This window comes from Actinosynnema sp. NPDC002837, from assembly GCF_040295345.1.
In the GTDB taxonomy this organism is placed as follows: Bacteria; Actinomycetota; Actinomycetes; order Mycobacteriales; family Pseudonocardiaceae; genus Actinosynnema.
Genome location: NZ_JBEOVG010000024.1, coordinates 1 through 56,724 on the forward strand (window position 1 = coordinate 1; position 56,724 = coordinate 56,724).

Here is a 56,724-nt window from a genome sequence, read left to right on the forward strand (position 1 = left end):
CGCATACCGCTGTTGTATGTGGCCCATTCGGCCGTGCCCCCGGGAGCCGCCTCAGGCCCGACTATCGCGAACACGGACTTGTGAAACAGGCGCTAGGGCGCCGAGACGCCGAGGAGGTCGCGCAGCGCCGCTTCGCCGGTGGGCGTGAGGCGCACGGCGCGACCCGTGCCGATGCCGCGCACCCAGTCCCGGGCGTGCAGGTGGGCGCACACGTGCGCGCCCGCCGTGCCCGCGAGGTGGGAGCGGCGCTCGGTCCAGTCCAGGCACGCCTTGGCCAGCGGGCGGCGGGTGGCCGGCGGGGTGAACGCGAGCTCGTCCCGCAGCCACGCGAGGCCGTCGTGGGTGAGGGCGAGGTCCTCGGTGAGCAGGCCCCGGGCCGCCATGGCGTCGCTGATGGCCACGCCGAGGCGCCCGGCCAAGTGGTCGTAGCACGTCCGGCCGCGGCGCAGCGCCTGGTTGGCGGTGGACGCGCGGAGCGTGCGGGCCGGCGGGTCGGTGGGTCCCAGGTAGGCGAGCAGATCTTCGAGCAGCCTGGCCTGCTTCGGGCCGGCCAGCTGGACGTAGCGGTGGCGGCCTTGGCGGCGTTCGGCGAGCAGGCCGGCCTGGACCAGGCGGGTCAGGTGCTCGCTGGCCGTGGACGGCGCCACGTCGGCGGCCTCGGCCAGTTCGCCCGACGTCCAGGCCCGGCCGTCCAGGAGCGCGAGCAGGAAGCGGGCGCGGCTGCGGTCGGCCAGCAGCGCGGCCAGGTTCGCCAGTTCGTCTGCGGCCATGGGGCCATTGTGCGCTCGTGACGGTTCGGCGGTGGCCGAAGTGACGGCGGCTTACGTTGGCGGCATGAACGAGCTGTGGGATTCGTCTTACGTGGTTCCTCCGGTGCCCGCGGCGGCGACCGGGGTGGCGTGGCTGCGGTCGTCGGTGGCGCGGTTCAGCGAGGGTGCGGACCACGCGCGGCGGCGGGCGTCGGTGGAGCGGGTGCTGTCCACTGTGGATCCAGGGGCGTTGCGGCGGGCGGGTGAGCCGGTGGCGGTGCTGGCGGAGGCGCTGGGGCTGCCGCGGTCCGTCGCGTCGGACGTCGCGGTGGTGGCCGCGTGCTACCAGCCGCACGTCGACGTCACCGCCGAGGCCGACGAGGCGGTGGCGCGGCTGGTCGCGGCGTGCGGTGGGACGTGGGACGAGGGGACGGCGAACCTGATCGGGGTGCTGGTGCAGGCCTCCGGTGCGACCCGGGCGTTGATCGCCGGGGTCGAGCCGCCGGTGCCGGTGACGCGGCGGGTCGCGCCGGACGGGTCGGTGGTGGAGGTGGACCTGGGCGAGGCGTGGTTCGGCGGTGGTCGGCACGCGTGCCCGGGGCGGGCGCACGCGTTGGCGCTGGTGGAGGGTGCGCGGGCGTTCCACCGGATGCACGACGGGTTCCTGGTGCTGCCGAACGCGTGGGACTTCGCGTCGGCGGCGGCGTTCGTGCGGGCGGGGTTCGGGGCGGTGGGGACCACGAGCCTGGGTGTGGCGGTGGCGCACGGGTTGCCGGACGCGGCGGGCGTGGCGCGGGCGGAGACGGTGGCGTTGGCGCGGCTGCTGGTGCGGCTGCCCGTGCCGGTGACGGTGGACGTGGAGGCGGGGTTCGGGGGTGACGTGGGTGCGTTGGCGGCGGAGCTGTGGGAGCTCGGGGTGGCGGGCGTGAACGTGGAGGACGGGCGTGGTGCGGGCCTGGCGGAGCCGGCCGATCACGCGCGGATCGTCCGTGCGTTCAAGGAGGCCGCGCCGGGGCTGTTCGTCAACGCGCGCGTGGACACCCACTGGCTGGGCGTCGACCGCGCGTCGGCGCTCGACCGTGCGCGGACCTACGTGGACGCCGGCGCCGACGGGGTGTTCATCCCGGGCCTCGCCGAGGAGTCCGAGATCGCCGCCGCCGTCGCCGCGGTCCCCGTGCCGCTGAACACCCTGCCGTCGCTGCCCACCGACACCCTCCGCGACCTGGGCGTCCGCCGCGTGAGCACGGGCTCGCTCCCGTTCCGCGCCGCCCTGGCCGCGGCCGTCGACACCGCCCGCGCCGTCCGCTCCGGCGCCCCCACCCCCGCCGACCTCCCCACCTACCCCGAAACCCAGTCCCTCTCGACCCCGTGACCCGCGCGTTCCGGAGGTCGGACCCGCGCGGGCGGTCAGGAGGGGTTGGCGGCGTGGGTCAGGGTTTCCCAGGCGACGAACAGGCGGTCGGTGGCGGCGGGGCGTTGGCGTTCGGTCAGGCTCTGGGTGTTGGTCATGGCGATGCCCAGGCGGGTGTTGAGGGCGTTGAAGGCCACTTCGGTCGTCGGGCCGAGGGCCTGTTTGCGGGTGCCGCCGCAGAGCCAGGACGGCATCGGCTCCAGCTGGTACCTCGCGTGCAGGCCGTAGGCGTGACGCAGGCGTTCACGGACCTCCGACCACAGGTCCTGGCCCTGGTGGTGGGCCGTCTCGGCGATGTGCGCGGCGGCGGCCAGGCCGAAGCCGGTGTGCGCGAAGTCGCGGCACGTCTCCTGCGACAGCCCGTTCACGAACGTGGTCTGCCCGTGCCAGTACGAGACGATCTCGTCACGCGTGTCGATGCCGCTGCCCGGCGGCGTGCGCGGCAGCGCGCCGTCCGAGGTCAGGTAGACGTACGCGGGCACCCGGGTCCGGAAGATCGACACGGCCTTGTCGTACACCGCCCGGTCCTCCAGGAACACCGAGATCCCGAGCGTCGCCTCCATCATGGACAGTTCCCAGTTGCCGTTCGTCGCCGCACGCCCGTTGACGATCTCCGGCAGGTAGACCTCGCGCAGCATGGTCGCGAACCGGCCCGAGTTCGGCCAGTTCCCGTGCACGTGCTTGATGATCTCCGCCGCGCGCGGCCACGACGAGCCCGCCCACGCGGTCTGCAACGGCGCGTTGCTGTTGGTGTGGTCGCGGATCGTCGCCGACCACGCGTCCATGATCTCGATCGCCTTCGCCGCGTACCGGTTGTCCCGCGTCACGTACCACGCCAACGACAACGTGTACGCGGCCAACGCGTCCTCGCGCTCGTCCGTGCACCCGTAGTTGGGGTTGGAGTATGACCCGCACTCCACCACCGCGCGCGGTTTGGGCACGCGTGACAGCGAGGCGAACGGGTGCGCCATCATCTGGTCGTACGCACCGCGCCACGGCTGCGCGCCCGCGTTCACCTTGGCCCGCACGAAGTCCAGTTGTCCCTTGCTCACCAGCACCCCGGGGTGGGTGAACGTGGCGGGCGCCGCCGGGGACTGCGCGGGCGCCACCACCAAGCCGACCGCCACCAACGCGGCGGTGAAGAGCGATCTGCGGACCATGACCGCGAGCATGTGTGGTCTGGACCACAGCCGTCAACAACGTTCACGGTGGTGAAACGACCGCGCCGTCCGGTTCCGGCCGGGAGCGCGACCGGCCGGTCAGCGGCAACGACAACGCCACCACGAGCACCACCCCGGCCACCGCGACCACCCCACCGGACACCCAGGCCCCGTACACGGCGAACGAGAACACCTCGCTGCCCAGCCCCGCCACCGACGTCACGGTCGCCCGCGCGTCACTGGTGATCCGCGACTGCAACCGCGCCTCCGCGCTCACCCACACCAGCCGGTACACGCCGTAGAACACCGCCACACCCGCTAGCCCGAACGGGTGCGCGACCACGCCCAGCACACCCAACAAGACCGCCGCACCACCGAGCAGCACGCCCAACGGCAACCGCGTCCCACCCAACGCCGCACCCGCCGCGCCGACCAACGGGATCGCCAACGTCGCCAGCGGCGCCAGCGCCACCGGCACGCCCCAGCCGGCCGCGACCAGCGGGAAGTACTCCTCGAACGCGTCCAGGGCCGCCAACGACGCCACCACCAGCACGGCGAGCCGCACGTCCACCGCGCGCACGGTCTCCGCCAGCCCGGACCGCAACACGGCCAGGTAGCCCGCGGGTTCCGGTCGCGGCGTCTCCGGCAGCCGGGTCGCCACCAGCGCCGCGCCGAGGCACGTCGCCACGCTCACCCACCCGACGAGCGCGAACCCGCCCGCCGAGAACAGCGCGACGGCCAGCAGCGCGGCCGGGATCTGCGCCAGCAACCCGACGGCCGTGACCCGGCCGAGCACCCGCCCGAAGTGCGACGAAGCGCCGACCGCCGCCAACCCGTCGTGCAGCAGCGCTTCCACCGCGCCGGACGACATCGCCCCGCCCACGCCCCACAGCACGAAACCCGCGGCGAAACCGGTGAACCCGGGCAGCACGGTCCACAGCGCGTACCCGGCCGCCTGGCACACGCCGGCCCCGACGACGGACCACTTCCGCGAGAACCGGTCCGCGAACGCGCCGAACGGGACCTCCGCCACGACCGCGACCGTCGACCAGATCGCGAACAACGCGGAGACCTCGGCGTCCGACAACCCGGTGGCCACGAACAGCAGCGCGTACAGCGGGTAGATCGGCACGGTGTCGGCCAGCACCGCCCAGCCCACCGTCAGGCGGGCCAGCGGCCGAGCCGGGGGCGGTACGGGGCGTCAACCACAGCGCATGGCTGGAGGCTAACCCGCTCCCGGCTCGGCCGTCGCGCCGTTTTTACCCGGCCACCGGCGACGATTCCGGAGCCGGCTCACCGGACTTCCGCCGCCGCGACCGCACGGCCAGCACGGCGTCGGTCGCCAGGAACGCCAGCAGGCTCAGCCCGAGCAGCGGGATGAACCAGCCGACGGCGGCGGCCACCAGCAGCACGGCCACGAGCTGCGCCCGCGGCGCCTTCCGCCACTGCCCGCGCGGCACCGGCCGGCCGAAGCCGAGGGTGGGTCGGCGCAGCCACCAGATCCGGTAGCCGAGGACCACCAGCGCCACCAGGCCGAGCCCGACGGCCAGCAGCAGGAGCTGGTTGGGCCAGCCGAACAGCACGCCCATGTGCAGGTCGATGCCCCACCGGGTCAGCTTCGCCGCCAACGGGTAGTCGGCGAACCGCACCTGGTCCACGACCTGCCCGCCGGAGACGGCGACCGCGTCCACCTGCGTGGGCCAGGCGCGGTCGATCTCGGTGACGTTCCAGGCCATGCCCGCCATCGGCGGCACGGTGATCTCGATGAGCCCGGCGTCGATGCCCGCCGAACGGGCGTGGGTCAGCACCGAGTCGACCTCGCCGGGCATCACCGGGATGGGGTTGGACATGTCGTGCCCGGCGTGGTCGCCGCCGCCCTCCAGCGCCGGCGTGGTCCAGTCGAGCGCCTGGCGGACGGCGGCGACGTTCTCACCGGCGTAGGCCGACCACGTCAACCCGGTCGCGGACAGGAACAGCGCGCCCACCAGCACGGACAGGCCGACGGTCGCGTGCTTGCGCGTGGTCGGCTTCGTGCGCTGGGTCCGACGGCGGCTGAACCACAGGAACACCCCGCCCAGCGCCACCACCCACAGCCAGGACGCGGCCAGCTCGCTGTAGAGCCGACCGGGTTCGCCGAGCAGCAGGTTGCGGTGGACCTGGTCGATGGTGGTGCGCAGCGGCAGCACGCCGCTGGTGCCGTAGGTCATCAGCTCGCCGACCACGGCGCCGTCGGCGGGGTTCACGAACACGGTCGGCCTCGCGTCGCCGTCGGAGGCGAACAGCACGCGGGTCGTCGTGCCCGGCTCGGGCGCGGGCCGGATGGCGACCAGCTCGTCGTCCGGCCGGGTGGCCACCGCCGCCTTCACCTGCTGCGACAACGGCACGGACGACGACGACTCGGGCACGCGGAGCTGGTCGGAGTAGAGCCACGACTCCAACTGCGGTGTCGCGGCGTACAGCACGCCGGTGAGGGCGGCGATCAGCACGAACGGGCCGACGAGCACGCCCGCGTAGAAGTGGAAGCGCAGCACGAGGCCGCGCCAGGACTCGGTCATGGCGGGAACTCCTGGGTATGGGGGGATGCCACCGGTCCCGGAAGTCGGGGCGGTGGTGGGGAGGTGCGGCTACCTAGGAGTGGGGCGGTCCGCGACGGGGCAGCGTGCGGCGGCGCAGCACCTCGGACAGGGGCTGCTGCGGGTGCGCGGCGATCGGGATGCGCAGCGGCGCGAACGCGGGCGGCGGGCTCAGCCTGCGCGGCAGCACGGCCGCGATCACGGCGGCCAGCCGGAACACGGCCTGCTCGAAGCCCGTCAGGGCCGCGACGACGATCGCCGTGGCGACCAGGTGGGCCAGCAGCATCGCCGGCGACGGCAGCACCTCGCGCGGGTGTTGCGAGAGCACGGCCAGGAACACGTGCGCCGCCACCTGCACCACGCCGACCAGGCCGAGGAGCTCGGCGAACCCGAGCTGCCGGTCGGTCAGCGGCACGCACGTCCACGCGATGGCCAGCGCGAACACCAGCACGTGCGGCAGGGAAGGGAGGTGGCCGCCGCCGCTCGCGTGGGCGAGCACGGCCAGCAGCCCGGTGGACAGCCCGACCGCGCCGCAGCGCAGCACGCGCGCGGCGCCTCGGGTCGGGGCCGATGCCACGCTTCCGCAGCGTAGCGGCCTCGTCCAGGGCGGGTGGAGGACGAATGTCCCGTGCGGCGACGGGCTCGCCGGACTCCGTTGTCCGGGCGACCCCTGTTCGTCGTTGTCCGCACCGGTCGGGTGGAATTTTCTGAATTCGGGTGGAATATCGCCGGTCAGTTGTAGGGCATTCCGCCGAACGGGCTGGTGGAGAGATCCGCGGCGGTCGTGAAGACAGCGACCAGCAGGGCGGCGATGAGCACTCGGGCGATTCGCATGCGTTCTCCAGTCGACGGGGACGGGGGAATTCCGGCGATTACCGTGGCAGCAGTCGGAGGGACGCGGAGCGGAATCGGCGTGAACAAACGGCTAACTGGTTGACGATCAGGTTAATTGGCGAACAATGTAACATCTTGTTAACCTGCCGTTTGCACCGTATTCTCACGGTGTGCGTGCCGTCACCCTGCGTCTCGCCGGCCGCGAGCGTGAGCTGGGCCGCCTCTCGGCGCTGGTGGACGACCTGGCCCAGGGGCGGGGCACAGCGCTGCTCGTCGAGGGCGAGCCGGGGATCGGCAAGACGGCGCTGGTCCGCGCGGCGTGCGACGTCGCGGCGGCCCGCGGCTTCCGGGTGTGCCGGGGCGCGGGCGACGAGCTCGGCCGCGCGCTCCCGCTGTTACCCCTGCTGGACGCGCTCGCCGTGGCCCGGTCGGAGAGCGCCGCGGTCACCGCCGAACGCCTGCTGGCCCGCGTGGACGACCTGTGCGCGATCGGCCCGGTGGTGCTGGTGCTGGACGACCTGCAGTGGGCGGACGAGGCGAGCGTCGCGGTGTGGCGGCGGCTGGCGGGCCTCGTGCCGCAACTGCCATTGCTGCTGATCGGCGTGCTGCGGCCGTTGCCGCGCCGCGACGACGTGGCCGCGTTGCGCAAGGGCGTGACCCGGCTGCCGCTGCCGCGCCTGGCGCCCGCCGACGTGGTGGAGCTGACCGGCAGGCTGGCGGGCGGCACGCCCGACGAGGCGTTGGCCAGGCTGGCCGAGGACGCCGGCGGCAACCCGCTCTACCTGGTCGAACTGGTCGAGGCGCTGTTGCGCGGGTCCGCGATCGAGACCGACGCCACGGGCACGGCCCGGCTGGTGGACGCGGGCGTGCCGCCGTCGCTGTCGGCCGCCATCGCGGACCGGATCGGGTTCCTCGGCGCGGACGTGCGGCGGGTGCTCGTGGCCGCCGCGCTGCTCGGCGTCGACTTCCCGGTCGCCGACCTGGCCGCCGTGCTCGGCGTGCGCGTGGTGCAGCTGCTGCCCGCGTTGCAGGAGGCGACCGTGGCGGGCGTGCTGGTCGACGGCACGGCCGGCCTGTCGTTCCGGCACCCGCTGGTGCGCACGGCGCTGTACGACGAGGTGCCCGAGGCCGCACGGGGCGCCTGGCACACCGAGGCGGCGCGGGCGTTGGCCGACACGGGCGCGGGCGTGGACCGGGTGACCCGGCAGCTGCTCGCCGCCGACGACCGGCTGCCCGACTGGGTGGCGGACTGGCTGGTCGTGCACGGCTCGATGCTCGTCGCGCACGCGCCCGAGGCCGCCGTGGACCTGTTCAGCCGGGTCGTGGTCGCGCCGAACACCGGCGGCCGGCGGGGCGTGCTGCTGGCGCACCTGGCCGAGGCGCGGTTCCGGCTGGGCGACCACCACGGCGCGGAGGCCGTCGCGCTGGCCGGGCTGGAGCACGGGACGCTCGTCGACCTGCACTGGACGTTGGCGCAGTGCCGGAGCATGACCGGGCGTTCGGCGGAGACGTTGCTGGAGGTGGAGCGCGCCCTCGCGGCGCCGGACGTCACCGCGTCGGACCGGGCGCGGCTGCTCGTGCTGGCCGCCCGCGCGCACTGGGACGTCGGCCGGCTGGACGACGCCGAACGGCTCGCGCAGGCCGCGCTGGTCGGCGGCGACCGGTGGGCCACGAGCTGGGCGCTGCACGTGCGCACGATCGTGGCGATGGCGCGCGGCCGGATGACGGAGGCGCTGCCGCTGTTCGACCGGGCGCTGGCGGTGGCCATGGGGGAGCCGGCGACGTCGGACCTGCGGCTGCTGCTCCAGATCAACCAGGCCGTGACGCTGGGCGAGCTGGACCGGGGCGCGGAGGCGATCGCGTCCGCGCAGGTGGTCCGGCACGCGGCCGACCAGGTCGGCAACCTCGTGCGGCTCGGGCAGGCGCAGAGCGCGTTGGGCCAGCTGCTGCTGGACGCCGGCCGGTGGGACGAGGCGCTGGTCGACGTCGACCTGCTGGCCGACGACCTGAAGCACCCGATGGTGTCGCGGTGCGACCACGGCGTGGCGGCGCTGATCCACCTGCACCGCGGTGACGCGGCGGGCGCGCGGCGGCACCTCGACGCGGCGGGCGCCGGGTTGGCCGGGCACGTGATCGGGCCGTTGGCGCTGGCCGTGAGCCTGTCCCTGGAGCAGGCCGGACGGGTGCGCGAGGCGTGGTCGGTGCTGACCGGGTGGAACTGCGCGGAGGACCTGCTGCCGGACTTCGTGCGGCTGGCCGTCGAGCTGGGCGAGGACGCCTCCGCCGCGGTCGCGCACGCCGAGTCGCTGGCCGCCGAGTCGCCGACCGCCGAACCGGCCGTGCCGCACCGCCGGGCGTCCGCCGCCTACTGCCGGGCGCTGGTGTCGGCCGACCCGGTCGGGCTGCTGCACGCGGCCGAGGAGTACCGGGTGGCGGGCCGGCCGCTGTTCCGGGCCAAGGCGTTGTCCGCGGCGGCCGAGCTGTTCGCGGCGGCGGGCGACCGGACGTCGGCGCGGGCGGCGTTGAGCCACGCCGTGGACGTGCACGCGGAACTGGGCGCGGACTGGGACTCGACCCGGCTGCTGGCCCGGTTGCGCGAGCACGGCATCCGGCGCGGCCCGCACGCCAAGCACCGGCGGGCCACGCACGGGTGGGAGAGCCTGACGCCGACGGAGCTGAAGGTCACCGAGCTGGTCGTGTCCGGGTTGTCGAACCGGCAGATCGGGGAACGGCTGTTCCTGTCCGGCCGCACGGTGGCCACGCACGTGTCACACGTGCTCGCGAAGCTCGGGGTGCGGTCGCGCACCGACATCGCCCGCGAGGGCATCCGGCGCCTGGGCGCCTCGGGCTAGTCGGCAGCGCAACGGCAGCAGGTACCACCAGAAGCAGAACCAGGCGACCCCGCCGGGACATCGGTCGGACTACGCAGACGCGACCCTCGGGTAGCGCTCCCGCGCCCAGGTGGCGTAGGCGGTCGCCGGGCGCCCGAGCACCTCGGCCACGTCGTCGGACAGGAACGAGCCCTCACCGGTGAGCGCCGCCCGCAGGCCCTCCGCGTACTCCGGCGGCAGCGCGGTCAACGGGAGGTCCACTGTGGACAGCGTGCGGCCGAGGACGTCGGCCAGCACGGCCACCTGCTCGGGGATGCTCAGCAGCTCCGGCCCGGTGAGCGTGTACGTGCGGCCGTGGTGGTCGTCGTCGAGCAGGGCGCGCACCGCCACCTCCGCCAGGTCGCGCGGGTCCACGACGCCGAACTTCGTCGCGCCCACCGGGTTCGGGACCGGCTCGCCCGCGGCGACCTGCGGCGCCCACTGGAGCGAGTTCGTCGCGAACATGCTCGGCCGCAGCAGCGTCCACACCGGGAACGCGCGGGCCGCCTCCTCACCGGGCCGGTGCCACTGCCCGACCGGGCCGATCGGGATCGAGGACAGCTTCACCACCTTCCGCACGCCCGCGCGCTTCGCCGCGTCGAGCACGGCCGAGTCGTAGGACGGCAGCTCGGAGGTGCCCGGGCCGAGCAGGAACACCGCGTCCACCCCCTCCATCGCCCGGTCGAGGGACGCGGGCTCCGCGTGGTCGGCGTGCACCTGGTCGCCGGTCGGCGTGCGGGACAGGGCGCGGAACGCCGCACCGCGGTCGGTGAGGAGGCGGACGACTTCACGGCCGGTGGTGCCGGTGGCACCCGTGATCAGCAACATGGGACGAGTCTCGGCGCCCGGGGTCGGGAAGGTCTTGGACGTTCCGGCGGTTGTCGGGTGCGTGGAGCGAGGATTGCGGCCGTGGGTCGCCGGGATCGGCATGCAGTCGTTCGGTGGCGGGAAGTTCGTGCACGCGCCGGACACGGCCACCACGCTGGTGGTGTGCACGGCGTCGGCCGGCGCGTTCGTGGTGGGTCCACGCGACCGGGCGAGCTACGTGACCGGGCGGGAGGGCGCGCGGCGGACCGTCGTGCGGTTGACGCCCGGCCGGGCGCAGGCGGTGCTGGACGTGCCGGTGGACGAGCTGGCGGGCCGGGTCGTGCCGCTGAGCGAGGTGTGGGGCCGGCCGGTGGGCGACGAGGCCGCGTTGCGGTCGGCGCTGCTGAGCCGGGTCGAGTCGACCGACCCGAAGCGGTCGGACCTCGTGCACGCGGCGGCACGGCTGCTGCGGACGCGGGGCGTGGCGGAGACCGCGCGGGCGCTGGACGTCAGCGAACGGCACCTGCGCACGTTGTTCACCAGGGCGGTCGGGTTGTCGCCCAAGCAGTACGCGCGGGTCGACCGCGTGCGGCGGGTGGTGGCCCGGGGCGAGCGAGGCGAGTGGGCGCGGCTGGCGGTGGAGCTGGGCTACTACGACCAGGCCCACCTGAGCCGGGAGTTCCGGGCCACGATGGGCGTGCCGCCCGGCGCGTACGTGGCGGGCGACCTGCCCGAGGCGACCTACTGCTAGAGGTCGCGGGCGAAGAAGAGCGCGACCTCGCCGACGGCGGGCGTGCCCCGGTAGAACGTGGTGTCCAGGCCGCACAACGCGAAACCGAGCCGTCGGTAGGCGCGCACCGCGGGCACGTTCACCGACGACGTCTCCAACCACGCGGTCAGCGCGCCGTGCTCGCGGCCGTGGGCGCAGGCGTGCTCCACCAGCGCCCGGCCGATGCCGCGCCCGCGGTGTCCCGGTGCGACGGTGACCTGCCGGATCACCAGCCGGCGGTGCCAGTCCTCCAGGTCGACGGCGACGAACCCGCGCACGCGCGGCCCGTCGGCGGCGACGAACACCGTGCCGCCGGGGTCGTCGTCGGGCGGGAAGACCTTGTGCAGCGGTGGGTCGACCGAAGTTGGGCGCAGGGTGAAGCCCTCCGGCGTGGCCACGACTTCGAGCACGGTGGCGGTGGTGAACGAGTCGTCCAGCACGGCGACCTGGTCGAGGTCGGCGGCCTTGGCGGTGCGCAGCTCCACCGCGTCCACCGTACAGCCGGGCGGCGCTACAACCGGGCGCGGCGCACGGCGGAGGACGTGATCCAGGCGGCCGTGCCGACCAGGCCCACCACGGCGGTCCACAGCGCCGGCCGGTTGCCGAGCACGTCGGCCAGCACGCCTCCGACCAGCGCGCCGAACACGATCATGGCCCGGTTGACCGACCTCATGGTGGCGTTCATCCGGCCCATGAGCCGGTCGGGCGTGATCGACTGCCGGTAGGCCATCTCCACCGGGGCGTCCAGGATGGCCGACAGGAAGAACACGAACTGCGCCGCGCACAGCAGCGCGAACCCGGTCGTGCTCGACGTGGCCAACGGGGCCAGCGCGTAACCGACCGGGGTGAGCCAGCGGGCCGCCACGATCACCCTGCCGACGCCGAACCGTCGTCCCACCCGTCCGGACAGCGACGCGCCGACCAGCCCGCCCACACCGCCCACCGCGAACGTCACGCCGTACAGGAACGCGTCGAAGCGCAGCTCGTCGAGCACCAGCATGGTGTAGGCGGCGCCGGCTGCGGAGGTGAACAGGAACCAGGCGTGCGACCCGATGGCGAGCGGGCGGAGCACCTCGTGCCGGTAGACCCACCGCAGGCCTTCCCGCACCTCGCCGCGCAGGTCGCGCTTCGGCGGCGCCTCGACCGGCCGTTCCGGCGTGCGCAGGGTGGCCAGCACCAGGCCCGACACCAGGTACGAGACGGCGTCCACCAGCACGGCGAGCGGTCCGCCGATGAGCTTCACCAACCCGCCCGCGACGAGCGGCCCGAGGGCCTGGGCGCCGGCCCTGGTCTGCTCCAGGCGGGCGTTGGCCTCGGTGAGGCGTTCGGTCGGCACGAGCAGCGGCAGGAACGACTGGTGCGCCGCGTCGTAGAACAGGCTCAACGTCCCGAACACGACCATCAGCCCGATCAGCGACGGCATGCCGAGGGCGCCGGTGAAGGCGGCGAGCGGGATCAGCGCCAGCACGGCGGCGCGGGCCAGGTCCGTGCCGATCAGCACCGGCCGACGCCGACACCGGTCCACCAGGGCGCCCGCGACCAGCCCGAACAGCAGGTACGGCAGCCAGCGCGCGGCTTCGAGCATCCCCGCCTCGGTGGCGGACGCGCCCAGCGTCAACACGGCTACGGCCCTCAGCGCCAACGTGGTGATCGCCGTGCCGACCAACGACACCGCGTCCGCGGCCCAGAAGCGGACGAACTCCTTGTGGCGCAGCAGTTCCTCGCCGTCGCTCATGCGGCCACCCCCACGGCCATCCTGGCAAACGCCGACAGCTCCCGGTCAGCGCCTCCCCGGCGTCGCCGGCAGCCGGGCGAGGACACCGAGCAGTCCCTCGCGGGTGATCACGGGGTCGTCGTGGTCGAGGCCGAACGTGACGTGGTGCCAAGGGCCGAGCCGGTGCCACGTGAGCGCGCGTGCCCGCTGGTCCTCGGTCACGCCGTACGCGTCGGCGACGGCCGCGGCGAACGCCGGCGCGGTGTCGTGCAGGGCCCACGCGAGGTCGAGCGCGGGGTCGCCGAGGTGGACGTCGCCGAAGTCGATCACGCCGGTCAGCACGCCGTCGGCGGTCAGCACGTGGTCGGGGCCGAGGTCGCCGTGGACGAGCGTGCCGCCGGTGAGCCGCCGTGCCGCCGCGAGCAGCTCGTGCGCGGTTTCGCGCCGCCGCGCGGGCAGCAGCGGCACCACGTCGGCCTCGAACCGCGGCACGGCGTCGCCGGGTGGCCGGGTCGGCACGCCGAGGCGGCTCGCCTCGTCGGCCGGGCAGTCGTGCAGCGCGCGCAGGAACAGCCCGAGCTCTCGTCCGTGCGCGCGACCGTGCCCGGGGCGGGTGAGGGGTTCGCCCGGCACGAGCGCGTGCCGCACGACGAGCGGTTCGTCGGACACCACTTCGGGCACCGGCACGGGCAGCGGCAGGCGAGGCGCGAGCCACGGCATCAACCGGGTCTCCCGGCGCAACTGCGCCGCCACCTCCGGCCGCCGGGGCCGCCGCTCGACCCACCGGCCGTCCACCAACCGCGCCAGGCTGTCCCAGCCGCCGTCGAAGTCGCCGTGGCTCACGGCGCGGGCACGCCGCGCGGGACGTCGCCGCGGCAGTCCTCGGCGCGGCTCGACCGCGCCTCCTCCTCAGGGGACCTGCGCACGGTTGCCTCCTCCCAGCCGGTTCGGGCCGAACGGTACCGGCGGGACCCGCGTGCGACCGAGCCGTTCACCCGTCGCGTCGGCGGTGCGGTCAGCCATCACCGCGCGACCGGGCCCGCTCCTCCAGCAGGTCCGGCCGTCGCTCCGCGTCGAGCGCTCCGCCCGCCGCCGACGCGTTCAGCACCGGGTTGTAGGACCCCAGCAGCGGGTCGGTGCCGCTGACCGCCTCGCCGGTCGGTCGCCAGTACTTGTTGTAGTCGTCCACGATGGTGGACGTCGGCTGGCCGCCGACGTACTCGGCCACGTCGACCCCGAGGTGGGCGAGCAGGACCGGGGTGCCGAGCGGGGAAGCCAGTCCCATCACGTCGAGCAGGAACGTCTCCGGCGGCACGTCCGCCCCGCCCAGGTAGGCGAGCGTGTGGCCGAACAACGCGCCCCAGCCCAGCGCGGTCGACACGGCTTCGAGCCCCGCTTTCGGCAGGACGCCCGCCGGACCGGCCAGCAGGGCCGCGTCGCTCGCGATGCTGAGGCCGGTGCTCGCGTCGCCGCTGACGTCGGCCAACGCGCTGATCGTGTTCGCGTTGTCCTGGATGAGGTGCAGGCCGTGCTCGCCGAGCCCTCGTGCGGCGGCCAGCTGTTCGATGATCTGCCGGTGGTCGATCGGCCCCGGCGCCTTGATCCGCTCGGCGGAGGCGGTGATCTCCGCGACGATGGCGGACGCCAGGTCGGCGACGATCCCGTCCTGGATGCGGCGTCCGATGACCGGGGGCAGCGCGGCGGCCATGCCGAAGTTGACGAGGTTGAGGTGGATCGCGTCGCGGATGTAGTTCTTGACCCCCTCGACCTCCAGCGCGAACCGCCCGGCCCGCCCGGCGAGCTCGTTCATGTCCTGCTCGACCGTGCCGAGCGCGGCGAACACCTCGCCCAGCTTGCCCAGCAGGGCCTGACCCGCCGGGTCCGGCCAGGCGCCGGCGAGCCCGCTCACGTTGGTCGACCTGAGCGCGTGGACGGCCGCGGCGGCGTCCCGCCAGCCGAAGAACAGGTCCACCGCCGCGGTCTCGTCGGTCTCCGGCCAGCCGGTGATCGCCTTGACCTCCGGCCACAGGCCCAGGGCACTGGTCGGTTCCCCGATGGGCATGCCGAGTCCTCCGATCAGCGCGGGAGACCCGCGGCGGCGCGCTGGTCGGCGGCCACGTAGTCGGCCACGCCCTCCTGACCCGCCTTGACGACCGCGGGCACGGCGGCCAACGCGTGGTCGGCGCCCTGCTTCACGGGCTCCGGCACGTAGACCGAGCGGAACGCGTCGGCCAGCGGACCGGCGCCGATGCCCGCCTCGCCCGCGTCGATCGTGGCGCGGTGGCCGCGCCAGGTGTCGGTGGCGAGCTTGCCCTCCACGTCGATCCCGTTCAGCTCGAAGAGGGCGGCCTCGGTCGAGAGCTCGACGCCGCTCACCGGTCGCCCCGCCGAGAGGCGCGGTCGAGGGAGGTCAGGAAGGGGTCGAAGTCGAGGTCGGCCGTCTTCGGGGTGGCGTCGGCGGGCAGGAACCGGCGCACCAGCGTGAAGACCTCGGCCTGGGCACGTGCCACCGCGCGGTGGATCGTGGCGGTGATGGTCGCCGCCAGGGCGGCGGAGTCGGCGGTCCGGTAGATCCGGGGGTCCAAGTCCAGCTCGATCACCTCGCCGCGACCGCCGACGACGGCGCTGACCAGGCCGTCGTCGGACACGGCGGTCGCGCGGACCTCGGCCAGCCCGCGCTGGATCGTCTTCACCTCGTCGGCGAGGCTTTCGTAGTCGACCGGGTTCACTCGGCCCTCGTTCCCGTGCGGCTGATGGGCGTTCGAGCGGAGTCTGGGTCAGGTCCCGGGCCCGTCGGGGTGCGCTGACAGGTTCCGGCCACCCGTCCGACCGGCGCGGCACGACGACACCGCCGGCGGCTCGGCTTGCCGCGGTTGGGCGGCGCGGTCGGCGTCGTACGCCGACGCGTACTACGACGGCTGGGTGGCGGCCAACGGCCGGGACCTCGCCGGGCCGACGGCCGCGCCGACCCGGTTCACCGAGGACGGCACGTGGCCGTGACCGGTCAGGGGGTGGCCCGCCGGTAGTGCCGCCGAACGCGCGCCAACCGCGCCTCGGCCCGCTCCTGCCCGTCCGTGCCGGCCTCGACGCGCTCCCGCAGCCGGTAGGCGACGACCTCGCCCAGCGGCGCGTCGGGGTGCTTGCGGAACCACGACGGCCGGCGGTCGCGGGCGACCTGCTCGGCGTGGTCGGCCGACGCCTCGTCGGCCCGACCGAGCGCCGAGCGCAGGGCCTGGTCGGCGTGGTGCCGGTCGGCGCGGTGGGCGAGCTGCTTGTTTTGGGGGATGTTCTTGCGGGAGCTCTTGTCGTTCTCGCCGTAGGTGTTGCGGCGGTCCTTGGCGTAGCTCAACCGCTTCTTCTCCTGCGGGCTCTTGCGCACGCCGCCCCCTCTCCGTCGATCACGTCCGCCGGACGGTACCGGGGCGGCACGCCGGCGGCCGAGCGGTTTTCCGGGCCGTGCGGTCGTCCGACGAGGCGCTCCGAGGTCGCCGGGGCGAGCGGTTGACATCGGCGGCGGGGCGCGGATACTTAAGTAGGTGCTTAACCAAGTGTTCCACGCGCTCGCCGATCCGAGCAGGCGGTCCATGGTCGAGCGGTTGACCCTGGGCTCCGCGTCGGTCAGCGAGTTGGCGAAGCCGTTGGAGATGTCGCTCCCCGCGGTGGTCCAGCACCTGCAGGTGCTGGAGGCCAGCGGCCTGGTGCGGACGGAGAAGGTCGGTCGGGTGCGGACCTGCCACGTCGTGCCGTCCGCGTTGCGCCAGGCCGAGCAGTGGATCACCGAGCGCCGCACGACCTGGGAGAGCCGGCTCGACCGGCTCGACGACTACCTGAAGGAGCAGTCATGACCGTGGAGCACGCGACGTTCACGCTGGAGCGCGACTACGACGCGCCGCCCGCCGCGGTCTTCGCCGCCTGGGCGACCCCCGAGGCGAAGTCGCGCTGGTTCGTCGGCCCGGACGAGTGGGTGGCCAAGCCGCTGGAGCAGGACTTCCGCGTCGGCGGCGAGGAGCGCGTCAGCGGCGGGCAGCCGGGCGGCAAGGTCTTCCACTACGCGGCCCGCTTCCAGGACATCGTGCCCGACGAGCGGATCGTCACGACCTACGAGATGCACATGGAGGACACGCGCATCTCGGTGTCCGTCGCCACCGTGGAGTTCAAGGCCTCCGGCGGCGGCACGCGGCTCGTCTACACCGAGTCGGGCGCGTTCCTCGACGGCCACGACAAGGTCGAGCACCGCGAGCGCGGCACGGTCGAGCTGCTGGACAACCTCGGCCGGGCGCTAGCAGCCGGCGGCGCGGTCCAGTAGCAGCTTGCGCTCCCGCTCGTTGCGGGTCATCCCGGCCGCCCGCTCGAACTCCGCCCGCGCCTCGGCGTGCCTGCCCAGCTTGGCCAGCAGGTCGCCGCGCACGCTCGGCAGCAGGTGGTAGCCCTTCAGCGCGGGCTCGTCGACCAGCTCGTCCACCAGTTCCAGCCCGACCGCCGGGCCGAACGCCATCCCGATCGCCACCGCGTGGTTCAGCTCCACGATCGGTGACGGCGCGACCAGCGACAACCTCTCGTAGAGACCGGCGATGAGGGTCCAGTCGGTGTCCTCCGGCACGCGGGCCCGCGCGTGGCACGCGGCGATCGCCGCCTGCAACGCGTACGGTCCGCCGGCGCCGCCCAACGACTCGGCCTTCGCCAGCGCGTCCAGGCCGCGGCGGATGAGCAGCTGGTCCCAGCGGGCCCGGTTCTGCTCCAGCAGCAGCACGGGCTCGCCGTCCGGGCCGACGCGCGCCTTGGCCCGGGACGCCTGGACCTCCATCAGCGCCACCAGGCCGTGCACCTCGGGCTCGCGCGGCATCAGGCCGGCCAGCACCCGGCCCAGCCGCAACGCGTCCGCGCACAGCGCCGGGCGCATCCAGTCGTCGCCCGCGGTGGCCGAGTAGCCCTCGTTGAAGATCAGGTAGATCACGCCGAGCACGGACGCCAGCCGGGCGTCCCGCTCGTCCTCCGCCGGCACCTCGAACGGGACGCCCGCCTTGGCGAGGGTCTTCTTCGCCCGCACGATCCGCTGCGCCACGGTCGCCTCGGGCACCAGGAACGCGCGGGCGATCTCGTCGGTGGTCAGGCCGCCGAGCATGCGCAGGGTCAACGCCACCTGCGCCTCGGTGGACAGCACCGGGTGGCACGCGGTGAACACCAGCCGCAGCAGGTCGTCGTCGATCTCGCCGACCTTGGCGGCGGCGTCCGGGACGTGGTCGGACCCGGTGTCGCGCCCGATCTGCTCGAGCTTGCGCTGGTAGTTCCGGTCGCGCCGGATCAGGTCGACGGCCCGGTTCTTCGCCGCGGTCATCAGCCACGCGCCGGGGTTGCGCGGCACGCCGTGCTCCGGCCACTGCTCCAGGGCGCTGACCAGCGCGTCCTGCGCCAGCTCCTCGGCCAGGCCCACGTCGCGCACCATCCGCGCCAGCCCCGCGATCAGGCGGGCGGACTCGATCCGCCACACCGCCTCGACCGCACGACGCGCATCGGTAGCCATCACGACCTGGAATCAGATCAGCTACCGATGCGCGTCGGCAAGCGCGTGCCCCCGGGTCAGCCCTGGGCGGCGCGGGCCTCCTGCTCGGCGCGCAGCTCGCGCTCGCGGTCCTTCAGCTCCTGCGAGGCGTTGACGAAGTCGTCCTCGGTGAAGACCTGCCGGATCTCGATCTGGGACTCCTCGCCGGTGGGGTTCGGCACCCGCTTGACCCATTCGACCGCCTCTTCCAGCGACTTGAGCTCCAGCAGCCAGAAACCGGCGATCAGCTCCTTGGTCTCGGCGAACGGGCCGTCGACCACGGTGCGCTTGTCGCCGGAGAAGTAGACCCGCGCGCCCTTGGAGCTGGGGTGCAGCCCTTCGCCCGCCAGCAGCACGCCCGCCTTGACCAGCTCCTCGTTGAACGCGCCCATCGCGTTCAGCTCCTCCGCGGTGGGCTGCGCGCCGGCCTCGGTGTTCTCGTTCGCCTTCACGATCACCATGAAACGCATGTCGATCTCCCTGTTGGTTCGCCTGGCCGGTCCATCCTGGCCTCTACTCACGCGACGAACGAGCGGGGGCGTGGATCGACATCCGGGCCCGATTTCTTCCAAGATTTTTTCGCGGGGCCCTGACCAGGGGTTTCACGTGATGGGCGAGCCTCCGGTCACACCGATGACCTCGCCGGTGATGTAGCTGGACTCCGACGAGGCCAGGAAGACGTACAGCGGGGCGAGCTCGGCCGGCTGCCCCGCGCGGCCCATGGGCGACTGCTCGCCGAAGCTCTCCACCTTCTCCGGCGGCATGGTGGCCGGGATGAGCGGCGTCCACACCGGACCGGGTGCGACCGAGTTCGCCCGGATCTTCCGGTCCACCAGGTTCTGCGCCAGGCCCTTGGTGAAGTTCACGATCGCCGCCTTGCTGGTGGCGTAGTCGAGGAGCTGGTAGGAGGGCTGGAACCCCTGGATGGACGACGTGGTGATGATCGAGGAGCCCTCGGGCATGTGCGGCACGGCCGCCCGGCACAGCCAGAACATCGCGTACACGTTCGTCTTCATGACGCGGTCGAACTGCCCGGTGGAGATGTCGAGCAGGCCGCCGTCCTGCGCCATCTGGTAGGCGGCGTTGCTGACCAGGACGTCGATCCGGCCGAACTCCTCGACCGCGCGCGCCACGACGGCCGCGCACTGCGCCTCCTCGGTGAGGTCGCCGGGGACGGCGACCGCCTTGCGCCCGGCCTCCTCGACGAGCCGCGCGGTGTCGCGGGCGTCCTTCTCCTCGGCGGGCAGGTAGGAGATGAGCACGTCGGCGCCCTCGCGCGCGAACGCCAGCGCGACGGCGCGGCCGATGCCGGAGTCGCCGCCGGTGATCACGGCCTTCTTGTCGGTGAGCCGCCCCGTGCCGCGGTAGGTCGCCTCGCCGTGGTCCGGGGTGGGGTGGACGTCGTCGGTCAACCCCGGGTACTTGATCGGGTTCTCGGCCATGTCCGCAGGGTGCCCACGTGCGTACGACCTGAACACGCCGAAGGGCGCGCCTCCGGGTGGAGGCGCGCCCTTCGGGGGTGTGCGGAGGGTCAGCGGCGCAGGGCGCGCCCGACCGTGAAGGCGCCCGGGCCGAGGACGGCCAGCAGCAGGAACACCCAGCTGTAGAGGGCGGCCAGCTCGCCCATGTTGTGCATCGGCAGCAGGGCCTCCGGTTGGTGGACGGTGAAGTAGGCGTAGGCCATGACGCCGGACAGCACGAACGCGGCCGGCCGCGCGGCCAGGCCGACCAGCACCAGGACGGCGCCGACCAGCTCGATCACGCTGCCGTACCAGCCCGGCCACGAGCCGAACGGGACCGCGGCGCCCTGGCCGTCGATGCCGCCGAGGAAACCGAGGCCCTGCAAGCCGTGCAGGCCGAACAGGAACGACACGACGACGCGGAAGGCGGCGAGCACCAGGTCGTTGCGCTTGGTGGTGGCGGTGGTGGTGTGGGCGGCGGCGCGGCGGGTGTCGGTCGTGGTGGTCATCTCGGGCTCCCCATCTCGTGGTCTTACTGACGCGACGAACGGGGACCCCTCCGGATCGACACGTCGGCCGAACTTTTTTCCGGGAAGTCGAGCCCGAGGGTGAACCGGCTGGTCGGGGCCGGTAGGCGTTGGCCGCGGCGGAAGAAGCGGACCCGGCGCGGGTCGGCCGCCTCGGCGCGCACGGCCGCCAGGTCGGCCTCGCCGGGCGGGCGGGCGACCGACGGGCCGGGCCGGTGGTCGAGCGGCGGTGGCGGCGGGTGGTCCTCGTCGGGCAGGGGAGGCCGGTCGACGCGGCACGCGACCAGGCCGGGCGTGTCGGGGACGTCCAGCGGGAACACCGGCGCGGGCCAGACGTAGTCGAGGTCGTCCGGGACGTCGGGGAACAGCGGGCGGTAGTGGTCGGGGTCCTTGCGCAGGAGCGCGGACCGGTGGCTGCGGTGCAGGTCGTCGTCACCGAGCCAGGGCGGGAGCAGCCCTTCGGCCAGGCACCACGACCACGTCGGCTCCCGGCCGCCGGTGTAGTCGAGGAACCCGGCGCGCAGGCCGTCGCGGTGGCCGCGCCGTCGCCACTCGTCGCACACGGCCACGCCGTAGGCGACCAGCGCGGGCGTGAAGCCGCGCCACATCAGCACCGCCGGGTGCCGCTTCCAGCCGTACTCGGGCCAGACCAGGGCGCGCAGGATCTGGGCGGTCTCCACGCGCTGCTTGCCGAGCCGCCGCGAGTCGAGCACGGCGGCGCTGCGGGCGAAGGTCGCGCACGGCAGGAACGTCTGCACCCCAGCCGGCTACCCCGCGTGCGGCCGGTCAAGCGCGTCGGTCGTCCGGACAGGCAAAAGACCGGTGGGCTGTTAGCCTGCGGCGGTGGAGTTCCAGCGCGCCCGGCGGCCCGAGCAGGTGGAGCAGCGGCGACGCACGATCCTCGACACGGCGTCCGCGATGCTGCGGGAGCGGTCCGTCGCCGACATCAGCCTGCGCGAGCTGAGCGACCGGGTCGGGCTCGCGAAGTCGAACGTGCTGCGGTACTTCGACAGCCGGGAGGCGATCTTCCTGGAACTGCTCGACCGGGAGTGGGGCGCCTGGCTGGACGAGGTCGAGGCCGCGGTGGCGCCGGCGGTCGAGGCCGAGGAGGTGGCGACCGCGATCGCGACCTCGCTGCTGCGCCGCCGGTTGCTGTGCGAGCTGGTCAGCGGCATGGCCGGGGTGCTGGAGCGCAACATCTCGGTGGACTTCGCGCGCGTGTTCAAGCGCCGGGCGCACGCGCACACGACCCGGTTGGCGGAGGTCGTGCGGGCCGGGGTGCCGGTGCTGGACGAGGCGGCGGCGCGGCACTTCGCCCGCGTGGTGCTGGTCATGACGGCCGGCCTGTGGCCGCACGCGAACCCGACGGACGCGGTGGCGCAGGTGATGCGGGAGCTGGGCGGACCGGCGGCGGGCGAGCTGGTGCGGGAAGGGCTGACGGAGGGCCTGGTGAACCAGCTGGTCGGCCTGGTGGCCCGGTCCGGACGCCCGCGGAGGCCGTAGGGTTCGGCGTCGTGAGGGCACTGGTGGTTCGCGGTGGCTGGGACGGGCACTCGCCGGTGGAGGCGACCGACGGGTTCCTGCCGTTCCTGCGCTCGTCGGGGTTCGCGGTGGACGTGTCGGACTCGCTGGAGGTCTACGACGAGCGCCTCGGCGGGTACGACTTGGTCGTCCAGTGCTGGAGCGACGGCGTGCTGACCGACGACCAGTTCACGTGCCTGGAAGCGGCGGTGCGCGGTGGGACGGGGCTGGTCGGGTGGCACGGCGGCCTGGTGGACGCGTTCCGCCACTCCCGCGGCTACCTGAGGTTGGTCGGTGGCCAGTTCGTCGACCACCCCGGCGGCTTCGTGGACCACCGGGTGGAGATCACCTCGACCCACCCGATCGTGGCCGGTCTCGAGGGGTTCGACCTGCGGACCGAGCAGTACTGGGTGCTGACCGACGGCCTCAACGACGTGCACGCGACCACGACCTTCGCCGCCGCCGAGCCGTGGCACACCCAGCTGACCGTGCCCGCCGTGTGGACCCGCCGCTGGGGCGCCGGCCGCGTCTTCGCCTGCACGATCGGCCACCACCCGGCCGACCTGGCCCTGCCCCCGGTCCGCACCCTGGTCGAACGGGGCCTGCTCTGGGCCGCCCGCCCCTGACCCCCGCGCGTGTCGAACGCCCAAGCCCCGCGTGTCCGACGCTCAGGAACCTTCACGGCCCGCGAGTCGAACGACCAGGACCCCCGCGGTCACCCGCCCGAGTCCGCCAACGCGGCGGGCTCCGAGTCGGCCAGGTTCTCCGGCAGCCTGAGGCCTTCGTGGAGCGGCACGAGCTCGGATTGCAGCACCAGAGCCGCCCCGCCGATCGCGGACGCCGTGGCGGCCGAACGGGACAGCCTCACGTCGACGCCGTGCGCCGCCCGCGAGAAGAACGTGCGGTCCAGCTCGTCCCGCACCACGGGCAGGTAGACCGAACCGGCGATGGCGAAGCTCGGCCCCGTCAGCACCAGGACCTCCAGGTCCATCACGTTCGCCAACGTCCGCGCCGCCACCGCGATGTACCGCGCCGACCGCTCCAGGATCGCCAACGCCGACGGCTCGCCCCGGCGCGCCGCCCGGCTCACCGCCGCGAAGTCCGACGACACCGACCGCGACCGCCCGGTCAGCCCCGCCGACCCGGCCAGCGCCGCGTCCGCCCGTGCGGCCGCCACCACGGCCGCCGGCCCGGCGAGCACCTCCACGCACCCGCGCGCGCCGCACCAGCACTCCGGCCCGTCCGCGTCCACGCAGATGTGGCCGATCTCCCCGGCGTTGCCGCTGCTGCCGCGGTAGGTGATGCCGTTGATGATCAGACCCGCGCCGATGCCCGTGCCCATGTACAACGCCGCCGAGATCGCCGTCCCGCCGATCCCGCCCGACCAGTGCTCGCCCAGCGCCGCCGCCGTGGCGTCGTTGTCCAGCACCACCGGCAGGCTCGTCTCCCGCTCCAGCTCGCGCGCGAGCGGGAAGTCCTCCCACTTGCGCATGGACGGCGGGGTCAGGCCCATGCCGGTGTCCGAGCTGAGCGGTCCGGGGGAGACCAGGCCGAGGCCCAGCACGCGGTTGTGCTCGACGCCGACGCCGTCGATCAGGCCCTTCACCTCGGCCGCCATCCGCGCCACCACGGTCCGCGGTTCCGCCGCGCCCGCGCCCGCCCTCGAAATGCGGGCCACGACCGATCCACCGAGATTGGTCAGCACGTACGTGATGCCCGCGTGGTCCAAGTGGACGCCGACGGCGTACCGGGAGGAGTGGTTGAGCTGGAGCAGGACCCGCCGCTTGCCGCCGGTCGACTCGGCCCGCCCGGTCTCGACCACCAGGCCCTCGTCGATGAGCTTGCGGACGACCGTCGAGATGGTGGCGCCGGTGAAACCGGTGGCGTTGATCAGGCCGACGCGGCTGATGGTGCCCGCCGCCCGGATCACGTCCAGCACGGCGGACTTGCTGCTCGCATGCTGCGTCGCCCGCGCCGGTCCGCTCACGTGGTCCCCCGCGTTGGTCTTAGTTCGTTCGTCGGACGAAGGGTAGCAACTTGACCGGCAGATGACGCCGAGGTGTTGACTTCGTTTCTTCGATGACTTAACAATCTGCCTCAACGCGGGACCGCGGCCGGTCTCGGGCCACGAGAGGAATCGACGATGTCCCTGAAGGCAAGGCGCTTCTCACGGGCGCGCATGGCGGCGGCCGGCCTGGCCGCGGTCGCCATGCTGGCGACCGCGTGTGGTGGATCGAGCGCCGGCAGTGACGCGAACAAGGACACGCTGGTCGTCTACACCGGCCAGGCCGGTGACTGGCAGCTGAACTTCAACCCGTTCTCGCCCACCCTGATCGAGGGCCCGGGCACGATCTTCGAACCGCTGTTCTTCTTCAACAACATCCGCGACGTCGAGCCGCGGCCCCGCCTGGGCAAGAGCTTCCAGTGGAACGCCGACGGCACCCAGCTCGACATCGAGCTGCGCGACGACGCCAAGTGGACCGACGGGCAGAAGTTCACCGCCAAGGACGTCGTCTTCACCCTCGACATGGTCTCCAAGAACCCGACCATGAACAGCACGGGCTACAAGGGCACGGCGACCGCGGTCGACGACACGCACGTGTCGGTCAAGTTCACCGAGCCGTCCTACATGGAGGGCCCGCAGGTCCTCGGCAAGATCTTCATGGTCCCCGAGCACAAGTGGAAGGACATCGCGACCCCCGCGACCGACGTCATCAAGGAGCCCGTCGGCACCGGCCCGTTCATGCTGGACGAGTTCAAGGCCCAGGCGTTCACGCTCAAGTCGAACCCCGACTACCACTCCGGTGAGCCTGCCCTGAAGAAGGTCCGCTACCTGGCGCTGTCGGGCAACCAGTCCGGCGAGGCCGCGCTGAGGGCCGGCCAGATCGACTGGCAGACCGGCCCCGTCCCGGACATCGCCGACGTCGAGAAGAACTACCCGGGCTACAAGGCCATCACCATCCCGATGAACCAGGTCGCGCTCTTCACCTGCTCCAACGCCGCCCTGGGCTGCCAGGGCCCGCAGACCGACGTGGCCGTGCGCAAGGCGATCTACTACGCCCTCAACCGCACCCAGATCAACTCGCTCGCGTTCGAGAACACCGCGAGCGAGGTGTCCCCGGGCGCCGCGCTGCTGGAGCGCGACAAGGACCAGATCTCCTCGAAGCTCAAGGAGAAGACCGCGCCGATGCAGCCCGACGAGGCCAAGGCCACGCAGCTGCTTGAGGCCGCCGGCTACGCCAAGGGCGGCGACGGGATCTACGCCAAGGACGGCAAGCCGCTGACCATGACCCTCAAGGTCGTCGCCGGCTGGACCGACTACATCACCGCGGTCGACACGATGTCCCAGCAGCTGCAGAAGGTCGGCATCAAGGTGACCGCGCAGCAGCTGTCCTGGAACGAGTGGTCCGACGCGCGTGGCCGCGGCGAGTTCGAGCTGCTGATCGACTCGCTGCACCAGGGCCCGGCGCCCGACCCGTTCTACAACGCGTCCTACTTCTTCAGCACCGCGACCACGGCCAAGGTCGGCGAGGTGGCGAACCCGAACTTCTCCCGGTTCTCCGACCCTCAGGTCGACGCCGCGCTCGCCGGGCTCAAGGGCGTGAACCCGACCGACGACGCCGCCCGCCGGCCCTTCCTGGACACCATCCAGACCAGGATCGAGGAGTCGATCCCGTACATCCCGGTCCTGACCGGCGGCACGACCAGCGAGTACAACGCCAAGAAGTTCACCGGCTGGCCCACCAAGGACGACCTCTACGCGTTCCCGGCGGTCTGGGCGCGCCCGGAGGCGTCGGAGATCTACCTGAAGCTCAAGCCGGCCGGCCAGTGAACGACTGATCGAGGCGATAGGCGGACCGATGAGGTACTACGCCCGAAAGTTCGCGTTCTACCTGGTCGCCCTCTGGGCGGCGCTGACGCTGAACTTCTTCATCCCGAGGCTCATGCCGGGCAACCCGGTGGACATCCTCATGGCGAAGCTCGCGCAACGCGGCGGAACCGTGGACCCATCGGCCCGCAGGGCGTACGAGCTGCTGCTCGGCACGAACAGCGGCGAGTCGCTCTTCCAGCAGTACATCTCGTACCTGGGCAACATGTTCCGGGGTGATCTGGGCATATCGGTGAGCGCGTTCCCCGCGCCGGTGTCCCAGATCATCTCGGAAGCCCTGCCGTGGACCCTGATGCTCGTCGGCATCGCGACGTTCCTGTCGTTCGCCCTCGGCATCGTCCTCGGCGCGTTCGTCGGCTGGCGGCGCGGCACCTGGCTCGACGGCCTGGTGCCCGCCACCACCGTGCTGGCCGCCGTGCCGTACTTCTGGCTGGCGCTGATCCTGGTCGCGCTGCTGTCCTCGGCGTGGGGCTGGTTCCCGCTGCAAGGCGGCTACGACGTGATCCTCACGCCCGGCTGGAACGCCGAGTTCATCGGCTCGGCGATCTACTACGGCACGCTGCCCGCGCTGACCATCGTGATCTCGTCGGTCGGCGGCTGGCTGCTCGGCATGCGCAACATGATGGTGTCCGCCACCGCCGAGGACTACGTGCTCACCGCCAAGGCCAAGGGCCTGCGCGACTCGCGGATCATGATCAAGTACGCGGCCCGCAACGCGGTGCTGCCGTCCGTGGCCGGTTTCGCCATCTCGCTCGGGTTCGTGGTGGCCGGCTCCATCATCACCGAGCAGGTGTTCTCCTACCCGGGCATCGGGTCCAAGCTCCTGCAAGCGGTGCAGAACAACGACTACGCCCTCATGCAGGGCATCTTCCTGGTCATCACGGTCGCCGTGCTCGGCGCGAACCTCGTGGTCGACCTGCTCTACGCCGTCATCGACCCGCGCACCCGCGTCAGCGGCTGAGAAGGAGAACGGACACCGTGACGAATCTCAGTGCTGTCACCGTCGAGGCTCCGCGCGGGCGGGCCGGGTGGCGGTCCATGCTGCCGCGCTGGTCGCCCAAGCTCGGCGTCGGCCTGGTCCTGATCGGGCTGATCACGTTCATCGGCCTGGTCGGCCCGCTCCTGGTCGGCGACCCGAACGCGATCCGGGACGTGGGCCTGACCGGGCCGGGCGGCGAGTTCTGGCTCGGCACCACGCAGACCGGCCAGGACATCGTGGCGCAGCTCGCGTACGCGACCAGGGGCTCGCTGTACATCGGCCTGATGGTCGGCGTGATGGCGACCGCCCTGTCGGCCCTGTTCGGCATCGTCGGCGCCTACATCGGCGGGTACGTCGACGAGGGCTTCTCCCTGTTCTCCAACGTGATGCTGGTGATCCCCGGCCTGCCGCTGGTGATCGTCATCTCCGCGTTCGTGCCCGCCGACCAGCGCGGCTCGTGGACGATCGCGGTGGTGCTCGCGATCACCGGCTGGGCCGCGTCGGCACGGGTGCTGCGCGCCCAGACGCTGTCGCTGCGCAACCGCGACTACGTGGCCGCGGCCAAGGTCTCCGGCGAGAAGCCGTGGCGCGTCATCACCGTCGAGATCCTGCCGAACCTGCTGCCGCTGCTGGCCTCGCAGTTCGTGTTCTCGGTGATCTACGCGATCCTCAGCGAGGCCGGCCTGTCGTTCCTCGGCCTGGGCGCCTCCAACTCCTCCACGCTCGGCACGATGCTCTACTACGCCCAGAACGGCTTCGCGCTGCAACGCGAGGCGTGGTGGTGGTTCGTCCCGCCGGGCCTGATCATCGCCCTGTTCGGCTGCGGCCTGGCGCTGGTCAACTTCAGCATCGACGAGATCATCAACCCGAAGCTGCGCGACATCCCCCGGCGCGCCGAGGCCGATGCCGACCGGCCGGCCGAGCCCGTGGCGCGCGCGGACGACGACGTGGTGCTCACCGTGAACGACCTGTCCGTCGTGTACCAGGTGGAGAAGCCGGTGCACGCGGTCAAGGACGTGTCGATCACGTTGCGGCGCGGTGAGATCCTCGGCCTGGCCGGCGAGTCCGGCTGCGGCAAGACGACGCTGGCCTACGCGATCAACCGGCTGCACCGGCCGCCCGCCGAGGTGACCACCGGCTCGGTCACGTTCCACGACCGCGAGGGCGGCGACATCGACGTGCTCGCGCTCACGCCGGGCGAGCTGCGGGCGTTCCGCTGGTCGAAGCTGTCGATGGTGTTCCAGGGCGCGATGAACGCGCTCAACCCCGTCATCACGGTCCGGGCGCAGCTCGACGACGTGCTCACCACGCACCGCCCGGAGATGACCAAGGCCCAGCGCAAGGCCAAGTGCGAGGAGGTGCTCAAGCTGGTCGGCGTCGACGTGCGGCGGCTCAGCTCCTTCCCGCACGAGCTGTCCGGCGGCATGCGGCAGCGCGTGATGATCGCCATGGCGCTGCTGCTCGACCCGCAGGTCATGATCATGGACGAGCCGACCACCGCGCTGGACGTCGTCGTGCAGCGCGGCATCCTGCGCGAGATCCTGCGGCTGCGCGACGAGATCGGCTTCGCCGTCCTGTTCATCACCCACGACCTGCCGCTGCTGCTCGAACTCGCCGACCGCATCGCCGTGATGAAGGACGGCGAGGTCGTCGAGTACGCCACCGCGCAGGACATGTTCGAGCAGCCCGCGCACCCCTACACCCGCCAGCTGCTCGACTCGTTCCCCAGCCTGACCGGCGAACGCGGCTCGTTCGTCCGCTCCGGCGAGCAGCTGACGCCGGTCGACCGGTCCGGCGAGCCCACCCCGTCCGGAGGCGTTCGATGACCACGTTGGAAGCGCGCGAGCTGGTCAAGGACTTCCACGTCCGGGTCGGCCTGCGGCGGGTGCGGCTGCGCGCGGTGGACAACGTCTCGTTCACCCTCACGCCCGGCCGCACGGTCGCGCTGGTCGGCGAGTCCGGCTCGGGCAAGTCCACCATCGCCCGGATGATCGCCCGGCTGGAGAAGCCCAGCGGCGGCGCGATCACGCTCACCGGACCGGACGGCGCGAAGGTGCCCGAACGCGCGTACCGGGACAACGTGCAGATGGTGTTCCAGGACCCGTTCGCGTCGCTGAACCCGTTCCACACCATCGAGCACCACCTGGCGCGGCCGTTGAAGCTGCACGGCCGGCCGCATGGCTGGGACGACGTCGTGCAGCTGCTGGAGCGCGTGTCCCTGCCCGGCCGAGACGTCGCCGGGCGGCGACCGCACGAGCTGTCCGGCGGCCAGCGCCAGCGGGTGGCGATCGCGCGGGCGCTGGCGCCGGGCGCGAAGGTCGTGGTGGCCGACGAACCGGTGTCGATGCTGGACGTCTCCATCCGGCTGGGCGTGCTGAACCTGATGGCCCGGTTGCAGCGCGAGGAGAACCTGGCCGTCCTCTACATCACGCACGACCTGGCCACCGCGCGGCACTTCTCCGACGACATCCTCGTGCTCTACAAGGGGCGCGTGGTCGAACGGGGACCGGCCGACGAGGTGATCCTCAACCCGCAGCACCCGTACACCAAGATCCTCGCCTCCGCCGCGCCGAACCCCGAGGCGCGCGGCCGTGCCGTCGAGATCGACCCGGCGGACGTGGAACGGGCCGGCGCCGCCGCCGCGTACGACCACAACACCGGGGCGTGGGAGGAAGTCGCGAAATGACGGTCACCTGGTCCACCGGCGCGATCAGGCTGCTGCTCACGCACGGGGACGACCGTCCGGTGAGCCTGCTCTCGCTGCGCCCCGACGGGCCGGTCGAGGGGATCGGGGTGCCGCTGGTCGAGGTCCAGGCCATCGGGCACGGCCGGTTCCCCGGCAGCCACCGCTACGCCGACACCGCGATCGGCGCCCGCCTGCGCCACCGCTCGCACACCGCGTCCGCGGACGAGCTGCGGGTCGTGCAGCACGACCCGGTGAGCGGGCTGGTGGTGACGTCGGTGTTCCAGGGCGTCGCCGGCGTGCCCGCGGTGCGGACGTGGACCGAGGTGGAGGTCGAGGGCGAGCCGGCCCACCTCCAGGCCGTGACGTCGCTGTCCACCGGGGCGTTCCTGGTGGACAGCGGCCGTTCGGTGGACGAGGTCGACCTCGTGCACGCCGACTCCGACTGGGTCGCCGAGTCGCGCTGGCACCGCACGCCGCTGCGCGAGGCCGGCTTGGTGGCGATGGACCCGACCGTGCACCACCACGCGTCGCGCAGCCGGTTCGCGCTGACCTCGCGCAGCTCGTGGTCCACGGGCGAGCACCTGCCGACCGGCGTGCTGGTGGCGCGGGACGACAGCTGGGCCCTCGCGTGGCAGATCGAGCACAACGGCGCGTGGCACTTCGAGGTGGGGGAGACCGTCGCCGGCGCGTACCTGGCGCTGCTGGGGCCCAGCGACGGCGAGCACCAGTGGGGTCGCGTGGTGTCCGAGGGCGACGGCTTCACCACCGTGCCCGTGTCGGTGGCGATCGCCGCCGGCGGCGTGGACGAGGCGATCGGCGCGTTGACGCGGCAGCGGCGGGCGACGTTGCGCAACCGGCGCGCGCCCGAGCTGCCGGTGATCTTCAACGACTACATGAACACCCTCATGGGCGACCCGACCACCGAGAAGCTGCTGCCGCTGATCGACGCGGCGGCCGAGGTGGGCGCGGACTACTTCTGCGTCGACGCCGGGTGGTACGACGAGGACGGCAAGTGGTGGGACAGCGTCGGCGAGTGGCGGCCGTCGCGGACCCGGTTCCCGAACGGCTTCGGCGAGGTCGCCGACCGGATCCGGGAGCGCGGGATGGTGCCCGGCATCTGGCTGGAGCCCGAGGTCGTCGGCGTGCGGTCGGCGCTGGCCCGGTCGTTGCCGGACGAGGCGTTCTTCCAGCGCCAGGGCGCGCGGGTGGGCGAGCACGGCCGCTTCCACCTGGACTTCCGGCACCCGGCCGCGGTCCGGCACGTGGACGAGGTGGTCGACCGGCTGGTCGAGGAGTTCGGCGTCGGGTACGTCAAGCTGGACTACAACATCATGCCCGGCGCGGGCACCGACGTCGGCGGGGTGGCGCCGGGTGACGGCCTGCTCGGGCACAACCGGGCGCACCTGGCCTGGTTGGACGCGCTGCTGGCCCGGCACCCGGGGCTGCTGCTGGAGAACTGCGCGTCCGGGGCCATGCGGATGGACTACGCGATGCTGTCGCGGCTGCACCTGCAGTCGACTTCGGACCAGCAGAACCCGTTGCTGTACCCGCCGATCGCCGCCGCCGCGCCCGCGTCGGTGCTGCCGGAGCAGGCCGGGAACTGGGCGTACGCGCAGCCGGGGATGACGCCGTCGGAGGCCGCGTTCACCTTGGCCACCGGCGTGCTGGGTCGCCTGTACCTGGCCGGCCGGGTCGACCTCATGGACCCGTCGCAACGGGCTCTGGTCGCCGAGGCGGTCTCGGTCCACAAGGGACTGCGGCCGGAGATCGCCACGTCGGTCCCGTTCTGGCCGCTCGGCCTGACCGGCCGCGCCGGCGCGTGGGTGGCGCAGGGGCTGCGCGCGCCGGCGAACAGCTACGTGACCGCGTGGCGGCTGCCCGACGCGCCACCGGCCGCGGACCTGCCCGTGCCGCACCTGCGCGGCCGGGACGTCGCGGTGTCCCCGGTGTTCCCGGTGGCGTCACCGGAGTGGGCCTTCGAGTGGCACGCGGAACGAGGGGTGCTGCGTGCCACCCACAGCGGCGCCACGCCGTCGGCGGTCGTCGTGAGGCTGGGCGCCTGATCGCGTCAGGGCAGCCGGGGCTCGACCAGTTCGGCGACCCGCATCGCCATCGGGCACGGGTCCTCGGCCGGGCTGCCCGAGTTCAGCACCACGTCGACCCGGGACGACGCCGTGACGCCGATGAAGATCCCGCAGCTGCCGGTCGCGCCCACGGCCTGCTTGGCCTGGTGGCGGCCGATCACCTGCTCCTGCACCACGTTGCCGCTCGACTGGACCTGGTCCAGCCCGGACGTGGTCCGGATGCCCACACCCAGCAGGGCCTGCCGGGGCGAGAAGTTGCACACCCGCGCCGAACCGAGCTGCTCCACCACCGGCTCGGCGGTCTGCGCGCCGGTGACCTGCTCGGCCTCGGCCTTGGTGAGCAGGTCGCACGGGTCGGCGCCGTCCAGCGGGCCGCCCCGCGACGGCCCGACCGCGGGCGCGGTGGCCGGTCGCGACGAGCCGTCGGAGGTCGGGCCGGACGGGCTCTCGGCGGGCCCGCCGCAGGCGACGGCCGAGAGCAGGACCGCGACGGCGGCCAGCGTGGTGCGAGGGTTCACTGGGTCGTTCCCCGGTCGGTCAGGGCGGGAGGGCGCGCCGCCGGCGGTCCGGTCGGTCCTCGCCCCGGTGACGCTCACGACCGGGACCGACGCTTCGGTCCGCCGACCGTAGCGCACGTTCTGGGAGCGCTACCAGACCTGCGTCCGCCGAGCCGACGACCGCGACGGCCGCCCAGGCGGACGGCCGTCGCGCGGCACGCGCCGCTAGACCGCCGTGGCCCGCACCAGCACCAACCGCTCCGGGTGCTGCACGGGAGCCTGCACGCCCGCCGTGTCGAGCACCCGGCCCGGCAGCGTCACGCCGTCCTGCCACCACGGCAGGCGCACGCCCCAGTTGTCGGCGTTGCCGTCGGGCACGTCGCCGGGCGCCAACGGGCGCACGTGGTACGTCCGGTCCGCGGACAGGCCCGGCAGCCGCACCGGCCCCGGCGGGTAGAGCCGGGACGTGGCCAGCGCGACGATCGCGAACACGGCGTCCGACCCGTCCTCCGCCACCACCCCGTGCACCTCGATCGCCGGGTCCGGGTGGTCGCCGTGCACCGACACGCCGGAGTGCAGCAGCGGCCGCAGCTCCTTGTACAGGGCCACCCACGACCGCAGCCGCTCCAGGTCCGACTCCGACGCCGCGGTCAGGTCCCACTCGATGCCGAAGTGGCCGAACAGCGCCGTGCCCGCCCGGAAGTCGATCGGGTGCTGCCGGTGCGTGGTGTGCGACGTCCCCGAGCCCACGTGCGTCCCCATCAGCTCCAACGGGATCAGCGCGTTCGTCCACCGCTGCATCGACTGCCGCTCCAGCGCGTCGATGCAGTCCGACACCCACACCCGGTCCGTGCGCTCCAGGATCTCCAGGTCCACCCGCCCGCCGCCGGACGAGCACGACTCGATCTCCACGCCGGGGTGTCGCCGCCGCAGCTCGTCCAGCAGCCGGTAGACGGCCGCCGTCTGGCCGTGCACCCCCGCCCGGCCGGTCGGCCGGTGCCCGGCGTCCACCAGGTCCCGGTTGTGGTCCCACTTCAGGTAGGACACCGGGTACTCGGTGAGCAGCGCGTCCAGCCGCTCCAGGATGTGCGCGAACGCCTCCGGCCTGGCCAGGTCGAGCACCTGCTGGTGCCGTGCCGTGCCGGGCAGCCGGTCGCCCGCCGCCATGATCCAGTCCGGGTGCGCCCGGGCCAGCTCCGAGTCCGGGTTGACCATCTCCGGCTCGACCCAGATGCCGAACTGCATGCCCAACCCGGTCACGTGGTCGGTCAGCGGCCCGAGCCCGTCCGGCCACACCTCGTCGGAGACGTACCAGTCGCCGAGGCCGCGCCGGTCGTCGCGCCGCGACCCGAACCAGCCGTCGTCCAGCACGAACCGCTCCCCGCCGACCGACGCGGCGGCGTCCGCCAACGCCTTCAGCCGGCCCAGGTCGTGGTCGAAGTACACGGCCTCCCAGGTGTTCACCACGACCGGCCGGGGCGAGGAGGGGTGCGACGCGCGCGAGCGCAGGTGCCGGTGGAACCGCGCCGACACCTCGTCCAGCCCTCGCCCGTACGACGCGTACTGCCACGGCGAGGTGTACGACTCGCCGGGCCCCAGCACGACCTCGCCGGACAGCAGCAGCTCACCCGACCCGAGCAGGGACACGGAGTGGTAGTTCTTCTCGGCGAACGTCCGGTGGTTGCCCGACCAGGCCGTGTGCACGGCCCAGATCTCGCCCGAGCGGTTGCCGAACCCGGCGGTGCCCGCGGCGAGCAGGTACGCCGAGTCGTAGCCGGTCCGACCGGTCCGGTTCTCGCGCACGTGCAGGCCGTGGTTCCACGCCGTGCGCTGCGGGCTGCGCTCCCGCGTCCAGCGCCCCGTGAAGTCCAGGAGCTCGACCGCCTGCGGCGGCGCGGGCAGGGTCAGGTTCACCGCGTCCACGGCGAAGTCGGACGACCCGGTGTTGGTCAGCACGGCCCGCTGCCGCACCAGCCCGGACGGCGTCAGCTCGATGACCAGTTCCAGCCCGAGCCCGGCGACCTCGTCCACCGCGCGGACCGCGGGACCGTCCACCGACACCACGCGGAACGCGGTCGAGAAGTCCCGCCCGCCCCGGTTGCCGACGATTCCCGGCGTGCCCAGCCAGCCCGCCGACTGCTCCGGCAGCACGGCCACGTCCACCGCGCCGTCGACCGAGAAGCCGATGGGGTGCGGAGACTGCGCGACCAGCACCGCGGCCAACTCCGCCGAGGTGAGTTCGCCCAGGTCAGCGCCCCAATGGCGGACCCGGGGGAGGGTGCTCCCGGAGAAGTCGAGCACCAGGCTCACACCCGCGGCCCGCAGGTGCGTCACGTCTGCCACTTGTGGTCTTCCTCTCTGGTGGTGAACCTCGTTGACTTACTTTAGTTGCTGGCGTAAGAATCGCCATACCTTGAACGTCACACGGCAGAAACCCACCGCCACCGCCCGAAAAGAGGAACGATGATTCGCACGACCTTGCACGACGGGTGGCGCCTGAGCGCGGTGGGTGGGCCGATCCCGGCGGTCGTCGCCGACCGCTCGGTGCCCGCCGCCGTGCCCGGCAGCACTCATCTCGACCTCCTCGCGGCGGGCCTGATCCCCGAGCCCTACCTGGACACCAACGAGGCCGAGCTGGCCTGGATGCACCGCGCCGACTGGCGCTACGAGCTGACCTTCGAGGCCGAGGCCGCGAAGCCCGGCGAGAAGGTCGAGATCGCTTTCGACGGCCTCGACACCGTCACCACGGTCGAGCTCAACGGCCACGTCCTCGGCCACACGGCGAACATGTTCCGCTCGTACCGCTTCGACGTGCGCGAGCACCTCAAGGACGGCGCGAACGACCTCGTCGTCACCTTCCACTCCGCCCTGGCCTACGCCGAGGAGCAGGAGGAGAAGCTGGGCCGGCGCGACCGCGCCTACCCGCACCCGATGAACGCCCTGCGCAAGATGGCCTGCTCGTTCGGCTGGGACTGGGGCCCGGACCTGCAGACCGCGGGCATCTGGAAGCCGGTGCGGCTGGAGCGCTGGACCGAGGCGCGCCTGGCGCGGGTGCGCCCGCTCGTCACGGTGGACGCGGACGGCACGGGCCGGGTCGAGGTGCACGTCGAGGTCGACCGCGCCGGCGACACCGACCTGACCGCGATCGCGACCGTGGCCGGCGTCGAGCAGCGCGTCCGGGTCGAGGGCGACTCCGCCGTGGTGACCGTCGAGGTGCCGGACGTCGACCTGTGGTGGCCCGTGGGCTACGGCGACCACCCCCTCTACGACTTGGCCGTCATCCTCCAGTCCGGCGGCGAGGACGTCGACCGCGCCGACCGCCGCGTCGGCTTCCGCACCATCACCGTCGACACGACGCCCGACGAGGTCGGCACGCCGTTCACGTTCGTCGTCAACGGCAAGCCGGTGTTCGCCAAGGGCGCCAACTGGATCCCGGACGACCACTTCCTCACCCGCGTCACCCGCGACCGCCTGGCCCACCGGGTCGACCAGGCCGTCGACGCCAACATGAACATGCTCCGCATCTGGGGCGGCGGCATCTACGAGACCGAGGACTTCTACGACGTCTGCGACGAGCGCGGCGTGCTGGTGTGGCAGGACTTCCTGTTCGCCTGCGCCGCGTACGCCGAGGAATCGCCGCTGTGGGAAGAGGTCGAGGCCGAGGCGCGCGAGAACGTCGCCCGCCTGACCTCGCACGCGTCCCTGGCGCTGTGGAACGGCAACAACGAGAACCTGTGGGGCTTCGCCGACTGGGGCTGGGCGGAGCAGCTGCAGGGCCGCACCTGGGGCCTCGGCTTCTACACCGACCTGCTGCCGAAGATCGTCGCCGAGCTCGACCCGACCCGGCACTACTCGCCGGGCAGCCCGTACAGCCCGGGCGAGCTCCACCCGAACGAGGACACCCACGGCACGCGCCACGAGTGGGAGGTCTGGAACCGGATCGACTACACCCACTACCGCGACCACACCCCGCGGTTCTGCTCGGAGTTCGGCTTCCAGGGCCCGCCGACCTGGGCGACGCTCACCAAGTGGGTGCACGACGAGCCGATGACGCCGACCTCGCCCGCGTTCCTGCTGCACCAGAAGGCCGAGGACGGCAACGGCAAGCTCGACCGCGGCCTCGCGCCGCACCTGCCCGCGCCGGCGGAGTTCCCGGACTGGCACTGGGCGACCCAGCTCAACCAGGCTCGCGCGGTCGCGTTCGGCGTCGAGCACTTCCGCTCGCACTGGCCCCGCACGGCGGGCGCGCTGGTGTGGCAGCTCAACGACTGCTGGCCGGTGACCTCGTGGGCCGCGATCGACGGCGAGGAGCGGCTCAAGCCGCTGTACTACGCGCTCAAGCACGCCTTCGCGCCACGCCTGCTGACCGTCCAGCCGCGTGACGGGGTGGACGCGCTCATCGCGGTCAACGACACCGACGAGGCCTGGACCGGCGACGTCGCGCTGGAGCGCCAGACGTTCACGGGCGAGGTGCTCGCGGCGGCTAAACTCCCGCTCGACGTGCCGGCGAGGTCGGTGGCGCGGCTCGACCTGGCGGCCGAACTGATCACGCCGGGCGACCCGAAGGGGGAGGTGCTGGTGGTGAGCACGGCCGAAGCGCGCACCGCGCACCTGTTCCGCGAGGACCTGGAGCTGGCCTACGACCCCGCGCCGCTGACCGCCGAGGTGCGGCGGGTGGACGGCGGGTACCGGGTGGACGTCACCGCGTCCTCCTTCGCCCGTGACGTCGCGCTGCTGGCCGACCGGGTCGCCGAGGACGCCGTCGTCGACGACACCCTGGTCACCCTGCCCGCCGGCGGCACGCACTCGTTCCTGGTCCGGACCGCGGCCGAGCTGGCCGACCCGGCCGCGCTGACCGGTCCGCTGGTGCTGCGCTCGGCCAACGACCTGTGCGCGGTGCGGACATGACGACCGGTTCGACCGGCGCCGTCGGCCTGGTCCTGGCCCGCCCCGCGCGGCTGCTGGGCGCGGAGCCGTTCTTCATGGAGTTCATCGCGGGCATCGAGGAGCGGCTCGCCGAGGGCGACCGGTCGGTGCTGCTGCACGTCGTGGGCGCCGAGGACGCGGAGATCGCCGCCTACCGCAGGTGGGCGGCGCGCGGCCTGGTCGACGCGGTCGTGGTCGTCAACCGCACGGTGGACGACCACCGGCCGGCGGTGCTGCGCGAGATGGGCCTGCCCGCGCTGTACGTGGGCGAGCCGGACGAGCTGGCCGTGCCCGCGGTGCGCACCGACGACGCGGGCCCCGTGCGGGAGGCGTTGGCGTACCTGCTCGACCTCGGGCACCGGCGCATCGCCCGGGTCAGCGGCCCGACCACGCTGCTGCACACCAGGGCGCGCACCGCCGCGCTGCTCGAGGGTTGCGCGGAGGCGGGCATCGAGCCCGTCGTGCTGGAGGGCGACTACTCCGAGGAGTCGGGGGCGAAGCTCACCACCGCGCTGCTCGACTCCCCGGAGCCGCCGACCGCGATCCTCTACGACAACGACGTGATGGCCGTGGCGGGCCTCAACGTCGCCAAGGAACTCGGCGTCGCCGTGCCCGACCGGCTCAGCCTGGTGGCGTGGGACGACTCGTCGCTGTGCCGGCTCGCGTCACCCGCCCTGACCACGATGAGCGTGGACGTGCACCAGTTCGGCGTCACGGTCGCCGAGTCGGTGCTGGAGCTGATCGAGGGCGTCGAGGTCGCCGAGCGCTGGTCGCCCAAGCCCACGCTCATCGCGCGGGAGAGCACCCGATAGAAGGATCCCCATGACCCACCACGCCGCCGAGTCGCGGTACGACGCCATGCCCTACCGCCGGTCCGGCCGCAGCGGGCTCAAGCTGCCCGCCGTGTCGCTCGGCCTGTGGCACAACTTCGGGCACGACAAGCACCTCGACGGCCAGCGGGCCATCCTGCGCCGCGCGTTCGACCTCGGCGTGACGCACTTCGACCTGGCCAACAACTACGGGCCGCCGCCCGGCAGCGCCGAGGAGAACTTCGGCCGGCTGTTCGCGGCGGACTTCCGGCCGTACCGCGACGAGATCCTGGTGTCCTCCAAGGCCGGCTACCACATGTTCGACGGCCCGTACGGCGAGTGGGGCTCCCGCAAGTACCTGGTCAGCTCATTGGACCGGTCGCTGGCGCGGATGGGCTTGGACTACGTCGACATCTTCTACCACCACCGGCCCGACCCGGACACCCCCATCGAGGAGACGATGGGCGCGCTGGACCACGTCGTCCGCTCGGGCAAGGCGCTGTACGCCGGCATCTCGAACTACTCGGCGGAGCAGACCGCGGAAGCGGCCCGGGTGCTGCGCGAGCTGGGCACGCCGCTGCTGATCCACCAGCCGTCGTACTCGATGTTCAACCGGTGGGTCGAGGACGGCCTGCTGGACGTGCTGGCCGAGGTCGGCGCGGGCAGCATCGCGTTCTCGCCGCTGGCGCAGGGCGTGCTGACCGACCGCTACCTCGACGGCGTGCCGGCGGGTTCGCGCGCGGCGGGCGCCTCGCCGTTCCTCTCGGCGTCCAACCTGGACGACGCGACGCTGGCGAAGGTGCGCGCGCTCGACGAGATCGCGAAGCGGCGCGGGCAGACGCTGGCGCAGCTGGCGATCGCATGGGTGCTGCGCAACGTGACCTCCGCGCTGATCGGCGCCTCCAGCGTGAAGCAGCTGGAGGACAACGTGGCCGCGACGGCGAACCTGGCGTTCGAGGCCGACGAGCTGACCGAGATCGAACGGCACCTCTGACGTCCCGCGCAGCGTGAGATGAACCGCTTCAGCGCTGCTGTCAACGCCTCTTGACGAAACTTTGCTTAACCGCTTAACTAAGTCCCATGGGGCAAGCACTCGACCCGGTCGCGGTCGCCATCGACATCGGCGGCACCAAGCTCGCCGCGGCCTTGGTCGAGTCCGACGGCACCGTCCTGGCCCGCCGCACCACGGCGACGCCCGCGGGTGACGCGGAGGCGGTCTGGGGCGGCCTCGCGGGAGTTCTCGACGAACTCCTCGCCGCCGCCCCGGACCGCACCGTGCTCGGCGCGGGCATCGCCTCGGCCGCGCCGATGGACCTGCGCACCGGCACGATCAGCCCGGTCAACATCCCGGGCTGGCGCGACTTCCCGATCACCGCCCGCGTCGGCGAGCTGCTGCCCGGCCTGCCGGTCCGGCTCGGCGGCGACGCGCTGTGCATGGCGCTGGCCGAGTACCACCACGGCAACGGCCGCGGCAGCGGGTGCCTGCTCGGCATGGTCGTGTCCACCGGCATCGGCGGCGGGTTCGTCTTCGCCGGCCGGCCGCACTTCGGCGCCACCGGCAACGCGGGCCACGTCGGCCACTTCGTGGTCGACCCGACCGGCCCGCTGTGCGGCTGCGGCGCGAACGGCTGCTCCGAGGCCTTCGCCAGCGGCCCGTCGATGGTGCGCTGGGCGTTGGAGCAGGGCTGGCAGCCGCTCGGGGGCACGGCGGACGGCGTCGCGCTCGCCGCGTCGGCCAGGGTGGGCGACCCGACCGCGGCGGCGGCGTTCCGCCGTTCCGGCGCGGCGGTCGCCCAGGTCATCACGGTCGCCTCCGCGTTGTGCGAGGTCGACCGCGTGGTCATCGGCGGTGGGGTCGCGCAGGCCTGGGACCTGCTCGAACCCGCCATCACGCAGCCGCTCGCGGACTACGCGGGGCTGGCGTTCATGCGCCGGGTCGACGTGCTCCCGGCGACGTTGGGCGTCGACTCGGGACTGATCGGGGCCGCGGCGCTGCTCGCGGACGACCGCGTCCCGTCCGTGCCCGTGGGAATCTGAGGACACACCGTGCGCAAGCTGGACACCACCGTCCGGGAGTACCACTGGGGTTCGCGGACCGCGCTGGCCGAGCTGCGCGGCGAACCGTCGCCCAGCGCCGTGCCGCAGGCCGAGCTGTGGGTCGGCGCGCACCCCGACGACCCGTCCCGGCTGGCCGACTGCGACGTGCCGCTGGACGCCTACCTCGCCGCCAACCCCGCCGGCCTGCTCGGGCCGGCCGGCCTGGCCGCGTTCGGGCCGCGGCTGCCGTTCCTGCTCAAGGTGCTGGCCGTGGACGCGCCGCTGTCGTTGCAGGTGCACCCGAACCGCGAGCAGGCCGCGGTCGGGTTCGCCGAGCACGGCTACCGCGACGACCGGCCCAAGCCGGAGGTCCTGGTGGCGCTGACCGAGTTCGAGACGCTGTCCGGCTTCCGCCGCCCTGACGAGACCGCGGCGCTGCTGGACGAGCTGGGCCTGCCGTCGCTGGCCCCGATGCGGGCCGAGCTGTCGGTCTGCCACACGTGGGGAGCGCTGCGCTGGGCGTTGCAGACCGCGGACGCGGCCCTGGTCGCGGAGGTGGCGACGGCCGCGGCGCGCGTGCCCGCGCTGGCGCACGTCGCGGCACTGGCCGAGGTCTACCCGGAGGACGCGGGCGTGGTGGCGGCGTTGCTGCTCAACGCGGTGAAGCTGCGGCCGGGGCAGGGTGTCTACGTGGGCGCGGGGGTGCTGCACGCCCACCTGCGCGGCACGGGCGTCGAGCTGATGGCGAACTCCGACAACGTGCTGCGCGCGGGCCTGACCACCAAACCGGTCGACGTGCCCGCGGTGCTGTCGCTGGTGGACCACGAGAGCGGGCCCGCGGCCGTGCTCGACGGCGAGGGCGACGGCCCGGTGAGGACCTACCGGACGCCCGACCCCGAGTTCCGCCTGCACGCCGTGCGGCCGGGCGCCGTGCTGCCCGGTGCCGGCCCACAGCTCCTGTTGTGCACCAAGGGTTCCGTCGTCGTCAGGCGCGGCGGTGACGAGGTCGCGCTGCGCGGCGGTGAGTCGGCGTTCCTGCCGCACAGCGCCGACGCGGCCGAGGTCTCCGGCGACGGCGAGGCGTTCTGGGCGACCACGAACCTCGGCTGACGCGGGTGAGCACACGGGCGCGGGCTGGTTCGCCGCACCCGTGTGCTCGTTCCCACTGCGCTACCGGGGTTGTTGCCGGCAGGTCCTACTGGAAGTTCACGTCACTGCACAGGTAGTAGGCCTGGTCCATGTGGCTGGCCTGCCAGATCGTGAACACCACGTGGCGGCCGGTGCGGCTGCCCGCGTTGACCTGGGCCTGGTAGAGGCCCGTGGTGCCGTAGCGACCGGTCGAGGTGACCAGCTCCAGGTCGCTCCAGCGCAGCGGCGTGGTCGCGGTGTTGACGCCCTGGCGGGTGATGTAGATGCGCAGGTAGTCCGCGCCGTGCCGCGCCTGGTCGGTGATGGTCAGGGTGAACTGGCGCGGCTTGGTGGCGGTGTTCCACGCGCCGACCGCGTCGAGCGCCCGGTAGCGGCCGCTCTCGGCCAGGCCACCGCTGCACAGCTGGCCGTTCGGCAGGGCGCCCTGGTGGTTGCCGCCGACACCGTTGCGGTAGAGGCCGTTCCAGTTCCACATCGCGTTCGGGTCGGCCTTCCAGGCCTGCGCGCACATCGGGTCCGTCTGACCCATGTTCGGGTTCAGGTGGTCGCTGCCCCAGCGCTGGAAGCAGCCGTAGTTGCGCGACGGCGGGTCGGTGACCGAGCCGTGCGCGCTCGCGACGCCTGATGCGCCCACCAGGGTGACGACGCTGGCCGCGAGGACCGCGAGGACCGAGCTGAAGACGCCGATCACCGATCGGGTACCGCGTCGGAAGGTCATGTGTGTGAGTCCTCCACGTTGAGGATGACCGAGTACAGGGCTGGGAGCGCTCCCAGATCCCAAGGTAGCGAACCGCACACCGTCTGTGAACCCCATCCGCGCACGAAGCTGATTCGTTCCAGTTGGGCACCCGAACGGCCCAACCACCACCCCCGCCCGCGCGTCTCGAACGCCCGGAACCCGCGTGTCGGACGCTCAAGACCCCCGAATTCAACGTTCAGGACGCCGTCACTACCGGTAGTAGCCCTCCACCGGAACGGTCGCCTCCGCCAGCAGCGCCGGCCCTTCCTGCGGCACGGGCGCGAAGCCGCCACCCGGCTTCAGCGCGTTCAGCTGCTCGGTCGACAACGCGAACACCACCCGCCCCAGCCCCGACCGCTCGATCGCGCCCACGCACATCCCGCACGGCTGGCAGCTGGTGAACATCGTCGTCCCGGCCGCCACCTCCGGCGCGAGCGACCGCGCCGCCCACCGCGCCAGCTTCAGCTCCGGGTGCGCGGTGATGTCGTCGTCCGTCAGGCTGGTGTTGCGCTCCTCCATCAACACCGCGCCGTCCGGCCCCACCAACAACGACCCGAACGGCGGGTTGCCCGACGCGCGCGCCTCCGCCGCCAGCTCGATCGCCCTGTGCAAGCTCATCGGAACTCCTTTCGCACCGTGGCCAAAGCGTGCCACGCGACTTCGGGGTGGACGGTCTCCTGCGGATCCCCGACGAACGGGTCCAGCACCACGGCCGCCGCGCCGGACGACCGCAACTCCGCCAGGTCGCCCAGGACCTGCGCCACGGTGCCCTCGCCCAACCGCCGCTCCGGCCCCAACTCGTCGGACGTGATGTGCAGCAGAACGCGGGGGGTCAAGGCGGGCAACGGTTTCCCCTCCGCCTCCGCGATGACCTTCAACCGCGCCAACGCCTCCCGGTACCCCGAAGGCGTGAGCCGCAAGCTGTGCCACGCGTCCCCGAGCCGAACGGCCCGCCGCAGCGCCGCGTCGGAGTGCCCGCCCACCCAGATCGGGATCCGCCCGGCCCGGTAGTCCGACTCGTCGCGCCACGCCTCCCGCACCACCCGCAGACCCTCGTCGGTCAACCGGCCGCGTTCGGCGAAAGGCACACCCAGCGCCTCGTACTCCTGCCGCGCCCACCCCACGCCGACGCCGAGCACGAACCGACCGCCGGACAGCTCGTTCACGTTCGCCGCCATCCGCGCCACCAGCAACGGGTGCCGGTAGGGCAGCACGAGCACGGTGGTGCCGAGCCGGATCCGCGACGTCACCCCGGCCAGCCACGCCAGCGCGGTGAACGGCTCGTAGAACGGGGCCGGGTACTGCTCGGCCACGTCCGGCGTGACGGCCACGTGGTCGGACACCATCAAGAGGTCGAAGCCGAGGCCCTCGACCGTCCGCGCCCAGTCCCGCAGCACGTCCGGCGAGGTGCCCGGCCCGAAGTTCGGGACGTTCACACCGATCTGCACGGCGCCAACGCTATGCGGAATCCCGGCGATCCTGAAGAGACTTCCCCCTGCCTGAGGCGGCTTCCACCGCAAATTCCACGGTAAAGTCCGCCCATGACCGGGAACCTCGATCCGACCGACTGGTCCATCCTCGCCGAGCTGCAACGCGACGGCCGGATCGCGCTCAGCGAGCTGGGCCGCCGGGTCAACCTGAGCGCCTCGGCGACCACCGAACGCGTCCGCAGGCTGGAGTCCGCCGGCGTGATCACCGGCTACCGGGCCGAGGTCGACCTGGCCAAGGTCGGCTACGCCGTGCTCGCCGTCGTCCGCCTGAAGTACCCGGGCAACCGCCACGAGCCGCTGCACGCGCTGCTCGCCGACCGCCCCGAGATCCTGGAGTGCCTGCGCACCACGGGCGACGACTGCTACACGCTCAAGGTCGCCGCCACGTCCATGCCGCACCTGGAGCAGGTGGTCAACGACCTGACCGGCTTCGGCAGCACGACCACGAACATCGTCTACAGCCAGACCCTGCCGTACCGGGGCGTGGCGCCGGCGTAGCGCGACGGCACACCCCGGTCCCGGCTACCGCCAGGCCACCGCCGGCGCGCACGTCGCCGGGTCGAGGTCGCGCGCACCCGCCACGATCACCCCGTCCGGGCGCACCCAGCACTTGGTCGGGTCCCACTGGTCGCGCCACTCGCCGAGCAACGCGCCCTGCGCGTCATAGGCGTGGACGACCCCGAGCCGGTCCCACCCCTCCGGCATGTCCCAGTCGGCCGGGTGCGCGATGCGGGCCACGAACGTGCCGTTGGCCAACCGCGCCTCCACCGACCGGCCGCCGTGCAGGTAGACGACCTTGGCGACCTGGTCCGTCACCCGTCCCACCGCCAGGTCGTAGCCCAACTGGTCGGCGTACTCCGCCTTGCCGCCCGCACCGCCGTTCGACGAGGCCACCTCGTCGAGCGCGAGCACGCCGGGCAGCCACGCCGAGTCCCAGACCAGCCGGGCGGCCGCGTTGTACGGCATCACCGGACCGTCGACGGTGCAGCCCACCTGCTCGCTCGACGTGTAGAGCAGGGCGAACGCGCCGACGTCGTCGGTGACGTACTGGTGCAGCACCGCCTTGCCGGGCCGCAGCGTGCTCTCCATGCAGCCCCGCTCGATCTCGCCGATGCGTTCGGCGGACAACCCCGGCACCACCGGCGGCCCGGCCGGCGCGGCGGACGTCGTGGTCGTCACCACCACCTGGCTCGCCGCGGTCCCCTCGCCACCCTGCCGCGCCGGCACCACGACCGCGACCAGGGCGACCACGGCCGCCGCCGCGACACCGGCCGTGAGCAGGGGCGCGAACCGGACGGCGCGGCGACCGCCGGTCACCTCCTGCTCCAGCCGCGCGCGGATCTGCGCCCGGCGACGGGGCGGAACGTCCCGGGTCGGGGGGAGTGCGTGGTTCATCGGTCCTCCAGGGTGAGCGCGGGAACGGCGACGACCGGCGCGGCGCCCAGCCTGCGGGTCAGCCGGGCCTTCGCCTTGCTGACCCTGGCCCGGACGCTGACCTCGGCGATGCCGAGCACGCCGGCGGCGTCGGCGTACGACACGCCGGACCACACGCACAGCGCGAGCGCTTCCCGTTCGTTGCGGGGCAGTTCCTCGACGGCGGCCAGCAGCAACGCCATCCGCCGCTGGTCGTCGACCCGCTCGGCCACCTGGTCGGCGTGGTCGGGGACTGGGGTCTCCACCGGCGCCTTGCGGAACAGCCGCAGCCGACGCGCCACCGTGCGCCGGTCGCTGCGCACCACGTTCGTGGCCACGGCCAGCAGCCACGGCAGGGCGGAGTCGTGCTCCAGCCGCAGCCGGTCGCGCTTGCGCCAGGCCACCAGGAACGTGTTCTGCAGGTGGTCCTCGGCCGCCGCCCACGACGCGGTCAGCCGGAAGCAGTGGTTGTAGACCGCCTTGGCGTGCCGGTCGAACAGCACGCCGAAGGCCGGCCCGCTCCCTGCCGCGGCCTGTGACCACAGGGTGCGGTCGTCATCGGTCGTCATGTCCTGCTTGTGCCCACCAGCCGAGGAGGTGTTGCCTCGCGTCGGGACGGGCGGAACGCCGAAAGGGCCGCCGTCAGCCGGGGCGGCCTCATCGTCGAGACCCCCGAGGCGTGAGGGAGAGCGCTCTCGCCCCACACCCCTGCCAAGCTGACGGCGGCCCCTCGAACCCGACAACGCCGCCGCCGTGCGTTGCGGGACGTCTGGGAACGTTCCCAGGTCTGACGGTAGCGCACCGCCGCCACCGCCGGCAAGCGCTTTCCTGCGGACCGACCACTGGGCCGTTCGCGCTGCTGAACAGCGAGAACGGCCCAGCGGGCCTCACGAGTGCGGACAGGTGTCGCGGTACTCGGAGATGGCTGTGCCACGGGGTGCGGGGCACAGGAACTGCTCGTACCGGGTGTCGTTGTCGACGAACCGCTTGAGCCACGCGATGCTGTACTTCGCGATCGTCGTGTTGGAGCTGTTCGGCGCGTAGTGGCTCGCGCCCTCCAGCTCCAGGTACGCCTTGTCCAGAGTGGACGGCAGGCTGGTGTAGAACGGCTCCGAGTGCGACGACACCGACGCCACCGAGTCGTTCTCCGCGCCGACGATCAGCGTCGGCGTCTGCACCGTCGACCACGTCTTGGTGGTGTTCCACGGGGTCAGCGGGATCGAGGCCTGCAGGCTCGGCCGGTCCTTCGTGGCCTCCAGCGCGCCTCCGCCGCCCATCGAGTGGCCCATCACGCCCAGCCGCGAGGCGTCGATCCGACTCCGCACGGAGCTGCTCGTCGTGAGGTAGTCCAACGCGGCCAGCAGCTGGTCGCCGCGCGAGGACGGCTGGTCGTACCGCGAGTTCGTGTCGATGATGAAGATGACGAAGCCCTGCGAGGCCAGCCGCGGTCCGAGCCACGAAAGGCTGGACTGGCTGGCCGTGTAGCCAGGCGAGACCGCGATCGCGCCGAACGTGCCCTCGGCGGTGCTGGTCGGGTAGTAGACGGTGCCGCCGCCGAAGCCGCGCACGCTGACCGACGACACCGTGGTCTGGCTGGTGGCGAACGGCCCGCGGGTGGCCTCGATGCTCGCGGTGCTCGGCGCCGGACCGCGTTCGTAGGGGTTCTCGGCGGCCTGGGCGACCGTGCCGGACGTGGTGAGGGCAACCACCGCGGCGAATACCAGGGCGCGGCGGGACAGGGGAGACCTCAGGGACATGGTGTGCTCTTCCCGGCGTGGCAAGGACTTGGCGGATAGTCCTCAGTGGACCTTGCTTGGCGCGTCAGAGTCTGACGCGCTACCTACTCCGGAGTCAAGTAACCGTCTCGCCACGCTGCGTGACGCGAAGGATATTCACCTCCGCGGACCGGGAAACCGGCCGACGACCGTAACTCCGACCTGCGAGGAAGCGCTCCCACGCACCTCTTGACCACGACCCACCCGATCACGAAGATCGGCCGCGACAGAGCCGTCGGACGAACGGAACCGCCGATGTCCCGCAGACACCTGAGCACCGCCCTGGCCGCGGTGCTCACCGCCGGTCTCCTCACCGGAGGCGCCGCGGCCTCCCCGGAAGCGTCACGCCGGCCGGTCATCGGCGAGCCGCGCACCGAGCACGGCTGCGCCCGGATCGAGGAGCACCTCCCGCACCTGGACGAGTGGCCGAAGGTCGACAGCCGGGTCAAGTCGAACCCGTCCGACGAGCGGCGCGTCAAGAAGATCCTCGCGGGCATGACCCTGGCCGAGAAGGTCGGCCAGATGACGCAGCCGGAGATCGGCGCCATCACCCCGGACGAGGTGCGCGAGTACGGCATCGGCTCGGTCCTCAACGGCGGCGGCTCGTGGCCGGGCCGCGACAAGCACGCGTCACCCCAAGCCTGGCTCGCCCTGGCCGACGCCTATTGGGACGCGTCCAAGGCCAGCCGCACGGGCATCCCCGCCATCTGGGGCATCGACGCCGTGCACGGCAACAACAACGTCTACGGCGCCACGGTCTTCCCGCACAACATCGGCCTGGGCGCGGCGCACGACCCGTGCCTGATCCGGGACATCGGCAAGGCGACCGCCGAGCAGCTCCGCGCCACCGGCCAGGACTGGGCGTTCGCGCCGACCCTGGCCGTGCCCCTCGACGACCGCTGGGGCCGCACCTACGAGGGCTTCTCCGAGGACCCGCGGATCACCCGCGCCTACGGCTACGAAGCCACCCGAGGGCTGCAGGGCAACAGCCGCAGCCGCGTCGGCGTGCTCGCCACCGCCAAGCACTTCATCGGCGACGGCGGCACCACCGGCGGCAAGGACCAGGGCGTCAACCCGGCCTCCGAAGCCGAGATGATCAACGTGCACGGCCAGGGCTACTACGGCGCGCTCGCCGCCGGCGCCCAGACCGTGATGGTGTCGTTCAACAGCTGGACCAACGACGAGCTCGACGAGGGCAAGCTGCACGGCAGCAAGCTCGCGGTGAACGACATCCTCAAGGGCAAGATGGGCTTCGACGGCCTCGTCGTCTCCGACTGGAACGGCATCGGCCAGGTCGCCGGCTGCACCAACTCGTCCTGCCCCCGGGCGATCAACGCGGGCATCGACGTCGTCATGGTGCCCAACGACTGGAAGGCGTTCATCGCCAACACGGTCGCCCAGGTCGAGAACGGTGAGATCCCCCTCGCCCGCATCGACGACGCCGTGACCCGGATCCTCCGCGTCAAGCTCCGCTCCGGCGTCCTCGACGGCGAGAGGCCGTCCGAACGCGACCACGCCGGCTCCACCGACGCCCTCGAAGCCCGCAAACTGGCCCGTGAGTCGGTCCGCAAGAGCCAAGTCCTGCTCAAGAACAACAACCGCGTCCTCCCCCTCTCCCCGCGCGCCAAGGTGCTGGTCGTCGGCAAGAGCGCCGACAGCATGCAGAACCAGACCGGCGGCTGGACCCTGACCTGGCAGGGCACCGGCAACACCAACGCCGACTTCCCCAACGGCACCACCGTCCTCGGCGGCCTCAAGGAAGCCCTCGGCGAGCAGAACGTCGTGTTCAGCGAGACCGGCGACGTCGATCCCGCCGGCTTCGACGCCGTGATCGCGGTCCTCGGCGAGACCCCGTACGCGGAGGGCGTCGGCGACATCGGCAAGCGCTCCCTGGAGGCGGCCAAGCTCTACCCGAACGACCTCGCCGTCCTCGACAAGGTCAGCGGCAAGGGCGCCCCGGTCGTCACCGTCTACCTCTCCGGCCGCCCGCTGCACGTCAACAAGGAGCTGAACCGCTCCGACGCCTTCGTGGCGTCCTGGCTGCCCGGCACCGAGGGCGGCGGCGTCGCCGACCTGCTGGTCCGCGGCAAGCACACCTACCCCGGCTTCACCGGCGAGCTCTCGTTCTCCTGGCCGCGCAGCGCCTGCCAGACACCCCTCGACGCCGACGCCGACGGCGACCCGCTCTTCAAACCCGGCTACGGCCTCCGCTCGTGGCAGACCGGCAACCTCGGCCGACTGGACGAGACCTCCCCCGAGTTCGGCTGCTCCGGCAACAACGGCGGCGGCACCGCCACCGAGGACCTCGACCTCCACGTCCGCACCGACATCGCCCCTTACCGCAGCTACATCGGCTCACCGGACAACTGGAGCGGCACCGAACTGGGCCCGGACGGCGAGGCGGCGCACAGCTCGATCACCGTCGTGCCCGCCGACGTCAACGTCCAAGGCGACGCCATGAAGACCACCTGGACCGGCACGGGCCCCGGCCAGGTCTACCTCCAGAACCCGGCGGGCGGCACCGACCTGCGCGGCTACCTCAACGCCAACGCCGCCCTGGTCTTCGACGTCATCGTCCACCAGGCCCCAGCCGCCCGGACCGTCCTGAGCACCCACTGCCAGTACCCGTGCTTCGCCGAGGTCAACGCGACCAACCTCTTCACCAACCTCCCCACCGGCGTCAAGTCCACGGTGAAGATCCCGATCTCGTGCTTCGCCCAAGGCGGCCTCGACCTGGAAAACGTCAACACCCCATTCCTCGTCTACACCGACGGCACCTTCCAAGCCTCCTTCGCCAACGTCCGCTGGACCCCCAAAGCCGCCACCGACCCCGACGCCAAACCCTGCACCGACCTGACCTGACTCCCCTTCCCCCCACCCCCTTCCCCCCACCCCCCATCCCGTCCACTGACACGAAGCCCTTCCCCCAAAGGAAGGGCTTCGTGTCATCCCGCCGACCTGGCTCCGCCCTACCGCGCGTGTCAAGGGGGGCGCTGTTCACCGATGCCCGCACCGTCCACTGATGTCGCCCCCCTTGATACGTGTGGTAGCCCGTAGGGAGGTCGGTGGGATGACACGAAACCCGACCAACAACGGACCCGGCACATCCCCACCCACCGGTCCGTCATCCTGCTGATCTGCCCGTCCGGCGAGGACTCTTTTCATCTCTCACCTAATACCCCACCGTGAACCGAGCCCGCCGGTGCCGAGGCATCTCGACCTCGTCCACCAACGCCACCGCCAGATCCTCGATCGAGATCACCTCACCGACCTGCTCATCCCGACCGACCCGGAACACACCGGTCCGCTGACCGGGCTCCAACAACACCGGCGGGCTCAGGTACGTCCAGTCCGCCTCACGATCGGCCCGGCACACCGCCAACTGCTCGGCGCCCGCCCTCGCGATCGGCCCGAGCTCCACCGGGAAGCCCGGCGCCTCCAGCACCGTGTGCCCAGCCGGCGTCACGAGGCTGCCCGCGCCACCGACCACCACCAACCGCGCCCCGGTCTCCGCCGCACCGGCGAGCAACGTCCGCGTGGCCTCGACCAGCTGACCTTCCTCCCCGTCAGCCGGCCGAGTAGCGCCGATCACCACATCCCGGCCATTGCTGAGGCGCACCACGTCCGCGAGCACGCTCGCGTCGCCGACCTCACTGCCCGGACCGGGCCGACGGCTGACGGCCGTGACCTCGTGGCCCCGCCGCCGCGCCTCCTCGACCACCTTCCTCCCGACGCTACCGAACGCTCCGAACACGGTCATCCACACGACTTTCCCCCTTCTTCAGCTGAGCCGTCACCAACGCCCCGAGCACCACCACCGCACCGACCACCTGCAACGCCGTCAGGTCCTGGCTCAACACGAGCCACCCCACCGCCGTCGCGACAACCGGGCTGAGCAGCCCGAGGAACGTCACCTGCGTCGCCGCCAGCACCCGGATCCCGCGGAACCACAGGGCGTACGACAGCGCCCCGCCGATCACGCCCAAGTACACGAAGCCGCCGACGTTCGCCGCCGTCAACGCGGGTGGCGGCCCTTCGACCAGCAGCGTCACCGGCAGCAGCACGACACCGCCGGCCACCAGCTGCCACCCGGTCACCGCCAACAACGGCGCGGGCGTCGTCCACCGCTTGCTCAGCACCACCCCGGCCGCCATCACGACCGCGCCACCCAGCGCCGCCGCCACGCCGACCCAGTCCAGCCGCGCATCGGCCCGCAGCACCAGCAGCGCCACGCCCACGACGCCCGCCACCCCGGCCAGCGCCACCCGCGCCGTCATCCGCTGCCCGAGCAGCACCACCGCCAACCCGGCCACCACCAGCGGCTGCACGGCTCCGACCGTCGCCGCCACCCCGCCCGGCAACCGGTACGCCGCCAGGAACAGCAACGGCAGGAACACGCCGATGTTCAGCGTGCCCAGCACCAGCGAGCGCCACCACCAGTCACCCTTCGGCAGCTGTCGCGTGACCGCCACCAGCAGCAACCCGGCCGGCAACGCCCGCAACAGCCCCGCCAGCAGTGGCCGGTCCGGTGGCAGGTACTCCGTGGTGACGTAGTAGGTCGTGCCCCACACGGCGGGGGCGAGCGCGGTCACCCATTTGCTTAGCACTAAGACAAACTAACTCACCGCTAAGGTATCTCCACGGTGACTTACCTCACCGCTAAGCTAGTTCGATGGCAGACCACGTCGACCTCGTCCTCGGTCAGTGGCACGCGCAGCGCCCCGACCTCGACGTCTCGCCGATGGCGGTGATCGGCAGGCTCAGCCGCCTCGCCCGGCTGGTGGACGGCGAGCTGGGCAAGACCTTCGCCGCGCACGACCTGGACCGGGCGTCGTTCGACGTGCTCGCCACCCTGCGCCGCAGCGCGCCGCCGCACCGGCTGACCCCGACCGAGCTGATGCGCGCCTCGATGGTCACCTCCGGCGCCGTGACGCAACGGCTCGACCGCCTCGAAGCCCGCGGACTGGTCGTCCGAACCCCCAACGAGCACGACGGCCGAGGCGTGGTCGTCGCCCTCACCGACGCCGGTCGCGACCTGATCGACCGCACCCTGCCCGACCACCTCGCCACGGAGAACCGCCTGCTCAGCGCGCTGTCGCCCGCAGAGCGAACCGCTCTCGCCGACACCCTGAAGCACCTGCTGGAATCCCTCGGCGACAAGTAACCGCCGCAAGTTTCTTCACTTACGAAACTTACCGCGCTATGGTGCCTTCTCACCGGCCGCTTAACCGCTTAATCGAGCCGCACCCGCACCCCGCACCCAACCTCACACCGCTCAACGCCGAGAGGGTCCGCCATGAGGAAACGCTCCGCCGCCAGACAGGTGACCACCGCCGCCATCACCACCACCGCCATCACCACCACCCTCGCCGCCGCCCTCCTGAGCTCCGGCGCGATCTCCACCGCCGCCCCGGCCGACACCGCCCAACGGCACCCCAAGCCGCAGTCGGTCCGGATCTCCGACCCGCACGCCACCCCCGAAACCCGGTCCCTCTTCTCGTACCTGCGCGACCAGCAGGGCAGGGGCGTGCTGTTCGGCCACCAGCAGACGACCGAGTTCGGCGTCACCTGGGACGAGTTCACCGAGACAGACGGGCTGAAGTCCGACGTCAAGGCCGGCGTCGGCGACCACCCGGCGCTGTTCGGCTGGGACACCGGCCACCTCGGCCACGGCTCGTCGCCCGGCGACCCGGCCCCGGAGGAGAACTTCCAGGCCACCGTCAAGCTGATCGAGACCGCGCACAACGAGATCGGCGGCGTGCACACCCTCGCGTCCCACATGGACAACTTCGTCACCGGCGGCAGCTTCTACGACACCAACGGCGACGTCGTCACCCGCATCCTGCCCGGCGGCGACCACCACGCGCAGTTCAACGCCTACCTCGACCGGGTCGCCCGCCTCGCGCACGAGGTCGACGACCGCGACGGCAACCCGATCCCGATGATCTACCGGCCGTTCCACGAGAACAGCGGTTCGTGGTTCTGGTGGGGCGCGGCGCACGCGTCACCGGCGAAGTACGTCGAGCTGTTCCGCTACACCGTCGAGTACCTGCGCGACGTCAAGGACGTGCACAACTTCCTGTACGCCTACTCGCCCGGCGGCGGCTTCGGCGGCGTGGACGACGTCTACATGCGCACTTACCCGGGCGACAACTACATCGACGTGTTCGGCATCGACAGCTACGACGGCAGCAACGGGTCGCAGCAGTTCCTGGACGGCGTCGTCGCCGACCTCGGCATGATCGCGCGCATCGCCCAGGCCAAGGACAAGGTCTCGGCGTTCACCGAGTACGGCATCAGCGGCGCGCTGAAGCCCAACGGGCAGAACGGGAACCTGAACTGGTTCACCACGATGTTCAACGCCATCAAGGCCGACCCGTGGGCCGGTCGCAGCGCGTTCATGCTGACCTGGGTGAACTTCGGCACCGAGCAGTTCTTCCTGCCGTACCCGGCGACCGCCACCGAGCCCGAGCACGAACTGCTGCCCGACCTCAAGCGGCTGCACGCCGACCCGTACGCCGTGTTCAGCTCCGCGCTCGACCTCTCCGACGTCTACGGGCGCAAGGTGAAGGCCGAGGCGCACAAGCCGTTCCTGCACGTCGTGTCGCCGCCGGACGGTGAGCGGATCACGACGCCGACCACCACCGTTCGCGTGCGACTGCTCGACGCCAAGCCCGCGCTCGTCTACTACACCGTCGGCGACGACCCGACCAAGCACCTGCTCACGCTGGACCGGGGCACCGGGTACTACACCGGCACCTGGGACATCGGCGCGGAGAACCTGACCAACAAGGTCACCCGGCTCAAGGTGACCGCGTTGACGCCGCGTGGCACGTTGTCCGCGACGAACCGCCTGATCCTCGGCGCGAAGCCGCCGCTCGCGCCCGGTGTCGTCGACGACTTCGAGGGCCACGTCGACGACACGGCGTTGGGCGCGGAGTACAGCCCGTACGGGACGAACCGCATCTCGCTGGCGGCCGAGAACGGCGGCAAGGCGCTGAAGTTCGACTACGACTTCGGCTTCCAGACCTACACCGGCGTCGGCAAGCGGATCTCGGGTGACTGGTCGACCTACACCGGGTTGTCGTTCTGGCTGCGGCCCGACGGGTCGAACCACAAGCTGGTGCTGCAGCTGAACGCCGGCGGGGTGGCCTACGAGGCGTACCCGTCGATGTCCGGCACGTCGGCCGGGATCGTGACGATCCCGTTCGCGGACTGGCGCCCGGCGCCGTGGGACACGGGCAACGCGCACCGGCGGATCACGCCGGAGGACCTGAAGAACCTGTCCCAGTTCAACATCTTCGTCAACCAGGTCGACGGCAACCCGGTCGTGACCGGCACCTTCTACCTGGACGACATCCGGGCGAGCTGAGCGGGCCCACCGACCCCGCCCGCGTGCGCTGCCACGTGCCCGGCGCGCACGCGGGCGGTTCCATTCGGCCGATTGCCACCGCCGTCCACCTTGGGTTGGCTTTGGATACACGCGATCCAAGGGGGACCCATGACACTCTTCACGCTCTTAAGCGCGCTCCTGCTCTCCGCCTCCGCAGCCACCGCCTCCGACGTGAGCCCGCACTGCCAGGAATCCGGCTACTGCGTCTTCTCCGGCGCCTCGTTCACCGGCGCCCGCGCCATCGTGCCCCTGTCCTACGGCTGCCACCCCGTCACCGACCTGGGCTTCACCACGGCCCGCTCCGCCGCCCGCGGCTTCGGCGACGGCACCGCGCTACAACTGTTCGCCGACAGCACCTGCACCACCCGCGTAGCCACCGTCTACCACGAGGTCCCCACCACCACCGCGACGTCTTACCGCCTGATGCCGATCCCGACCTGACCCGCGTCCTGCGCGTTCACCACGGGTGCTCCGAGCGTTGGACAAGCGGGTCAGAGCGTGGTGGTCCAGGTCAGGACGGCTTGGTGGTAGGAGGGGGCGTTGGGCGCGTAGTTGATGGAGTGGCCGTAGTCGGGCAGCACGTGGGCGCGCAGGCGGGCGGCGGGGGAGAAGAACGGGGACTCCGAGGCGCGCAGGGCCTCCGCCGACCCGCAGTCGCTGCCCAGCGGTCGGCCGCAGAAGTGGGTGTCGCCCGCGCCGACCACGACCATCACCGGCACGTCGATCAGCCGCGTGAACGGCACGACCACGTTGTTCAACGTGATCGTGTCCACCGCCTCCGACGCCGCGAACACGTCCTTGGTGGCCTCGTCGAACCCGATCGCGTCGTCCACCCGCGCGCCGGGCGAGTGGAACGACCCGTAACGCGTGCCGGGCGCGGTCGTCAGGTAGCCCACGTCCAGCCCGGACCGCCGCAGCTGCGGGTCCAGCACCGCCGGGATCATGCCCGCCAACGCCGGGACCACGGTGATGAGGTTCATCCGGTGCGTGAAACCGGTGACCAGCACGCCGTCCACGTCGCCGTACGTCGCCGCCTCGATCAACGCCATCGCCGCACCGATCGAGTGGCCGCCGACGACCACCTTCTCGAACCGCGGCCGGACGGCCCGCACCACCTGGTGCACGGCGTGCGCCTGGGTCGACGCCGTCACCAACGCGCTCAACGGCCGCGAGCTGCGCCCGGTGCCGAGCCGGTCCACGGCCAGCGTCGCGATACCGGCCCGGTTCATCGCCTGCCGGTACGACCGGGTGTCCGGCGAGTACGAGATGTCCCAGTACGAGCTGTTGTACGTGCCGCCGGGGATCAACACCTGGACGGTGGACGCGCCCGCCGGCGTGCACAGCCTGCCGTGCACGGAATGCGGCGTGCCGAGCACCGCCACCGGCACCCGCAAGTCCTCGCACACGACCTGCGCCCCGGACGCCGGACTCGACACGGCGCCCGCAGGAGCTGCCGGCAGCAGACCGGCCGACACGGCGAGCAAGACAACCGCGGACAACCGCAATCGCGACCAACGCACGACTCGACAACCTCCTGGGTCCGAAACCACTGTCACAACCTGCGCCGCCCCAACCCGCGCTCCCACCCGCCGCACCGCACAACCCGTACCGCCACACGCCGCCCCACCCCACGCCGCCCCACCCCACGCCACGACCTCGCGCTCAACGGGGTACCGCCGTCATCAGCAGTCCGCTGGGATAGGCGGTCGACGTGAACTTGGTGCGCACGGCCTTGCCGGGCACCGGCACGAGCCGCCACCTCGACAGCACGGTGGCGAGGGTGATCACGATCTCGGTCTGCGCGAACACGTTGCCCAGGCACTGCCGCGCGCCCGCCGCGAACGGGATGTAAGCGCCGCGCGGCACCGGGACGGACGGGGACAACCACCGGTCGGGGTCGAACCGGTGCGGGTCGGGGAAGGACGTCGGGTCGTGGTGCAGGGCGTGCGGGCTCACGATGACCTCGGCGCCCACCGGTAACTCCACCCCGCCGAGCGAGACCGGCTCGACGGCCCGCCGCATCAGGATCCACAGCGGGTACCGCCGCAGCACCTCGTTCACCACCGCCGCCGCGTACGTCAGCCGAGGCACGTCGGCGAAGGTCACCGGCCGCCCGCCGAGCACCTCGTCGAGCTCCGCGACCAGCCGCTCCTCCACCTCCGGGTGCCGCGCCACCTCGTGGAACGCCCACGCCAGCGCCAGCGCGGTGGTCTCGATGCCCGCGGTGAGCAGGGTCAGCACCTCGTCGTAGGTCTGCTGGTCGGTCATGCCGTCGCCGGACTCGTCCTGCGCCAGCAACAGCATCGACAGCAGGTCGCCGTGGTCGGCCACGCCCTCGGCCCGCCTGCTCGCGATGACCTCCAGCACGATCGCGCGCATCCGCGCGATGGCCCGGTCGAACTCGCGGTTGCCCGGCAGCGGCAGCTTCTCCACGAACGACGGCGACAGCGCGCGCACCATGCCCTGCTTGATCACCACGAACACCGACCGCCGCACCTCGGCGATCACCCGCTGCCCGAGCTCGGTGGAGAACAGGGCCTCGCCGACGACGGTGACCGCCAGCGCCTGCATGTCGTCCTCGACCACCCGCACCTCGCCAGGCTTCCACGACCTGGTCAACGCGGTCGCGGCGCGCACCATCGTCCCCGCGTACCGGTCGATCCGGTCCCGGTGGAACGCGGGCTGCACCATCCGCCGCTGCCGCAGGTGGAACGCGCCGTCGGAAAGCACCAGACCATTGCCCACGTAAGGGCGGAACTTGTCGAACATCGCGCCTTTGCGGAACCGCGGACCGTCCGTGACCAGCACTTGGTGCACAAGTTGAGGAGTGGTCACGAAATACGTCGTCATCGGACCGAGGTCCACCTTCACCACTTCGCCGTGATCGCGCAGTGATGCGGTGAACTCGTGTCGTCCGCGCAGCA

At 72.4% G+C, this 56,724-nt stretch carries 53 protein-coding genes (1 of these 53 only partly in view); 22 read left to right on the forward strand and 31 right to left on the reverse strand.

Annotated features, from left to right (window positions below):
• Positions 1-92: 92 nt before the first annotated feature.
• On the reverse strand, positions 93-770 hold the full coding sequence (locus ABTZ99_RS18710; protein ID WP_499612559.1) for an ArsR/SmtB family transcription factor: 678 nt from the start codon (positions 768-770) through the stop codon (positions 93-95).
• Positions 771-834: 64 nt separating this feature from the next.
• Between ABTZ99_RS18710 and ABTZ99_RS18715 the strand changes: the two genes are divergently transcribed.
• A complete protein-coding gene (locus ABTZ99_RS18715) occupies positions 835-2,121 on the forward strand; it encodes an isocitrate lyase/PEP mutase family protein (protein ID WP_499612561.1) in 1,287 nt (428 codons plus the stop codon).
• Between the two features lie 35 nt (positions 2,122-2,156).
• Here ABTZ99_RS18715 and ABTZ99_RS18720 read toward each other — a convergent pair whose 3' ends face one another.
• The 4 genes from ABTZ99_RS18720 to ABTZ99_RS18735 form a co-directional block, all read right to left on the reverse strand.
• A complete protein-coding gene (locus ABTZ99_RS18720) occupies positions 2,157-3,320 on the reverse strand; it encodes an alginate lyase family protein (protein ID WP_498785913.1) in 1,164 nt (387 codons plus the stop codon).
• Positions 3,321-3,363: 43 nt separating this feature from the next.
• Positions 3,364-4,467, reverse strand: a complete 1,104-nt coding sequence (locus tag ABTZ99_RS18725; RefSeq protein ID WP_499612562.1) for an MFS transporter — start codon at positions 4,465-4,467, stop codon at positions 3,364-3,366.
• 112 nt (positions 4,468-4,579) lie between these two features.
• Entirely contained in the window at positions 4,580-5,875 is a 1,296-nt protein-coding gene (locus ABTZ99_RS18730; protein WP_499612563.1) for a PepSY-associated TM helix domain-containing protein, read from the reverse strand.
• 73 nt (positions 5,876-5,948) lie between these two features.
• Positions 5,949-6,470, reverse strand: a complete 522-nt coding sequence (locus ABTZ99_RS18735) for a hypothetical protein (RefSeq protein ID WP_499612565.1) — start codon at positions 6,468-6,470, stop codon at positions 5,949-5,951.
• Positions 6,471-6,897: 427 nt separating this feature from the next.
• Here ABTZ99_RS18735 and ABTZ99_RS18740 point away from each other — a divergent pair, with 427 nt between their 5' ends.
• Positions 6,898-9,579 carry an ATP-binding protein gene (locus ABTZ99_RS18740; protein ID WP_499612567.1) on the forward strand — a complete coding sequence of 894 codons (2,682 nt, stop codon included), beginning with the start codon at positions 6,898-6,900 and terminating at the stop codon, positions 9,577-9,579.
• Between the two features lie 69 nt (positions 9,580-9,648).
• Here ABTZ99_RS18740 and ABTZ99_RS18745 read toward each other — a convergent pair whose 3' ends face one another.
• Entirely contained in the window at positions 9,649-10,425 is a 777-nt protein-coding gene (locus ABTZ99_RS18745; protein ID WP_498785926.1) for an NAD(P)H-binding protein, read from the reverse strand.
• Positions 10,426-10,498: 73 nt separating this feature from the next.
• On the opposite strand from ABTZ99_RS18745, the gene ABTZ99_RS18750 reads away from it, so the two are divergent.
• Positions 10,499-11,155, forward strand: coding sequence for a helix-turn-helix domain-containing protein (locus ABTZ99_RS18750; protein WP_499612569.1), 657 nt, complete (start codon positions 10,499-10,501; stop codon positions 11,153-11,155).
• Here the strand turns inward: ABTZ99_RS18750 and ABTZ99_RS18755 are convergent.
• From ABTZ99_RS18755 to ABTZ99_RS18785, 7 genes are all read right to left on the reverse strand, one after another.
• Complete coding sequence (locus ABTZ99_RS18755; RefSeq protein WP_499612571.1) at positions 11,152-11,658, reverse strand: GNAT family N-acetyltransferase; 507 nt, start codon at positions 11,656-11,658, stop codon at positions 11,152-11,154. The two genes, ABTZ99_RS18750 and ABTZ99_RS18755, sit on opposite strands and share 4 nt — an antisense overlap.
• A 26-nt stretch (positions 11,659-11,684) precedes the next feature.
• Positions 11,685-12,908 (reverse strand): MFS transporter, encoded by a 1,224-nt coding sequence (locus ABTZ99_RS18760; RefSeq protein ID WP_499612574.1) that lies wholly within the window; start codon positions 12,906-12,908, stop codon positions 11,685-11,687.
• Between the two features lie 45 nt (positions 12,909-12,953).
• Positions 12,954-13,730: a phosphotransferase family protein gene (locus tag ABTZ99_RS18765; RefSeq protein ID WP_498785935.1), complete on the reverse strand. Its 777-nt coding sequence runs from the start codon at positions 13,728-13,730 to the stop codon at positions 12,954-12,956.
• Positions 13,731-13,902: 172 nt separating this feature from the next.
• Positions 13,903-14,949, reverse strand: a complete 1,047-nt coding sequence (locus ABTZ99_RS18770; protein ID WP_499612576.1) for a WXG100-like domain-containing protein — start codon at positions 14,947-14,949, stop codon at positions 13,903-13,905.
• A 14-nt stretch (positions 14,950-14,963) separates the two neighbouring features.
• Complete coding sequence (locus ABTZ99_RS18775; protein ID WP_498785942.1) at positions 14,964-15,263, reverse strand: hypothetical protein; 300 nt, start codon at positions 15,261-15,263, stop codon at positions 14,964-14,966.
• Positions 15,260-15,616, reverse strand: a complete 357-nt coding sequence (locus ABTZ99_RS18780) for a YbaB/EbfC family nucleoid-associated protein (RefSeq protein WP_498785944.1) — start codon at positions 15,614-15,616, stop codon at positions 15,260-15,262. The genes ABTZ99_RS18775 and ABTZ99_RS18780 overlap by 4 nt, the downstream gene beginning before the upstream one ends.
• A gap of 275 nt (positions 15,617-15,891) precedes the next feature.
• The gene (locus ABTZ99_RS18785; RefSeq protein WP_499612579.1) at positions 15,892-16,266 is read right to left on the reverse strand and encodes a hypothetical protein; all 375 of its coding nucleotides are present in this window, start codon (positions 16,264-16,266) and stop codon (positions 15,892-15,894) included.
• A 157-nt stretch (positions 16,267-16,423) separates the two neighbouring features.
• On the opposite strand from ABTZ99_RS18785, the gene ABTZ99_RS18790 reads away from it, so the two are divergent.
• Complete coding sequence (locus tag ABTZ99_RS18790) at positions 16,424-16,732, forward strand: ArsR/SmtB family transcription factor (protein ID WP_308257457.1); 309 nt, start codon at positions 16,424-16,426, stop codon at positions 16,730-16,732.
• Entirely contained in the window at positions 16,729-17,193 is a 465-nt protein-coding gene (locus tag ABTZ99_RS18795) for an SRPBCC family protein (protein ID WP_498785950.1), read from the forward strand. The genes ABTZ99_RS18790 and ABTZ99_RS18795 overlap by 4 nt, the downstream gene beginning before the upstream one ends.
• On the opposite strand, the gene ABTZ99_RS18800 is transcribed toward ABTZ99_RS18795, so the two are convergent.
• From ABTZ99_RS18800 to ABTZ99_RS18820, 5 genes are all read right to left on the reverse strand, one after another.
• Entirely contained in the window at positions 17,167-18,408 is a 1,242-nt protein-coding gene (locus ABTZ99_RS18800) for an RNA polymerase sigma factor (RefSeq protein ID WP_498785952.1), read from the reverse strand. The genes ABTZ99_RS18795 and ABTZ99_RS18800 overlap by 27 nt on opposite strands.
• Positions 18,409-18,464: 56 nt before the next feature.
• A complete protein-coding gene (locus tag ABTZ99_RS18805; protein ID WP_498785954.1) occupies positions 18,465-18,896 on the reverse strand; it encodes a YciI family protein in 432 nt (143 codons plus the stop codon).
• Positions 18,897-19,028: 132 nt separating this feature from the next.
• Positions 19,029-19,868, reverse strand: a complete 840-nt coding sequence (locus tag ABTZ99_RS18810) for an SDR family oxidoreductase (RefSeq protein ID WP_498785956.1) — start codon at positions 19,866-19,868, stop codon at positions 19,029-19,031.
• A gap of 89 nt (positions 19,869-19,957) precedes the next feature.
• Positions 19,958-20,395 (reverse strand): DoxX family protein, encoded by a 438-nt coding sequence (locus ABTZ99_RS18815; RefSeq protein WP_498785957.1) that lies wholly within the window; start codon positions 20,393-20,395, stop codon positions 19,958-19,960.
• A 23-nt stretch (positions 20,396-20,418) separates the two neighbouring features.
• On the reverse strand, positions 20,419-21,171 hold the full coding sequence (locus ABTZ99_RS18820; protein ID WP_499612582.1) for an MSMEG_6728 family protein: 753 nt from the start codon (positions 21,169-21,171) through the stop codon (positions 20,419-20,421).
• Between the two features lie 85 nt (positions 21,172-21,256).
• Between ABTZ99_RS18820 and ABTZ99_RS18825 the strand changes: the two genes are divergently transcribed.
• Together ABTZ99_RS18825 and ABTZ99_RS18830 are read left to right on the forward strand one after the other, a co-directional pair.
• Positions 21,257-21,916, forward strand: coding sequence for a TetR/AcrR family transcriptional regulator (locus tag ABTZ99_RS18825; protein ID WP_499612584.1), 660 nt, complete (start codon positions 21,257-21,259; stop codon positions 21,914-21,916).
• An 11-nt stretch (positions 21,917-21,927) separates the two neighbouring features.
• On the forward strand, positions 21,928-22,560 hold the full coding sequence (locus tag ABTZ99_RS18830; RefSeq protein WP_499612586.1) for a ThuA domain-containing protein: 633 nt from the start codon (positions 21,928-21,930) through the stop codon (positions 22,558-22,560).
• Positions 22,561-22,649: 89 nt separating this feature from the next.
• On the opposite strand, the gene ABTZ99_RS18835 is transcribed toward ABTZ99_RS18830, so the two are convergent.
• On the reverse strand, positions 22,650-23,921 hold the full coding sequence (locus ABTZ99_RS18835; RefSeq protein ID WP_498785963.1) for an ROK family transcriptional regulator: 1,272 nt from the start codon (positions 23,919-23,921) through the stop codon (positions 22,650-22,652).
• Positions 23,922-24,077: 156 nt separating this feature from the next.
• On the opposite strand from ABTZ99_RS18835, the gene ABTZ99_RS18840 reads away from it, so the two are divergent.
• Genes ABTZ99_RS18840 through ABTZ99_RS18860 form a run of 5 tightly spaced genes read left to right on the forward strand, consistent with a single transcriptional unit; the run spans position 24,078 to position 31,551 of the window.
• Positions 24,078-25,766, forward strand: coding sequence for an ABC transporter substrate-binding protein (locus tag ABTZ99_RS18840; protein WP_498785965.1), 1,689 nt, complete (start codon positions 24,078-24,080; stop codon positions 25,764-25,766).
• A 28-nt stretch (positions 25,767-25,794) separates the two neighbouring features.
• Positions 25,795-26,784: an ABC transporter permease gene (locus ABTZ99_RS18845; RefSeq protein WP_498785966.1), complete on the forward strand. Its 990-nt coding sequence runs from the start codon at positions 25,795-25,797 to the stop codon at positions 26,782-26,784.
• 17 nt (positions 26,785-26,801) lie between these two features.
• Entirely contained in the window at positions 26,802-28,628 is a 1,827-nt protein-coding gene (locus ABTZ99_RS18850; protein WP_498785968.1) for a dipeptide/oligopeptide/nickel ABC transporter permease/ATP-binding protein, read from the forward strand.
• Positions 28,625-29,488, forward strand: coding sequence for an ABC transporter ATP-binding protein (locus tag ABTZ99_RS18855; protein WP_498785970.1), 864 nt, complete (start codon positions 28,625-28,627; stop codon positions 29,486-29,488). The genes ABTZ99_RS18850 and ABTZ99_RS18855 overlap by 4 nt, the downstream gene beginning before the upstream one ends.
• Positions 29,485-31,551: a glycoside hydrolase family 36 protein gene (locus tag ABTZ99_RS18860; protein WP_499612589.1), complete on the forward strand. Its 2,067-nt coding sequence runs from the start codon at positions 29,485-29,487 to the stop codon at positions 31,549-31,551. Before ABTZ99_RS18855 ends, ABTZ99_RS18860 begins: the two co-directional genes overlap by 4 nt.
• 5 nt (positions 31,552-31,556) lie before the next feature.
• On the opposite strand, the gene ABTZ99_RS18865 is transcribed toward ABTZ99_RS18860, so the two are convergent.
• Positions 31,557-32,090 carry a DUF3558 domain-containing protein gene (locus ABTZ99_RS18865; protein WP_499612591.1) on the reverse strand — a complete coding sequence of 178 codons (534 nt, stop codon included), beginning with the start codon at positions 32,088-32,090 and terminating at the stop codon, positions 31,557-31,559.
• 204 nt (positions 32,091-32,294) lie between these two features.
• Positions 32,295-34,412, reverse strand: a complete 2,118-nt coding sequence (locus ABTZ99_RS18870) for an alpha-galactosidase (protein WP_498784662.1) — start codon at positions 34,410-34,412, stop codon at positions 32,295-32,297.
• Between the two features lie 120 nt (positions 34,413-34,532).
• Here ABTZ99_RS18870 and ABTZ99_RS18875 point away from each other — a divergent pair, with 120 nt between their 5' ends.
• From ABTZ99_RS18875 to manA, 5 genes are all read left to right on the forward strand, one after another.
• Entirely contained in the window at positions 34,533-36,977 is a 2,445-nt protein-coding gene (locus tag ABTZ99_RS18875; protein WP_499612594.1) for a glycoside hydrolase family 2 protein, read from the forward strand.
• On the forward strand, positions 36,974-37,807 hold the full coding sequence (locus ABTZ99_RS18880) for a LacI family DNA-binding transcriptional regulator (protein ID WP_499612596.1): 834 nt from the start codon (positions 36,974-36,976) through the stop codon (positions 37,805-37,807). The genes ABTZ99_RS18875 and ABTZ99_RS18880 overlap by 4 nt, the downstream gene beginning before the upstream one ends.
• A gap of 10 nt (positions 37,808-37,817) precedes the next feature.
• Positions 37,818-38,798, forward strand: a complete 981-nt coding sequence (gene mgrA, locus ABTZ99_RS18885; protein ID WP_499612598.1) for an L-glyceraldehyde 3-phosphate reductase — start codon at positions 37,818-37,820, stop codon at positions 38,796-38,798.
• An 86-nt stretch (positions 38,799-38,884) separates the two neighbouring features.
• The gene (locus ABTZ99_RS18890) at positions 38,885-39,841 is read left to right on the forward strand and encodes an ROK family protein (RefSeq protein ID WP_499612600.1); all 957 of its coding nucleotides are present in this window, start codon (positions 38,885-38,887) and stop codon (positions 39,839-39,841) included.
• A gap of 9 nt (positions 39,842-39,850) precedes the next feature.
• Positions 39,851-40,951: a mannose-6-phosphate isomerase, class I gene (gene manA / locus ABTZ99_RS18895; protein WP_498784672.1), complete on the forward strand. Its 1,101-nt coding sequence runs from the start codon at positions 39,851-39,853 to the stop codon at positions 40,949-40,951.
• Positions 40,952-41,036: 85 nt separating this feature from the next.
• Here manA and ABTZ99_RS18900 read toward each other — a convergent pair whose 3' ends face one another.
• From ABTZ99_RS18900 to ABTZ99_RS18910, 3 genes are all read right to left on the reverse strand, one after another.
• The gene (locus ABTZ99_RS18900) at positions 41,037-41,708 is read right to left on the reverse strand and encodes a lytic polysaccharide monooxygenase auxiliary activity family 9 protein (RefSeq protein ID WP_498784674.1); all 672 of its coding nucleotides are present in this window, start codon (positions 41,706-41,708) and stop codon (positions 41,037-41,039) included.
• Between the two features lie 231 nt (positions 41,709-41,939).
• Positions 41,940-42,347 carry a nucleoside deaminase gene (locus tag ABTZ99_RS18905; protein WP_498784676.1) on the reverse strand — a complete coding sequence of 136 codons (408 nt, stop codon included), beginning with the start codon at positions 42,345-42,347 and terminating at the stop codon, positions 41,940-41,942.
• Complete coding sequence (locus tag ABTZ99_RS18910) at positions 42,344-43,177, reverse strand: LLM class flavin-dependent oxidoreductase (protein ID WP_498784678.1); 834 nt, start codon at positions 43,175-43,177, stop codon at positions 42,344-42,346. Before ABTZ99_RS18910 ends, ABTZ99_RS18905 begins: the two co-directional genes overlap by 4 nt.
• A gap of 93 nt (positions 43,178-43,270) precedes the next feature.
• Between ABTZ99_RS18910 and ABTZ99_RS18915 the strand changes: the two genes are divergently transcribed.
• On the forward strand, positions 43,271-43,717 hold the full coding sequence (locus ABTZ99_RS18915; RefSeq protein WP_498784680.1) for an Lrp/AsnC family transcriptional regulator: 447 nt from the start codon (positions 43,271-43,273) through the stop codon (positions 43,715-43,717).
• 24 nt (positions 43,718-43,741) lie between these two features.
• Here the strand turns inward: ABTZ99_RS18915 and ABTZ99_RS18920 are convergent, their stop codons facing one another.
• The 3 genes from ABTZ99_RS18920 to bdeA all read right to left on the reverse strand — a co-directional run bounded on the left by ABTZ99_RS18920 (position 43,742) and on the right by bdeA (position 46,389).
• On the reverse strand, positions 43,742-44,614 hold the full coding sequence (locus tag ABTZ99_RS18920; protein WP_499612604.1) for a hypothetical protein: 873 nt from the start codon (positions 44,612-44,614) through the stop codon (positions 43,742-43,744).
• Positions 44,611-45,201, reverse strand: coding sequence for an RNA polymerase sigma factor (locus ABTZ99_RS18925; protein ID WP_498784684.1), 591 nt, complete (start codon positions 45,199-45,201; stop codon positions 44,611-44,613). Before ABTZ99_RS18925 ends, ABTZ99_RS18920 begins: the two co-directional genes overlap by 4 nt.
• A 318-nt stretch (positions 45,202-45,519) precedes the next feature.
• A complete protein-coding gene (gene bdeA, locus ABTZ99_RS18930) occupies positions 45,520-46,389 on the reverse strand; it encodes a bis(hydroxyethyl) terephthalate hydrolase (protein ID WP_498784686.1) in 870 nt (289 codons plus the stop codon).
• 273 nt (positions 46,390-46,662) lie between these two features.
• On the opposite strand from bdeA, the gene ABTZ99_RS18935 reads away from it, so the two are divergent.
• Positions 46,663-49,269, forward strand: a complete 2,607-nt coding sequence (locus tag ABTZ99_RS18935) for a glycoside hydrolase family 3 protein (RefSeq protein WP_499612607.1) — start codon at positions 46,663-46,665, stop codon at positions 49,267-49,269.
• Positions 49,270-49,579: 310 nt separating this feature from the next.
• On the opposite strand, the gene ABTZ99_RS18940 is transcribed toward ABTZ99_RS18935, so the two are convergent.
• Together ABTZ99_RS18940 and ABTZ99_RS18945 are read right to left on the reverse strand one after the other, a co-directional pair.
• Positions 49,580-50,167: an NAD(P)-dependent oxidoreductase gene (locus tag ABTZ99_RS18940; protein ID WP_499612609.1), complete on the reverse strand. Its 588-nt coding sequence runs from the start codon at positions 50,165-50,167 to the stop codon at positions 49,580-49,582.
• Complete coding sequence (locus ABTZ99_RS18945; protein WP_498784692.1) at positions 50,142-50,999, reverse strand: EamA family transporter; 858 nt, start codon at positions 50,997-50,999, stop codon at positions 50,142-50,144. The genes ABTZ99_RS18940 and ABTZ99_RS18945 overlap by 26 nt, the downstream gene beginning before the upstream one ends.
• Positions 51,000-51,079: 80 nt before the next feature.
• On the opposite strand from ABTZ99_RS18945, the gene ABTZ99_RS18950 reads away from it, so the two are divergent.
• From ABTZ99_RS18950 to ABTZ99_RS18960, 3 genes are all read left to right on the forward strand, one after another.
• The gene (locus ABTZ99_RS18950) at positions 51,080-51,571 is read left to right on the forward strand and encodes a MarR family winged helix-turn-helix transcriptional regulator (RefSeq protein ID WP_498784694.1); all 492 of its coding nucleotides are present in this window, start codon (positions 51,080-51,082) and stop codon (positions 51,569-51,571) included.
• A gap of 132 nt (positions 51,572-51,703) precedes the next feature.
• On the forward strand, positions 51,704-53,779 hold the full coding sequence (locus ABTZ99_RS18955; protein WP_499612611.1) for a glycosyl hydrolase: 2,076 nt from the start codon (positions 51,704-51,706) through the stop codon (positions 53,777-53,779).
• Positions 53,780-53,908: 129 nt separating this feature from the next.
• A complete protein-coding gene (locus tag ABTZ99_RS18960; RefSeq protein ID WP_499612613.1) occupies positions 53,909-54,241 on the forward strand; it encodes a hypothetical protein in 333 nt (110 codons plus the stop codon).
• A gap of 50 nt (positions 54,242-54,291) precedes the next feature.
• On the opposite strand, the gene ABTZ99_RS18965 is transcribed toward ABTZ99_RS18960, so the two are convergent.
• Entirely contained in the window at positions 54,292-55,275 is a 984-nt protein-coding gene (locus tag ABTZ99_RS18965) for an alpha/beta hydrolase (protein ID WP_499612615.1), read from the reverse strand.
• A 187-nt stretch (positions 55,276-55,462) separates the two neighbouring features.
• A protein-coding gene (locus tag ABTZ99_RS18970; protein WP_499612617.1) for a cytochrome P450 crosses the window boundary here: on the reverse strand, positions 55,463-56,724 show its 3' portion. 55 nt of this gene lie beyond the right edge of the window; 1,262 of the gene's 1,317 nt are visible here — the last part of the coding sequence; its start codon lies beyond the right edge, outside the window — the gene reads right to left on this strand; the stop codon is at positions 55,463-55,465.

Bases quoted from the DNA above. Each gene is read 5' to 3' on its own strand.
- ABTZ99_RS18710 (WP_499612559.1), bottom strand. From the start codon at position 770: ATGGCCGCAGACGAACTGGCGAACCTGGCCGCGCTGCTGGCCGACCGC.
- ABTZ99_RS18715 (WP_499612561.1), top strand. From the start codon at position 835: ATGAACGAGCTGTGGGATTCGTCTTACGTGGTTCCTCCGGTGCCCGCG.
- ABTZ99_RS18720 (WP_498785913.1), bottom strand. From the start codon at position 3,320: ATGGTCCGCAGATCGCTCTTCACCGCCGCGTTGGTGGCGGTCGGCTTG.
- ABTZ99_RS18730 (WP_499612563.1), bottom strand. From the start codon at position 5,875: ATGACCGAGTCCTGGCGCGGCCTCGTGCTGCGCTTCCACTTCTACGCG.
- ABTZ99_RS18745 (WP_498785926.1), bottom strand. From the start codon at position 10,425: ATGTTGCTGATCACGGGTGCCACCGGCACCACCGGCCGTGAAGTCGTC.
- ABTZ99_RS18760 (WP_499612574.1), bottom strand. From the start codon at position 12,908: ATGAGCGACGGCGAGGAACTGCTGCGCCACAAGGAGTTCGTCCGCTTC.
- ABTZ99_RS18770 (WP_499612576.1), bottom strand. From the start codon at position 14,949: ATGCCCATCGGGGAACCGACCAGTGCCCTGGGCCTGTGGCCGGAGGTC.
- ABTZ99_RS18795 (WP_498785950.1), top strand. From the start codon at position 16,729: ATGACCGTGGAGCACGCGACGTTCACGCTGGAGCGCGACTACGACGCG.
- ABTZ99_RS18800 (WP_498785952.1), bottom strand. From the start codon at position 18,408: ATGGCTACCGATGCGCGTCGTGCGGTCGAGGCGGTGTGGCGGATCGAG.
- ABTZ99_RS18805 (WP_498785954.1), bottom strand. From the start codon at position 18,896: ATGCGTTTCATGGTGATCGTGAAGGCGAACGAGAACACCGAGGCCGGC.
- ABTZ99_RS18810 (WP_498785956.1), bottom strand. From the start codon at position 19,868: ATGGCCGAGAACCCGATCAAGTACCCGGGGTTGACCGACGACGTCCAC.
- ABTZ99_RS18815 (WP_498785957.1), bottom strand. From the start codon at position 20,395: ATGACCACCACGACCGACACCCGCCGCGCCGCCGCCCACACCACCACC.
- ABTZ99_RS18840 (WP_498785965.1), top strand. From the start codon at position 24,078: ATGTCCCTGAAGGCAAGGCGCTTCTCACGGGCGCGCATGGCGGCGGCC.
- ABTZ99_RS18845 (WP_498785966.1), top strand. From the start codon at position 25,795: ATGAGGTACTACGCCCGAAAGTTCGCGTTCTACCTGGTCGCCCTCTGG.
- ABTZ99_RS18855 (WP_498785970.1), top strand. From the start codon at position 28,625: ATGACCACGTTGGAAGCGCGCGAGCTGGTCAAGGACTTCCACGTCCGG.
- ABTZ99_RS18860 (WP_499612589.1), top strand. From the start codon at position 29,485: ATGACGGTCACCTGGTCCACCGGCGCGATCAGGCTGCTGCTCACGCAC.
- ABTZ99_RS18875 (WP_499612594.1), top strand. From the start codon at position 34,533: ATGATTCGCACGACCTTGCACGACGGGTGGCGCCTGAGCGCGGTGGGT.
- ABTZ99_RS18880 (WP_499612596.1), top strand. From the start codon at position 36,974: ATGACGACCGGTTCGACCGGCGCCGTCGGCCTGGTCCTGGCCCGCCCC.
- mgrA (WP_499612598.1), top strand. From the start codon at position 37,818: ATGACCCACCACGCCGCCGAGTCGCGGTACGACGCCATGCCCTACCGC.
- ABTZ99_RS18890 (WP_499612600.1), top strand. From the start codon at position 38,885: ATGGGGCAAGCACTCGACCCGGTCGCGGTCGCCATCGACATCGGCGGC.
- ABTZ99_RS18900 (WP_498784674.1), bottom strand. From the start codon at position 41,708: ATGACCTTCCGACGCGGTACCCGATCGGTGATCGGCGTCTTCAGCTCG.
- ABTZ99_RS18905 (WP_498784676.1), bottom strand. From the start codon at position 42,347: ATGAGCTTGCACAGGGCGATCGAGCTGGCGGCGGAGGCGCGCGCGTCG.
- ABTZ99_RS18915 (WP_498784680.1), top strand. From the start codon at position 43,271: ATGACCGGGAACCTCGATCCGACCGACTGGTCCATCCTCGCCGAGCTG.
- ABTZ99_RS18920 (WP_499612604.1), bottom strand. From the start codon at position 44,614: ATGAACCACGCACTCCCCCCGACCCGGGACGTTCCGCCCCGTCGCCGG.
- ABTZ99_RS18925 (WP_498784684.1), bottom strand. From the start codon at position 45,201: ATGACGACCGATGACGACCGCACCCTGTGGTCACAGGCCGCGGCAGGG.
- bdeA (WP_498784686.1), bottom strand. From the start codon at position 46,389: ATGTCCCTGAGGTCTCCCCTGTCCCGCCGCGCCCTGGTATTCGCCGCG.
- ABTZ99_RS18935 (WP_499612607.1), top strand. From the start codon at position 46,663: ATGTCCCGCAGACACCTGAGCACCGCCCTGGCCGCGGTGCTCACCGCC.
- ABTZ99_RS18940 (WP_499612609.1), bottom strand. From the start codon at position 50,167: ATGACCGTGTTCGGAGCGTTCGGTAGCGTCGGGAGGAAGGTGGTCGAG.
- ABTZ99_RS18950 (WP_498784694.1), top strand. From the start codon at position 51,080: ATGGCAGACCACGTCGACCTCGTCCTCGGTCAGTGGCACGCGCAGCGC.
- ABTZ99_RS18955 (WP_499612611.1), top strand. From the start codon at position 51,704: ATGAGGAAACGCTCCGCCGCCAGACAGGTGACCACCGCCGCCATCACC.
- ABTZ99_RS18960 (WP_499612613.1), top strand. From the start codon at position 53,909: ATGACACTCTTCACGCTCTTAAGCGCGCTCCTGCTCTCCGCCTCCGCA.